General features: G+C 67.6%; 49 protein-coding genes and 2 tRNA genes (1 of these 51 only partly in view). 29 read left to right on the top strand and 22 right to left on the bottom strand.

Going from position 1 to position 57,309, the window contains the following annotated elements:
• Positions 1-880, bottom strand: the 5' portion of a protein-coding gene (locus tag ABE522_RS07475; protein WP_346591143.1) for a helicase HerA-like domain-containing protein. It extends 626 nt beyond the left edge of the window; only the first 880 of its 1,506 coding nucleotides appear in the window; its start codon is at positions 878-880; its stop codon lies off the left edge, out of view.
• A gap of 123 nt (positions 881-1,003) precedes the next feature.
• On the opposite strand from ABE522_RS07475, the gene ABE522_RS07470 reads away from it, so the two are divergent.
• Entirely contained in the window at positions 1,004-2,611 is a 1,608-nt protein-coding gene (locus ABE522_RS07470) for a transglycosylase SLT domain-containing protein (RefSeq protein ID WP_346591142.1), read from the top strand.
• A gap of 133 nt (positions 2,612-2,744) precedes the next feature.
• On the opposite strand, the gene ABE522_RS07465 is transcribed toward ABE522_RS07470, so the two are convergent.
• Genes ABE522_RS07465 through cysS form a run of 3 tightly spaced genes read right to left on the bottom strand, consistent with a single transcriptional unit; the run spans position 2,745 to position 5,875 of the window.
• The gene (locus tag ABE522_RS07465) at positions 2,745-3,992 is read right to left on the bottom strand and encodes an MFS transporter (protein ID WP_346591141.1); all 1,248 of its coding nucleotides are present in this window, start codon (positions 3,990-3,992) and stop codon (positions 2,745-2,747) included.
• Complete coding sequence (locus ABE522_RS07460) at positions 3,989-4,441, bottom strand: SufE family protein (protein ID WP_346591140.1); 453 nt, start codon at positions 4,439-4,441, stop codon at positions 3,989-3,991. Before ABE522_RS07460 ends, ABE522_RS07465 begins: the two co-directional genes overlap by 4 nt.
• A gap of 57 nt (positions 4,442-4,498) precedes the next feature.
• Positions 4,499-5,875, bottom strand: a complete 1,377-nt coding sequence (gene cysS / locus ABE522_RS07455; RefSeq protein WP_346591160.1) for a cysteine--tRNA ligase — start codon at positions 5,873-5,875, stop codon at positions 4,499-4,501.
• A gap of 175 nt (positions 5,876-6,050) precedes the next feature.
• Between cysS and ABE522_RS07450 the strand changes: the two genes are divergently transcribed.
• The 11 genes from ABE522_RS07450 (at position 6,051) to ABE522_RS07400 (ending at position 17,339) form a co-directional block, all read left to right on the top strand.
• Positions 6,051-6,611: a hypothetical protein gene (locus ABE522_RS07450; protein WP_346591139.1), complete on the top strand. Its 561-nt coding sequence runs from the start codon at positions 6,051-6,053 to the stop codon at positions 6,609-6,611.
• A 263-nt stretch (positions 6,612-6,874) separates the two neighbouring features.
• Entirely contained in the window at positions 6,875-7,885 is a 1,011-nt protein-coding gene (locus tag ABE522_RS07445) for an N-acetylornithine carbamoyltransferase (protein WP_191770310.1), read from the top strand.
• Between the two features lie 60 nt (positions 7,886-7,945).
• Positions 7,946-9,139, top strand: a complete 1,194-nt coding sequence (locus tag ABE522_RS07440) for an argininosuccinate synthase (protein WP_057687253.1) — start codon at positions 7,946-7,948, stop codon at positions 9,137-9,139.
• A 117-nt stretch (positions 9,140-9,256) separates the two neighbouring features.
• Positions 9,257-10,345, top strand: coding sequence for an acetylornithine deacetylase (locus ABE522_RS07435; RefSeq protein WP_346591138.1), 1,089 nt, complete (start codon positions 9,257-9,259; stop codon positions 10,343-10,345).
• A 72-nt stretch (positions 10,346-10,417) separates the two neighbouring features.
• Positions 10,418-11,746, top strand: coding sequence for an acetylglutamate kinase (locus ABE522_RS07430; RefSeq protein ID WP_346591137.1), 1,329 nt, complete (start codon positions 10,418-10,420; stop codon positions 11,744-11,746).
• Positions 11,743-12,345 carry a GNAT family N-acetyltransferase gene (locus tag ABE522_RS07425; RefSeq protein WP_346591136.1) on the top strand — a complete coding sequence of 201 codons (603 nt, stop codon included), beginning with the start codon at positions 11,743-11,745 and terminating at the stop codon, positions 12,343-12,345. Before ABE522_RS07430 ends, ABE522_RS07425 begins: the two co-directional genes overlap by 4 nt.
• Entirely contained in the window at positions 12,342-13,295 is a 954-nt protein-coding gene (argC, locus tag ABE522_RS07420) for an N-acetyl-gamma-glutamyl-phosphate reductase (protein WP_346591135.1), read from the top strand. The genes ABE522_RS07425 and argC overlap by 4 nt, the downstream gene beginning before the upstream one ends.
• A gap of 40 nt (positions 13,296-13,335) precedes the next feature.
• Positions 13,336-14,631: an argininosuccinate lyase gene (gene argH / locus ABE522_RS07415; protein ID WP_346591134.1), complete on the top strand. Its 1,296-nt coding sequence runs from the start codon at positions 13,336-13,338 to the stop codon at positions 14,629-14,631.
• On the top strand, positions 14,631-14,894 hold the full coding sequence (locus ABE522_RS07410) for a YciI family protein (RefSeq protein WP_346591133.1): 264 nt from the start codon (positions 14,631-14,633) through the stop codon (positions 14,892-14,894). Before argH ends, ABE522_RS07410 begins: the two co-directional genes overlap by 1 nt.
• A 7-nt stretch (positions 14,895-14,901) precedes the next feature.
• Positions 14,902-16,065, top strand: coding sequence for a glutamate 5-kinase (gene proB / locus ABE522_RS07405; RefSeq protein WP_346591132.1), 1,164 nt, complete (start codon positions 14,902-14,904; stop codon positions 16,063-16,065).
• A 17-nt stretch (positions 16,066-16,082) separates the two neighbouring features.
• On the top strand, positions 16,083-17,339 hold the full coding sequence (locus ABE522_RS07400) for a glutamate-5-semialdehyde dehydrogenase (RefSeq protein WP_346591131.1): 1,257 nt from the start codon (positions 16,083-16,085) through the stop codon (positions 17,337-17,339).
• 53 nt (positions 17,340-17,392) lie between these two features.
• On the opposite strand, the gene pgaD is transcribed toward ABE522_RS07400, so the two are convergent.
• The 10 genes from pgaD to ABE522_RS07350 all read right to left on the bottom strand — a co-directional run bounded on the left by pgaD (position 17,393) and on the right by ABE522_RS07350 (position 27,894).
• Entirely contained in the window at positions 17,393-17,881 is a 489-nt protein-coding gene (pgaD, locus tag ABE522_RS07395) for a poly-beta-1,6-N-acetyl-D-glucosamine biosynthesis protein PgaD (RefSeq protein ID WP_346591130.1), read from the bottom strand.
• Positions 17,878-19,128, bottom strand: coding sequence for a poly-beta-1,6-N-acetyl-D-glucosamine synthase (pgaC, locus tag ABE522_RS07390; protein WP_346591129.1), 1,251 nt, complete (start codon positions 19,126-19,128; stop codon positions 17,878-17,880). Before pgaC ends, pgaD begins: the two co-directional genes overlap by 4 nt.
• Position 19,129: 1 nt before the next feature.
• A complete protein-coding gene (pgaB, locus tag ABE522_RS07385) occupies positions 19,130-21,016 on the bottom strand; it encodes a poly-beta-1,6-N-acetyl-D-glucosamine N-deacetylase PgaB (RefSeq protein WP_346591159.1) in 1,887 nt (628 codons plus the stop codon).
• Between the two features lie 16 nt (positions 21,017-21,032).
• Complete coding sequence (pgaA, locus tag ABE522_RS07380; protein ID WP_346591128.1) at positions 21,033-23,069, bottom strand: poly-beta-1,6 N-acetyl-D-glucosamine export porin PgaA; 2,037 nt, start codon at positions 23,067-23,069, stop codon at positions 21,033-21,035.
• A gap of 221 nt (positions 23,070-23,290) precedes the next feature.
• On the bottom strand, positions 23,291-24,511 hold the full coding sequence (locus tag ABE522_RS07375; protein ID WP_346591127.1) for a CynX/NimT family MFS transporter: 1,221 nt from the start codon (positions 24,509-24,511) through the stop codon (positions 23,291-23,293).
• Positions 24,512-24,684: 173 nt separating this feature from the next.
• A tRNA-Pro gene (locus ABE522_RS07370) sits at positions 24,685-24,761 on the bottom strand.
• 83 nt (positions 24,762-24,844) lie between these two features.
• Positions 24,845-24,921: transfer RNA gene (locus tag ABE522_RS07365), tRNA-Pro, on the bottom strand.
• 54 nt (positions 24,922-24,975) lie between these two features.
• Positions 24,976-25,092, bottom strand: a complete 117-nt coding sequence (gene cydX, locus ABE522_RS07360; RefSeq protein WP_042614095.1) for a cytochrome bd-I oxidase subunit CydX — start codon at positions 25,090-25,092, stop codon at positions 24,976-24,978.
• Between the two features lie 45 nt (positions 25,093-25,137).
• On the bottom strand, positions 25,138-26,292 hold the full coding sequence (gene cydB / locus ABE522_RS07355; protein ID WP_346591126.1) for a cytochrome d ubiquinol oxidase subunit II: 1,155 nt from the start codon (positions 26,290-26,292) through the stop codon (positions 25,138-25,140).
• A gap of 15 nt (positions 26,293-26,307) precedes the next feature.
• Positions 26,308-27,894, bottom strand: coding sequence for a cytochrome ubiquinol oxidase subunit I (locus ABE522_RS07350; RefSeq protein ID WP_346591125.1), 1,587 nt, complete (start codon positions 27,892-27,894; stop codon positions 26,308-26,310).
• A gap of 249 nt (positions 27,895-28,143) precedes the next feature.
• On the opposite strand from ABE522_RS07350, the gene cydD reads away from it, so the two are divergent.
• From cydD to ABE522_RS07330, 4 genes are all read left to right on the top strand, one after another.
• Positions 28,144-29,865, top strand: coding sequence for a thiol reductant ABC exporter subunit CydD (gene cydD / locus ABE522_RS07345; protein ID WP_346591158.1), 1,722 nt, complete (start codon positions 28,144-28,146; stop codon positions 29,863-29,865).
• Positions 29,862-31,547 carry a thiol reductant ABC exporter subunit CydC gene (cydC, locus tag ABE522_RS07340; protein ID WP_346591124.1) on the top strand — a complete coding sequence of 562 codons (1,686 nt, stop codon included), beginning with the start codon at positions 29,862-29,864 and terminating at the stop codon, positions 31,545-31,547. Before cydD ends, cydC begins: the two co-directional genes overlap by 4 nt.
• 144 nt (positions 31,548-31,691) lie before the next feature.
• Positions 31,692-33,188 carry a S8 family serine peptidase gene (locus ABE522_RS07335; RefSeq protein ID WP_346591123.1) on the top strand — a complete coding sequence of 499 codons (1,497 nt, stop codon included), beginning with the start codon at positions 31,692-31,694 and terminating at the stop codon, positions 33,186-33,188.
• Between the two features lie 231 nt (positions 33,189-33,419).
• Entirely contained in the window at positions 33,420-34,631 is a 1,212-nt protein-coding gene (locus ABE522_RS07330) for a trypsin-like serine peptidase (RefSeq protein WP_346591122.1), read from the top strand.
• A 6-nt stretch (positions 34,632-34,637) separates the two neighbouring features.
• On the opposite strand, the gene ABE522_RS07325 is transcribed toward ABE522_RS07330, so the two are convergent.
• From ABE522_RS07325 to ABE522_RS07310, 4 genes are all read right to left on the bottom strand, one after another.
• On the bottom strand, positions 34,638-35,045 hold the full coding sequence (locus ABE522_RS07325) for a DUF1294 domain-containing protein (RefSeq protein WP_406846322.1): 408 nt from the start codon (positions 35,043-35,045) through the stop codon (positions 34,638-34,640).
• Positions 35,042-36,154: a homoserine O-acetyltransferase MetX gene (metX, locus tag ABE522_RS07320; protein WP_346591121.1), complete on the bottom strand. Its 1,113-nt coding sequence runs from the start codon at positions 36,152-36,154 to the stop codon at positions 35,042-35,044. The genes ABE522_RS07325 and metX overlap by 4 nt, the downstream gene beginning before the upstream one ends.
• Positions 36,155-36,360: 206 nt before the next feature.
• Positions 36,361-37,203 (bottom strand): archaetidylserine decarboxylase, encoded by an 843-nt coding sequence (gene asd / locus ABE522_RS07315; RefSeq protein WP_346591120.1) that lies wholly within the window; start codon positions 37,201-37,203, stop codon positions 36,361-36,363.
• Entirely contained in the window at positions 37,200-37,850 is a 651-nt protein-coding gene (locus ABE522_RS07310) for an SCO family protein (protein WP_346591119.1), read from the bottom strand. The genes asd and ABE522_RS07310 overlap by 4 nt, the downstream gene beginning before the upstream one ends.
• A gap of 127 nt (positions 37,851-37,977) precedes the next feature.
• Here ABE522_RS07310 and prmB point away from each other — a divergent pair, with 127 nt between their 5' ends.
• From prmB to ABE522_RS07270, 8 genes are all read left to right on the top strand, one after another.
• Positions 37,978-38,907 carry a 50S ribosomal protein L3 N(5)-glutamine methyltransferase gene (gene prmB / locus ABE522_RS07305; protein WP_101100713.1) on the top strand — a complete coding sequence of 310 codons (930 nt, stop codon included), beginning with the start codon at positions 37,978-37,980 and terminating at the stop codon, positions 38,905-38,907.
• Entirely contained in the window at positions 38,904-40,007 is a 1,104-nt protein-coding gene (aroC, locus tag ABE522_RS07300; RefSeq protein ID WP_346591118.1) for a chorismate synthase, read from the top strand. The genes prmB and aroC overlap by 4 nt, the downstream gene beginning before the upstream one ends.
• Complete coding sequence (locus tag ABE522_RS07295) at positions 40,000-41,037, top strand: 2-hydroxyacid dehydrogenase (protein ID WP_346591117.1); 1,038 nt, start codon at positions 40,000-40,002, stop codon at positions 41,035-41,037. Before aroC ends, ABE522_RS07295 begins: the two co-directional genes overlap by 8 nt.
• 81 nt (positions 41,038-41,118) lie before the next feature.
• Positions 41,119-42,147, top strand: a complete 1,029-nt coding sequence (locus ABE522_RS07290; RefSeq protein ID WP_346591116.1) for an aspartate-semialdehyde dehydrogenase — start codon at positions 41,119-41,121, stop codon at positions 42,145-42,147.
• A 70-nt stretch (positions 42,148-42,217) separates the two neighbouring features.
• Positions 42,218-44,077 (top strand): type IV pilus assembly protein FimV, encoded by a 1,860-nt coding sequence (locus ABE522_RS07285; RefSeq protein ID WP_346591115.1) that lies wholly within the window; start codon positions 42,218-42,220, stop codon positions 44,075-44,077.
• A gap of 26 nt (positions 44,078-44,103) precedes the next feature.
• Positions 44,104-44,469, top strand: coding sequence for a VOC family protein (locus ABE522_RS07280; RefSeq protein WP_346591114.1), 366 nt, complete (start codon positions 44,104-44,106; stop codon positions 44,467-44,469).
• A 53-nt stretch (positions 44,470-44,522) separates the two neighbouring features.
• Complete coding sequence (gene truA, locus ABE522_RS07275) at positions 44,523-45,293, top strand: tRNA pseudouridine(38-40) synthase TruA (protein WP_346591113.1); 771 nt, start codon at positions 44,523-44,525, stop codon at positions 45,291-45,293.
• On the top strand, positions 45,290-45,946 hold the full coding sequence (locus tag ABE522_RS07270) for a phosphoribosylanthranilate isomerase (protein WP_346591112.1): 657 nt from the start codon (positions 45,290-45,292) through the stop codon (positions 45,944-45,946). Before truA ends, ABE522_RS07270 begins: the two co-directional genes overlap by 4 nt.
• Positions 45,947-45,967: 21 nt before the next feature.
• Here the strand turns inward: ABE522_RS07270 and ABE522_RS07265 are convergent, their stop codons facing one another.
• Positions 45,968-46,861 carry a LysR family transcriptional regulator gene (locus tag ABE522_RS07265; RefSeq protein ID WP_346591111.1) on the bottom strand — a complete coding sequence of 298 codons (894 nt, stop codon included), beginning with the start codon at positions 46,859-46,861 and terminating at the stop codon, positions 45,968-45,970.
• 96 nt (positions 46,862-46,957) lie between these two features.
• Between ABE522_RS07265 and trpB the strand changes: the two genes are divergently transcribed.
• The 4 genes from trpB (at position 46,958) to glmM (ending at position 51,568) form a co-directional block, all read left to right on the top strand.
• On the top strand, positions 46,958-48,175 hold the full coding sequence (gene trpB / locus ABE522_RS07260; RefSeq protein ID WP_057687222.1) for a tryptophan synthase subunit beta: 1,218 nt from the start codon (positions 46,958-46,960) through the stop codon (positions 48,173-48,175).
• A 39-nt stretch (positions 48,176-48,214) separates the two neighbouring features.
• The gene (gene trpA, locus ABE522_RS07255; RefSeq protein WP_346591110.1) at positions 48,215-49,024 is read left to right on the top strand and encodes a tryptophan synthase subunit alpha; all 810 of its coding nucleotides are present in this window, start codon (positions 48,215-48,217) and stop codon (positions 49,022-49,024) included.
• A 304-nt stretch (positions 49,025-49,328) separates the two neighbouring features.
• Positions 49,329-50,204 (top strand): acetyl-CoA carboxylase, carboxyltransferase subunit beta, encoded by an 876-nt coding sequence (gene accD, locus ABE522_RS07250; protein ID WP_346591109.1) that lies wholly within the window; start codon positions 49,329-49,331, stop codon positions 50,202-50,204.
• Positions 50,204-51,568 (top strand): phosphoglucosamine mutase, encoded by a 1,365-nt coding sequence (gene glmM / locus ABE522_RS07245; protein WP_346591108.1) that lies wholly within the window; start codon positions 50,204-50,206, stop codon positions 51,566-51,568. Before accD ends, glmM begins: the two co-directional genes overlap by 1 nt.
• A gap of 58 nt (positions 51,569-51,626) precedes the next feature.
• Here glmM and ABE522_RS07240 read toward each other — a convergent pair whose 3' ends face one another.
• The 3 genes from ABE522_RS07240 to ABE522_RS07230 all read right to left on the bottom strand — a co-directional run bounded on the left by ABE522_RS07240 (position 51,627) and on the right by ABE522_RS07230 (position 55,600).
• Positions 51,627-53,507: a DUF3413 domain-containing protein gene (locus ABE522_RS07240; protein WP_346591107.1), complete on the bottom strand. Its 1,881-nt coding sequence runs from the start codon at positions 53,505-53,507 to the stop codon at positions 51,627-51,629.
• A gap of 97 nt (positions 53,508-53,604) precedes the next feature.
• Positions 53,605-54,462, bottom strand: a complete 858-nt coding sequence (locus ABE522_RS07235) for a polysaccharide deacetylase family protein (protein ID WP_346591106.1) — start codon at positions 54,460-54,462, stop codon at positions 53,605-53,607.
• A complete protein-coding gene (locus ABE522_RS07230; protein WP_346591105.1) occupies positions 54,455-55,600 on the bottom strand; it encodes a glycosyltransferase family 4 protein in 1,146 nt (381 codons plus the stop codon). The genes ABE522_RS07235 and ABE522_RS07230 overlap by 8 nt, the downstream gene beginning before the upstream one ends.
• Before the next feature lie 303 nt (positions 55,601-55,903).
• Here ABE522_RS07230 and ABE522_RS07225 point away from each other — a divergent pair, with 303 nt between their 5' ends.
• Positions 55,904-56,839 (top strand): isopenicillin N synthase family dioxygenase, encoded by a 936-nt coding sequence (locus ABE522_RS07225; RefSeq protein WP_346591104.1) that lies wholly within the window; start codon positions 55,904-55,906, stop codon positions 56,837-56,839.
• Positions 56,840-57,309 lie beyond the last annotated feature (470 nt).

The following is a 57,309-nucleotide window of genomic DNA, read 5'->3' as shown; positions in this document are numbered from 1 at the left end:
TGGAACGGATGAGCCGCACCACCTGTTCGATGCGCTGCACCAACGCGGGCGGTGCATCGTTGAACAGCAGGTGGGCCTCGTCGAAGATGAAGACCAGCTTGGGTTTTTCCAGGTCGCCCACTTCCGGCAGGGTTTCAAACAGCTCGGACAGCAGCCACAGCAGGAAGGTCGAATACAGCTTCGGCTTCAGTACCAGCTGGTCGGCGGCGAGGATGCCGATGACCCCGCGGCCATCGTGGTTGACCCGCATGATGTCGGCCAGTTCCAGCGCCGGCTCGCCGAAAAACGCTTCGCCGCCATCCTGCGACAGCCGCAGCAGGGCACGCTGGATCGCCGCCACGGACTGCGCACTGACCAGTCCGTATGCGGTGGAGATGTCCTTGCGCTCTTCGGCCACCAGCCCGAGCAGCGCACGCAGGTCGTCCAGGTCCAGCAGCAGCAGGCCACGGTCGTCGGCCAGTTTGAACACGATGTCCATCACCCCGGCCTGGGTGTCGCTGAGCTCGAGGATGCGGGTCAGCAGGGTAGGGCCCATCTCGCTGACGGTGGTGCGCACCGGGTGGCCCAGCTTGCCGTACAGATCCCAGAAAATGGCTGGGCTGGCGGCCGGCGCGTAGTCGGCCACGCCGATCTGCGCGGCGCGCTGCAGCAGCGCATCGCCGCCGGCGCCGGCCACGGCCAGGCCGGACACATCGCCCTTCACGTCGGCCAGGAACACCGGCACGCCGATCCGCGAAAATCCTTCGGCCAGCGTCATCAGGGTCACTGTCTTGCCGGTACCAGTGGCGCCGGCCACCAGTCCGTGCCGGTTGCCGAGCTTGGGCAACAGGGTGACCGCTACGTCGTCGGTGATGCCTTTGCCGAGCAGAATCGGGTCCATGGTCCATCCCTTGTGATGAATGCGCGCAATGTTAACCGGCTGCACGGTGCGGGCCCTCTCCGGGTTGCCCGGATCGTGGCGGCACCGCTACTCTGCCTGCCTGATTCGCACACAGTGCCAAAAATGCCCGTTCCTGTCCTGCTTGTTCGTGGATTGCCCGTCCTGGCCCTTGCCAGCCTGCTGCTGGCCGTCCCCGACGCCCATGCGCAACGTGTTTCCAACCGTGACCGGGCCAAGGCCGAAGCGCTGCAGCAGCGCATGGGCGTGGCCGAGAAGCGCTACACCGACGCGCTGCTGCGCGTGTCCAATGCCGATCCCAAGGGCGCCGCCGAGGCCGATGCCGCGCTGGAAGACATGGAGGACGTGCTGAGCGAGTGCGTGGGACAGAAGGGCTGCCAGATGAGCACCCTGCTGGCCACCTACAAGCGTCTGCTCAAGCGCGATGCAGACGCCGAGGGCGACGACAGCGTGGCCGATGAAGCCGGCGACAGCCTGCAGGCCGACCCGGACCACATCGGGCCGCTGGCGGCGGATGTGCCCGAAGCCGCCCGCGCGGCGGCGCTGCTGAATGACAAGCGGCATGCCTTCGACAGCATGGTCGAGTACAACCCGGCCATCCAGGCCGGTATCCGGCGCTGGCTGACCGACATGCGTCCGGCGCTGCTGACCAGCTACGAGAACTACCAGAACGTGCGCGCGGTGATGTGGCCGGAATGGGAGAAGCGCGGCCTGCCCGAAGCGCTGTTGTTCGGCATCATGGCCAAGGAATCCAATGGCCGCGTGCATGCCTCGTCGCGCGCGGGTGCGGCCGGCCTGATGCAGTTCATGCCGGCCACCGGCCGGCGTTTCGGGCTGGGTCCGGATGGCACCGGCTTCGATACCCGCTTCGATGCGCGCAGCGCAGCCGAAGCCAGCGCGACCTACCTCAACGAGCGCATGCGCCAGCTCAACGACAACATCGAACTGTCGCTGGCCGGCTACAACGGCGGCGAAGGACGCGCGCTGCGCGTGTTCCGCCAGAGCGCCGGACAGAGCTTCTGGGTGGACAGCGTATACAGCGAATTCCCCGCCGAAACCAAGGACTACGTGCCGATGGTGATCGCCGCGGCATGGATCTTCCTGCATCCGCAGCAGTACGGCGTGGAGTTCCCGAAGGTCAACGCGCAGCCGGCCACCGTGCGCCTGGCCAAGTCCACCACGATCTATGAGCTGACCATCTGCCTGGGCAGCCAGGGCACGCGCGATGGCTACATGCGGGCGCTGCGCAACCTCAACCCGCGTTATGAAGCCGACGGCTGGATCCCGGCCGGCACGCTGATCAACGCCACCACCCGCATCGCCGGCCTGTACACGCGCAACTGCGTGAGCGGCCCGCGTGCCGACCTGGCACGTACCTTGATCACTGCTGATCTGAACGCGGCGATCGTGCGCCCGAGCGCGGCCAGCTTCACCGGCAGCGTGGCGGTGGGCGGGGTGGTGCCGGTGGCCGCAGCCGAAGCCAGCGTGGTGGGCACCGCCCCGACCGCGCCGGTGGTGGCGGCGCCACGTCCCGCTGCGCCGCGCGCGCAGCCGGTGCGCTCGCACAAGGTGGGCCGGGGTGAAACCCTGGGCCGGATCGCCGCGAAGTTCAGCTGCGACGTGCCGACCCTGGCTCGCGCCAATGGCCTGAAGGCCCCGGCCTACAGCCTGCGCCAGGGCCAGACATTGAAGCTGCAGGGCTGCGGCAACTGACCAACCCGCTAGTGACGGCGTGGTGGGTGACGACCGTTGGTCGTCACGCGGTTGGATCCCGCCGAGCATGGCTCGGCGCTACCAAGCGGGTTGCCTTGGTGGGTGACGACCGTTGGTCGTCACGCTTCTGGATCTATTGCAGGTCGCGCAGGTTCAGGCGGCGCAGCGTGGGGTTCTTCCACGCCGTGATGCCCGCCACGCTGAGCACCGCAAAACCGCCCAGCACCACCGCCGGCACCAGCCCCAGCCACTTGGCCATCGTGCCGGCGTAGAACGCACCCAGTTCGTTGGACGAACTGATGAAGATGCCGTTGATCGACGACACCCGGCCACGCATTTCCTCCGGCGTGGCCAGCTGCAGGATGGTCGAACGCACCACCACCGACACGCCGTCGAACGCACCGTAGAACAGCAGGATCAGCGCCGACAGCCAGAAGTGGTGCGACAGTCCGAAACCGATCACGCACAACCCGAAGCCGGCCACCGCGAACAACAGCACGCGGCCGGCATGCTTCTGCAGCGGGTGGCGGGCCAGCCACAGGCCGACCGCGATGGAGCCCAATGCAGGCGCCGCGCGCAGGATGCCCAGCCCTTCCGGGCCGTAATGCAGGATCTCCTGCAGGAAGGCCGGCAGCATCGCCACCACGCCGCCCAGCAGTACCGAGAACATATCCAGCGCCATCGCGCCGACCATGATCCGGTTGCCGATCACGAAGCGCGCGCCTTCGGCGATGCTGCGGAAGATCGGCGCGGCTGGCCCGGCATGCACCGGCTCGCTGACCTTCAACGAGGCCAGGCAGGCCATCGCCATCACCGCAAAACCGGTGGCAACGCCGTACGCCACGCCCTTGCCGCCCCAGCCGACCAGTACGCCGCCCAACGCCGGACCCACCACCATGCCGGCCTGGAAGAATACGCTGCCCAGGCCTGCGCCGCGGGCGAACTGGTGGCGCTCCAGCACCCGTGCGAACAGCGCGTTGTAGATAGGCGACAGGAAGGCGCGGACCATGCCGGTCAGCGCGATGGCGGCATAGATCGGCCACACGCCATGGAACGGCAGCCAGCCCAGTGCCACCGCGCACAGCACCAGTGCAGTGGCGACCAGTCCGGCGCACGCCGCCATGCCCAGCCGGCGTCGTGGCAGATGGTCGACCAGGTAGCCGGCAAACGGCGCCACGCAGAAGAACGGCAGCACTTCGGCCAGGCCGACCAGGCCCAGCGAAAAGGGATTGCGGGTTACTTCATAGATGTGCCAGCCCACCGTGACCGCAACCACCTGGTAGGACAGCATCGCGAAGATACGGTAGGCCAGCAGCTTGCTGAAGCCCGGGCGGGCCAGCAGGGTGCGCGCGGTTTCTTCGGTGGGGGCCGGGAAACTCACGGGCTCGTGGAATGCAGCTGGGCCTGCGCGGTTTCGCGGATGAAGGCCAACATCGCGGCCACGCCGTTGCTGCGGGTGGGCGACAGGTGCCGCGACAGGCCGATATCCTGGATGTAGGTGGGTTCGGTGTCGATGATCTCCTGCGCCGAGCGCCCGGAGTACACGCGCAGGGCCAGGAAGATCAGCCCGGACACGATCGCCGAGTCACTGATCGCACGGAAGTGCAGGGCATCGGCATTGCCTTCCGGTACGATCCACACCATCGACTGGCACCCCAGCAGGCGGTGCTCCTCGGTCCTCCATTCTTCCGGGAAGACCGGCAGCTTGCGGCCCAGGTCGATCAGGTACTGGTAGCGTTCGGACCAGTCGCCGAAGAAGGAGAACTCCTCGGCAATGGTGGTCTGGGCCTCGGCGGCGGTGGGTTCGAGCGGGAAGGGGGAGTCGGTCATTTCCATTCTTCGTGTGTCGGGGATGCGGCCGGCCGGGATGGGCCGGCACGAGGGCGATCAGGCGCGCTTGCGCACCCAGCGCACGCCCTGCGCGGTGTCTTCCAGCACGATGCCTTCGGCGGCCAGCTGGTCGCGGATGGCGTCTGAGCGGGCGAAATCACGGGCCTGCTTGGCGGCGGCACGCTCGTCGATCAGGGCCTGGATGCGGGCATCGTCGTCGCTGCTGTTGCCCGCGGTGCCGAACCAGGCGGCGGGATCCTGCTGCAGCAGGCCCAGCGCCAGGCCAGCGCCCAGCAGATCCTGCTTCAGCTGCGCGCGCTCGGTTGGATCGGTGGCCTTGCGTGCTTCCCCGGCGATGCGGGCCAGTTCGGCCAGCGCCAGCGGCGTGTTGAGATCGTCGTCCAGCGCGGCTTCGACCGCAGCGGGAATCCGTGCGTCGGCCTGCAGGTCGGCGAGCTCGCGCAGGGTGCCGTACAGGCGGTCCAGGGTGCGCCCGGCCTGCTCGATCACCGCATCGGACCAGTCCAGCGGCTGCCGGTAATGCGCTGACAGCAGGGCCAGGCGCAGGGCTTCGGGCGGATGCTGGCGGACCAGGTCGTGCACGCGCTCGATGTTGCCCAGCGACTTGCTCATCTTGGCGCCGCCGAAGTTCAGCATGCCGTTGTGCAGCCAGAACCGCGCGAAGATCTCACCGCCGTGGGCGCATTCGCTCTGCGCGATTTCATTTTCATGGTGCGGAAACTGCAGGTCCACGCCACCGGCATGGATGTCGATGGTCGGGCCCAGGTGGGCGGCGGCCATCGCCGAGCATTCGATGTGCCAGCCAGGGCGGCCACGGCCCCAGGGCGAGTCCCAGCCGGGCAGATCGTCGCTGGAGGGCTTCCACAGCACGAAATCGCCGGCTGCGCGCTTGTACGGGGCCACTTCGACGCGCGCGCCGGCCAGCATTTCCTCCGGGTCGCGCCGGGAGAGCTTGCCGTAGCCGTCGAAGGTGTCCACCGCGAACAGCACGTGGCCTTCGGCGGCGTAGGCGTGTCCGCTGTCGATCAGCCGGGCGATCATCGCGATGATCTGCGGCATGTGTGCGGTGACTTCCGGTTCGATGTCCGGCGGCACCACGCCCAGCGCGGCCATGTCCTCGCGGTAGGCGGCGGCGAAACGGTCGGTGATGGTGCTGATCGGGACCCCCTGCTCGCGCGCGGCGGTGTTGATCTTGTCGTCCACGTCGGTGATGTTGCGGGCGTAGCGCAGGGCGCCGAAGCGACGGCGCAGCAGGTCGGCCAGCACGCCGAACACCACCGGGCCGCGCGCGTTGCCGATATGCACGTAGTTGTAGACCGTGGGGCCGCACACATACAGGGTCGGACAGGCCGGATCGAGCGGAGTGAAGGTTTCCAGCTGGCGTGTCAGGTTGTTGTGCAGGCGCAGGGTCATGGTGGGGGCGCTGGGGGACAAGCCGTCGATTCTAGCGCTGCAGGGGCTCCCGGGGTACCGCGCGGGGTCATCCGGACACGCCATGGGCTGGCCCCCTGCGCGGCGGACGGGTAATGTTCAGCCCCTTGGCGTCCGTGCTGCCTACACTATCAATGTGCCCTCGAACCCGTTGCCGATGAGATACCTCTTCCTCCCCGCCCTGGCTGCCTGCCTGCTGGCTGGCGCTGCCATGGCCCAATCGGAAGAGGCCGAGCCGCGCAACCGGGTGGTGATCGTGGAGAACATCAAGCTGGATTACGCCCAGGTGCTCAACGTCGAGCCGGTGTTCCAGACCCTGCGTGCCACCCGCACCGAAGAGCATTGTGAACCGGTCACCACGCGCAACCTGCCGCCGGTCAATGTCACCGGGGAAGAGCCGGTGGAAGAGAAGGGCCGCTTCGGGCGCCTGTGGGATTCGGTGCGATCGATCTTCAAGCCCGGCGAAGAGGGCAGCGCCGAAGTGGCGGCAGTGCCCGCCGGGGCACAGCCCAGCAACGCGCCCATCCTGACCCGGGACTGCCGCATCGTGCCGGTCGGTCGCGAGTTCCGCCGGCCCATCGCCTATGACGTGGACTACGTCTACAAGGGCACCAAGTACCGCTCGCGGCTGCCGGAAGATCCTGGCAACCGGCTGAAGATCCGGGTCTCCATCACCCCGTGGGTCGGGCCCGAACAGGGTTCGTCGGCAAATCCCTGACGGCGGGTCTTGCACCGCACCATCGGCCATGCCACCATGGGCGGAAATGAACGCCACCGACTTCCAGCACGACTCCAGCGCCGCCCGCCAGGCCAGCAGCATGACCTCGCGTGCCCGCCGACCGGAATCCCACATTTCCGCTGGGTGACCGGAGCTGCGTGCTGTCTGTTCGGTAAGAAACCCAGCCCCCCGGCTGGGTTTTTTCGTTTCCGGGTTCTGAAAAGTTGCATCTGCACCCAACTCCACACCGCAAGGATCGATTGATGTCCCTCAAGCACTTCCTGAACACCCAGGACTGGAGCCGCAGCGAACTCGACGCGCTGTTGACCCAGGCCGCGCTGTTCAAGCGCAACAAGCTCGGCGACCAGCTGAAAGGCAAATCGATCGCGCTGGTGTTCTTCAACCCGTCCATGCGCACCCGCACCAGCTTCGAACTGGGTGCTTTCCAGCTCGGCGCCCACGCGGTGGTGCTGCAGCCGGGCAAGGACGCATGGCCGATCGAATTCAACCTCGGCACCGTGATGGATGGGGATACCGAAGAGCACATCGCCGAAGTGGCCAAGGTGCTCGGCCGCTACTGCGACATGATCGCGGTGCGTGCCTTCCCGAAGTTCGTGGACTGGTCGGTCGACCGCGAAGACACCGTGCTGAAGAGCTTTGCCAGGTATTCGCCGGTGCCGGTCATCAACATGGAAACCATCACCCATCCGTGCCAGGAACTGGCCCACGCGATGGCGCTGCAGGAGCACTTCGGCACCCAGGACCTGCGTGGCAAGAAGTACGTGCTGACCTGGACCTACCACCCCAAGCCGCTGAACACCGCGGTGGCCAACTCCGCGCTGACCATCGCCACCCGCATGGGCATGGACGTGACCCTGCTGTGCCCGACCCCGGATTACATCCTGGACGAGCGCTACATGGGCTGGGCCGAGCAGAACGTGGCCGAGAACGGCGGTTCGCTGCAGGTCAGCCATGACATCGAAAGCGCCTACACCGGTGCCGACGTGGTGTATGCCAAAAGCTGGGGCGCGCTGCCGTTCTTCGGCAACTGGGAACCGGAGAAGCCGATCCGCGACCAGTACAAGCACTTCATCGTGGACGAACAGAAGATGGCGCTGACCAACAACGGGGTCTTCAGCCATTGCCTGCCGCTGCGTCGCAACGTCAAGGCCACCGATGCGGTGATGGATTCGCCGCAGTGCATCGCCATCAACGAGGCCGAGAACCGACTGCACGTGCAGAAGGCGATCATGGCCGCGCTGGCCGGCCGCTGATTTCTTTCCGCTTCGAACATTCCGCCGGGCATCACCTGGCGCTACCAGGACCTTACCCCCATGAGCAACAAAGACGTCGTCCTCGCCTTCTCCGGCGGCCTTGATACCAGCTTCTGCGTGCCCTACCTGCAGGAGCGCGGCTACAACGTGCACACCGTGTTCGCCGACACCGGCGGCGTGGATGATGAGGAGCGCGACTTCATCGAAAAGCGCGCCGCCGAGCTGGGCGTCACCAGCCATGTCACCGTCGATGGTGGCCCGGCGATCTGGGAAGGCTTCGTCAAGCCGTTCGTGTGGGCCGGCGAAGGCTACCAGGGCCAGTACCCGCTGCTGGTGTCCGATCGCTACCTGATCGTCGATGCCGCGCTCAAGCGCGCCGCCGAACTGGGGACCAACATCATCGCCCACGGTTGCACCGGCATGGGCAACGACCAGGTGCGTTTCGACCTGGCGGTCAAGGCGCTGGGCGACTACCAGATCATCGCCCCGATCCGCGAAATCCAGAAAGAACACACCCAGACCCGCGCCTACGAGCAGAAGTACCTGGAAGAGCGCGGCTTCGGCGTGCGCGCCAAGCAGCAGGCCTACACCATCAACGAGAACCTGCTGGGGCTGACCATGTCCGGCGGTGAGATCGACCGTTGGGAAGCGCCGGGCGAAGGCGCCCGCGGCTGGTGCGCACCGCGCAGCGAGTGGCCGGAGCAGGCCCTCACCGTCACCCTGAAGTTCGTCGACGGCGTTGCCGTGGAGCTGGACGGCAAGGCACTGCCGGGCGAGAAGATCCTGGCCACGCTCAACAAGCTGTTCGCTCCGTATGGCGTGGGCCGCGGCGTGTACACCGGCGATACCGTGATCGGCCTGAAGGGCCGCATCGTGTTCGAAGCGCCGGGGCTGGTGTCGCTGCTGGCCGCGCACCGTGCGCTGGAAGACGCGGTGCTGACCAAGCAGCAGAACCGCTTCAAGCCGGACGTGGCGCGCAAGTGGGTGGAGCTGGTGTACGAAGGCTTCTACCACGACCCGCTGAAGACCGACATCGAAGCGTTCCTGAAGTCCTCGCAGGCCAAGGTCAACGGTGAAGTCGTGCTGGAGACCCGTGGCGGCCGCGTCGATGCAGTGGCCGTGCGTTCGCCGCACCTGCTCAACACCAAGGGCGCCACCTATGCGCAGTCGGCCGACTGGGGCGTGGAAGAAGCCGAGGGCTTCATCAAGCTGTTCGGCATGAGCTCCACCCTTTATGCGCAGGTCAATCGCTGAAAGCGATTGACCTGCCCGCGCATTCCACCTTAACCCCGCGCCGTTGGCGCACCCCCTTCAACAAGAAGGGGGTTCTTCCCCATCTGGATTCACGTTGTCCTGAAGGATCTACGCAACATGTTGGAACAGACGCTTCATCACCTGCAGGCGCTGGTGTCTTTTGATACCCGCAACCCGCCGCGTGCGATCACCACGGGGGGAATCTTCGATTACCTGCGCGACAACCTGCCCGGCTTCCAGGTGGAGGTGATCGACCATGGTGACGGGGCGGTCAGCCTGCATGCGGTGCGTGGTACGCCGAAGTACCTGTTCAACGTGCACCTGGATACCGTGCCGGACTCGCCCCACTGGAGCGGGGATCCGCATGTGATGCGTCGCCTGGACGACCGCGTGGTCGGGCTGGGCGTGTGTGACATCAAGGGCGCGGCCGCGGCGCTGGTGGCTGCCGCCAATGCCAGCGAGGGTGATGCGGCGTTCCTGTTTTCCAGCGACGAAGAAGCCAACGATCCGCGCTGCATTGCCGCCTTCCTGGCCCGTGGCCTTCCCTACGAGGCGGTGCTGGTGGCCGAGCCGACCATGAGCGAGGCGGTGCTGGCCCATCGTGGCATCAGCTCGGTGCTGATGCAGTTCGCTGGCCGCGCCGGCCACGCGTCGGGCAAGCAGGACGCAGCCGCCAGTGCATTGCACCAGGCCATGCGCTGGGGCAACCGCGCGCTGGACCATGTGGAATCGTTGTCCTCGGCACGCTTCGGCGGGCTGACCGGTCTGCGTTTCAACATCGGCCGCGTGGAAGGCGGGATCAAGGCCAACATGATCGCGCCGGCGGCCGAGCTGCGTTTCGGTTTCCGCCCGCTGCCGTCGATGGACATCGATGCGCTGCTGGCCACCTTCGCCGGACTGGCCGAGCCGCAAGCGGCGCTGTTCACCGAAACCTTCCGTGGCCCCAGCCTGCCGGCCGGGGACATCGCCGATGCCGAGAACCGGCGCCTGGCCGCGCGTGACGTGGCCGATGCGCTGGACCTGCCGATCGGCAACGCGGTGGATTTCTGGACCGAAGCCTCGCTGTTCTCGGCCGGTGGCTACACCACGCTGGTGTTCGGCCCGGGCGACATCGCCCAGGCCCATACCGCCGATGAGTTCGTGACACTGGAACAACTGCAGCGCTATACCGACGCCGTGCACCGGATCATCAGCGCCGGCGCGTGAACCACCCAACGCCGTCGTGCCCCGGCACGGCGGACCTGCAACGCGGCCCCCGCCGCCTGTGACGAAACCGAAATGTCCCCAGCCCTCCAGCCTCATCGCCAGACCCGCCAGACCATCGTGCGCCTGCTTTCCAGCATGGCCAGCGCGAAGGAAATCAGCCAGTACCTCAAGCGTTTTTCGCAGCTCGACGCCAAGCGCTTCGCGGTGGTGAAAGTGGGCGGGGCGGTGCTGCGCGATGACCTGGAAGCGCTGACGTCCTCGCTGTCGTTCCTGCAGGAAGTCGGGCTGACCCCGATCGTGCTGCACGGTGCCGGCCCACAGCTGGACACCGAACTGGCCGCTGCCGGCATCGAAAAGCAGACGGTCAATGGCCTGCGGGTGACCTCGCCGGAAGCGCTGGCGATCGTGCGCCAGGTCTTCCAGCAGTCCAACCTGCGGCTGGTGGAGGCACTGCAGCAGAACGGCGCGCGTGCCACCTCGATCACCGGCGGCGTGTTCGAAGCCGAGTACATGGACCAGGCCACCTACGGGCTGGTCGGCGAAGTGAAGAAGGTCAACCTGGCACCGATCGAAGCCAGCCTGCGCGCCGGCTCGATCCCGGTCATCACCAGCCTGGGCGAAACCCGTAGTGGGCAGATCCTCAACGTCAACGCCGACTTTGCCGCCAATGAGCTGGTGCAGGAACTGCAGCCGTACAAGATCATCTTCCTGACCGGCACCGGCGGGCTGCTGGACGAGGAGGGCAAGGTGATCGATTCGATCAACCTGTCCACCGAATACGAACACCTGATGACCCAGCCGTGGATCCATGGCGGCATGAAGGTGAAGATCGAGCAGATCAAATCGCTGTTGGACCGCCTGCCGCTGGAGTCGTCGGTGTCGATCACCCGGCCGGCCGACCTGGCCAAGGAACTGTTCACCCATAAAGGCTCCGGTACGCTGGTGCGCAAGGGTGAGCGCGTGCTGCGCGCGACCACGTGGGACGAGCTGGACCTGCCGCGCCTGCGTGGGCTGATCGAATCCAGTTTCGGCCGCGTGCTGGTGCCGGATTACTTCGACAAGACCCGACTGCTGCGCGCGTATGTCAGCGAGAACTACCGCACCGCGGTGATCCTCACCGACGAAGCCGAAGGCGTGTACCTGGATAAATTCGCGGTGCTGGACGATGCGCAGGGCGAGGGCCTGGGCCGGGCGGTGTGGAACGTGATGCTGGATGAGACCCCGCAGCTGTTCTGGCGCTCGCGCAACGGCAACCCGATCAACCACTTCTACTACGCCGAATCCGATGGCTGCTACAAGCAGGGCACCTGGAAGACGTTCTGGTTCGGTGCCGATGGCTTTGACCGCATCAAGGCCTACGTCGACCATTGCGCGCAGCGTTCGCCGAGCCTGCTCGGATGAGCACGCCCACCGAGTGGACCGCTGCGCCGACGCTGTCGGGCCGCCATGTCTCGCTTGAACCGCTGCAGGCCGCGCACGTGCCGGGCCTGCAGCGCGCCGTGGAAGGCACCGGGCTGGACCAGCTGTGGTTCACCCAGGTGCCGTCGCCCTCGGGCGTGGCTGACTATGTCGAGGCGGCGCTGCAGGCGCAGCGCGAAGGCAGGATGCTGCCGATGGTGATCCGTGATGCAAGCGGAGAGATCGCAGGTACCACGCGCTATTACGGACTGGATGCCAGCGTGCCCAAGCTGAGCATCGGCTATACCTGGTATGCACCGCGCGTGCAGCGCAGCGGGGTCAATACCGAGGCCAAGCTGCTGTTGCTGCGGCATGCCTTCGAAACGCTCGGCTGCCTGGCCGTGGTGTTTGAAACCAGCTGGTTCAACCATGCCTCGCGCACCGCCATCGCGCGCCTTGGCGCCAAGCAGGACGGCGTGCTGCGCAACCATACCCGGCATCCCGACGGCACGCCGCGCGATACCGTCGTTTTCTCCATCATCGATACGGAATGGGCGGCGGTGAAACGCCACCTGCAGTTCCGTCTGGACAGCCACGCATGAACCAAACAACCTTCACCCTGGGCATCGTCGGTGCCCGCGGCCACACCGGCGCAGAGCTGATCAAACTGGTGGCCGCGCATCCGCGCCTGCGGCTGGCGTTCGTGTCCTCGCGCGAGCGCGCCGGGCAGCGGCTGGCCGACCACCACCCGGAGATCACCGGCGAGCTGCAGTACGAAAACCTGGACGCCGACGCGGTCGCCGCCAAGGGCGTGGACGCGGTGATCCTGGCGCTGCCCAATGGCCTGGCCGCACCGTTCGTCGCCGCGCTGCAAGCCGCCAGGCCGGACACGGTCATCGTGGACCTCTCTGCTGACTACCGCTTCGAGGGAAGCTGGTACTACGGCCTGCCCGAGCTGACCCGCGGCAACTACAACGGTGAGAAGCACATCAGCAATCCGGGCTGCTATGCCACCGCGATGCAGTTGGCGATCCATCCGCTGCTGGACCTGCTGGCCGGTCCGCCGCAGTGCTTCGGTGTTTCCGGTTATTCCGGCGCCGGCACCACGCCCTCGGACAAGAACAATCCGGAACTGCTGGCCGACAACCTGATGCCGTACGCATTGACCAACCACGTCCACGAACGCGAGGTGTCCGCGCACCTGCGCGTGCCGGTGGAGTTCATGCCGCACGTGGCGCCGCATTTCCGCGGCATCACCATGACGGTCAATATCTGGCTCAACCAGGCGCAGACCCGCGAACAGATCGCCGCGCGCTTCACCGATGCCTACGCCGGTGAGCCGCTGATCGAGGTGGTCGACGAGGCGCCATGGGTGAGCCGCATCGCCGGCCGCCACGGCGTGCAGGTCGGCGGCTTCACCGTTGCGCCCGGCGGCAAGCGGGTAGTGGTGGTGGCCACGCTGGACAACCTGTTGAAGGGCGCGGCCACCCAGGCCATGCAGAACCTCAACCTCGCGCTGGGTATCGACGAACTCACTTCGATCCCGCACTGATTGAATCAACGGGCGGCCCAGGCCGCCGATGGAGCACAGCATGTCAGACCTTCTGTGGCAGAAGCCGGGCGTCGCGGTCGACGCAAAGATCCAGACCTTCCTCGCCGGTGATGACGTGATCCTCGATCGCGAATTCTTCCTGCATGACATCGCCGCCAGTGCCGCGCACGCCGAGGGCCTGCAGCACATCGGCATCCTCAGTGCCGACGAGCTGGCCGGCCTGCGGCGCGAACTGGAGGTGCTGGCCGATGACTTCCGCGCTGGCCGCTTCGTGCTGGACGAACAGTACGAAGACGGCCATTCGGCCATCGAAGCGCGCCTGACCGACCGCCTCGGCGATGCCGGCCGCCGCATCCACACCGGCCGCAGCCGCAACGACCAGGTGCTGGTGGCGACCCGGCTGTGGCTGAAGGAGAAACTGCAGCGCGTAGCCCAGCTAAGCGCGGAGATCGCCAAGGTGGCGCTGGATCGGGCCGAAGCCGAGAAAGACCTGCCGATCCCGGGCTATACGCACATCCAGCGTGCCGTCGTTTCCTCCGCCGGCATGTGGTGGGCGGGCTGGGCCGAGGCGTTCATCGACAACGCCGTCCGCGCCCGCGACACGCACGCGCTGGTGGATGCCAATCCGCTGGGCACCGCCGCCGGCTATGGCGTGAACCTGCCGCTGGACCGCGAGCACACCACCGCCGCGCTCGGCTTCGCGCGCATGCAGGTGTCGCCGATCTATGCGCAGCTGTCGCGCGGCAAGTTCGAGATGGCCGCGTTGGAAGCGCTCGGCGGCGCGACGCTGGACCTGCGCCGGATTGCCTGGGACCTGTCGCTGTTCACCAGCGCGGAGTTCGGTTTCGTGGCACTGCCGGCGCAGTACACCACCGGCAGCTCGATCATGCCGAACAAGCGCAATCCCGATGTCATCGAGCTGATGCGCGCCACCCACGCCAGCGTCGCCGCCGCCCGTACCGAGATCGAGCAGTTGCTCTCGCTGCCATCCGGTTACCACCGCGACCTGCAGGGGTCCAAAGGCGCTATCTTCCACGGCTTCGGCCGCGGCCTGGCCGCGCTGGAACTGCTGCCGGCGCTGCTGGCCAACCTGGAATGGTGCAACGACAAGCTGCTGGCCGGCATCGATTCGGGCATGTACGCCACCGATGTGGCGGTCGAGGCGGCCGTCGCCGGCGTACCGTTCCGCGAGGCCTACAAGGCCGCGGCCGCAGGTGCGGACACAGCAGGCCAGGGCCGTACCCCGGAAGGCAGCCTGGCCGCCCGGGTGTCGCCCGGCGCCGCCGCCGACCTGCGCCTGGACGTCCTGCGCGCGCGCTGGCAGGCACTGGCCTGATGGCCGGCACCGTCTACCTGGTGATGGCGATGCGCCGGCCGGATTTCGATCCGGCGGCGGTGCAGCCGCACATCGCTTTCCTCGACGAACTGCGTGCCGCCGGCCAGCTGCAGCTGACCGGTGGCTTCAGCGATGGCAGCGGCGGGGCCTACGTGCTGTGCAACGTCGGCACCCTGGAACAGGCGCGTGCCATCGTCGCGCGCGATCCGCTGGTGACCCTGCAGTCTTCGGACCTGACCGTCCACGAATGGACCACCCGCTGAGCCCCTGATGAGCGACCCTGCCGCCATGACCGCATCGCCGTTTCCCGAACAAGCGTTGCCGGACTGGCGGCGCGCCGTGCTGAAGGTCGGCAGCAGCCTGCTCGCCGCCGATGGTGGCGGGCTGTCCCCGCGCTACGCATTGGGGCTTGCCCAGTTCGTATCGGCCAACGTGCTGGCCGGCCGCGAGGTGGTGATCGTGTCGTCGGGCGCGGTCGCCGCCGGCCGCGCGATCCTGCCGCGGGTGGAGGCCAATGGCGCGGCGATGGCTGCCCGCCAGGCCTTGGCCGCACTCGGCCAGGCCCAGCTGATCGGGCTGTGGCAACGCTTCTTCGAACGTCCCGTGGCGCAGGTGCTGCTTACCCACGATGACCTGCGCAACCGCCGTCGCTACCTCAACGCCCGTGCCACGCTCAACGAGCTGCTGCGGCTGGGCGCGCTGCCGGTGGTCAATGAAAATGACACGGTATCGGTGGACGAGCTCAAGCTTGGCGACAACGACAACCTGGCCGCTACCGTGGCGGCGCTGGTGGATGCCGATGTGCTGTTCATCGCCACCGACATCGACGGCCTGTACAGCGCCGATCCGCGCCGGGATGCGACGGCACAGCCGATCGCGCAGGTGCATGAACTGACGGCCGAGGTGCTGGCGATGGCCGGGGGCAGCGGCAGCAGCGCCGGCACCGGCGGCATGCGCACCAAACTGGAAGCCGCATCCAAGGCAGCGCGGCTGGGCATCGAGACGATCCTGTTCAATGGCCGCAACGGCGACGTGGTGCGTGCGCTGGCACAGGGGCGCCTGCAGGGAACGCGCCTGCATGCCGCGCAGAGTCGCGAGGCCGCACGCAAGTACTGGCTGCGGCACGCACCCGTGGAACCCGGGGTGATCTGGGTCGACGATGGCGCGGTGCAGGCAATGCGGGCCAAGGGGGCTTCGCTGTTGCCCGGCGGCATCACCGGCGCGCACGGCGAGTTCCGCCGCGGCGACATGGTGGAGATCCGCTGCCGGGCGGGCGCTGCCGGCAGCGAGGTCAGCGTGGCACGCGGCATTACCCAGTATGCGGCCAGCGACATACGCCGCATCGCTGGCCGCCATTCGCGCGACATCGAAGCGGCGCTGGGCTACAACTACGGCGGCAACGTGGTGCACCGTGACGATCTGGTGCTGGTATGAATCCCGAGGTGACCCCCATGAATGACATCGAACAGCAGGCACGCGCCTGCCGCGCGGCCGCCAACGTCGTGGCCGGGCTGGACACCGCGCAGCGCACCGCAGTGCTGCGGGCCATGGCCACCGCGCTGGAATCGCATGCCGGGCAGATCCTGGCCGCCAATGCGCGCGATCTTGCCGCCGCGCGTGACAAGGGCATCGGCAGCGCGATGCTGGACCGGCTGATGCTGGACCCGCCGCGTCTGTTCGCCATGGCCGAGGCAGTGCGCGAGGTGGCCGGACTTCCCGATCCGCTAGGCCAGGTGACCCGTGACGACCTGCGTCCAAACGGCATCCGCGTGCAGAAAGTCCGCGTGCCGCTGGGGGTGATCGCGATGATCTACGAAGCGCGTCCCAACGTCACCGCCGAGGCCGCGGCGCTGTGCCTGAAAGCGGGCAACGGGGTGGTCCTGCGCGGCGGTTCGGAGGCGATCCATTCCAACACGGCCATCGCCGCTGCGCTGGGCAGTGCATTGGCGGCCCACGGGGTGCCGGCGGCGGCGGTGACGGTGCTGACCGACCTGCGCCGCGAGGCAATGCTGGAACTGCTGCAGCTGCACGAGCTGATCGATCTGGCGATCCCGCGCGGGGGAGAAGGCCTGATCCGCTTCGTCGCCGAACATGCGCGCGTGCCCGTTATCAAGCACTACAAGGGCGTCTGCCATCTGTTCGTCGATGCCAGTGCGGATATCGGCCAGGCCATCGACCTGCTGGTGGATGGCAAGTGCAGCCGGCCGTCGGCGTGCAATTCGCTGGAAACCCTGTTGGTACATCGTGATGTCGCCGGGGAATTCCTGCCGCGCGCCGGCGAGGCGCTGGCTTCGCGCGGGGTGGAACTGCGCGCCGATGCGCTGTCACAGCCGTTGCTGCCGGGCAGCACGCCTGCTTCCGATGCGGACTACGCGGCCGAGTTCCTGGATCTGATCATCGCGGTGAAAGTGGTGGATGACGTGGAGGCTGCGATCGCGCATATCCGCCGCTACACCTCCGATCACACGGAAGTGATCGCTACGCGCGACACCGTCAATGCCGAGCGTTTCATCCATGCGCTGCAATCGGCAGTGGTGATGGTCAATGCCTCTTCGCGCTTTTCAGATGGCGGCCAGCTGGGGCTGGGCAGCGAGATCGGCATCTCCACCACGCGCCTGCATGCGTACGGCCCGATGGGCCTGGAAGCGTTGACGGTGGAACGTTTCGTGGTGCGCGGGGAAGGGCAGGTGCGTACGGTAAAGGCGTGACGACCAACGGTCGTCACCCACAATGGGCAGGGGCTGACGGCCAGCGGCCGTCACTACCGGAAAGCGGGTTGCATCAGCGCCTGTTCGGTCAGGCCGACCGGGCGTGCATCATCGTCCATGTGCAGGGTGACCGCCTTGGCGCCGGACAGTTGGCGTGCCAGCGCATCGCTGGCGCCGAGGTCGCGCGCTATCTCCGCCAGTGCGACATCCACCCGCGGGGCACGCCGTTCCTTGCCGGCGAACCGGTAACGGTTGTACTCCGCCCACAGGATCAGCAGCGCCGCGCAGCCGATCAGCAGCACCGGCAGGGCGATGACCAGGAACGGATCCAGCTGCTGTTTGCGTTCGTACAATTGCAGCCATGCCAGGCGTCCGCCGACCAGCCACGAGACCAGCGTCACCACGGGCGCCCACAGGTAGAAATAGAACGCCCAGAACGCGATGGTGACGAATCCCCACGCAGTGCGCTGCAGCCGTGGCTGTTGGCGTGGCTTCTGGATGAGGCGCGAATCGAAACGACGGGATGGCTTGTGGGCGTTCATCGAATTCCCCGGTCCGGGCTGACCCAGGTGGCGCGCATCCTGCCCCGCTTCATCAGCGTTTTCGGCAATGCCACCAGGGTGGTGAAGAGGCTGATCAACCAATAGGCCATCGGGTACCAGATCACCCAGAAGTAGTTGCGGCCGATGTTGATTTCGTAACGACGGTCGATGATCAGGCTGCTGGCGAACTGCAGCAGGCAGACCAGCGCCAGGACCACGCCGTGCCACTGCGGCAGCAGTGTCTGGATGTACAGCGACGGCGGTAGTTCGACGAACCTGCCCAGCACCCACAACACGATGATCAGCAGCATCACGTAGGCCCACAGCACGCTGAAGATGTACTCCACCAGCACGCCCCACATGCGGCGCTTGCGCCAGTTGAACAGGCTCACGCCATGCCGCAGCAGCACCTCCACGCCGCCCTGGGCCCAGCGCAGGCGCTGCTTCCACAGTCCGCGCAGGGTTTCCGGCATCAGGATGAAGCACAACGCATTGGGTTCGTAACGGATGTCCCAGTGGTCCAGCTGCAGGCGCCAGCTGATGTCGATGTCTTCGGTGACCATGTCATCGGCCCAGTAGCCGATGCGGTGCAGCGCGCTGCGGCGGAAGCCGGCGATCACCCCGGAGATGGTGAAAATGCGGCCGTACACGCGCTGGGCCCGCTTGATCATGCCGATGATGGACGAGAACTCGGCGACCTGCAGGCGGCCCAGCAGGGTGGAACGGTTGCGGATGCGCGGGTTGCCGGTGACCGCGCCCACCCGCGGCCCGCTGGTCAGGTGCCAGACCATCCAGTGCATGGCGTGCTCTTCCAGCATCGCATCGCCGTCGATGCACACCAGGTATTCCGATCGCGCGGCCAGTGCGCCCATGCGCAGTGCGTTGGCCTTGCCCAGGTTGCGATCCAGATGGACCACGCGCAGGCGCGGATGGATCGCGGCCAGCGCATCCAGGCGCGCGCCGGTGTCGTCGCCGCTGCCATCGTTGATGGCGATCACTTCGAAGTCCGGGTAGCGCTGCGCCAGCGCCGCGCCGATGGTATCGTCCAGGTTGTCCGATTCGTTGTGGCAGGGAATCAGCAGCGAAGCGAACGGGTACTCGTCCATCGGCGGCGGATCATTGCGGTCGCGCGACTTCCGCTCGCGGCGGAAGAAGTAGTACAAGCCTCCCGACATCCAGAAGAACGCCATCACCATCGGGTAGAAGAAGGCGAACTGGAACAGGTAGTAGACAGGCGTGTGGTCCATGTCACCGCTCCGGATAAGGGAAGTTGCGTGCCGACATCGCGGCGCGCGCATCGGCGGTGGATGGCTTGTCGGCGATGAAGTCATCCGGGTACCACGCCAGGTGGCGCACGCCCTGCGCCTGCAGGCGGCGGACCTGCGCGCGCAGTCGCTCGCCGGGGATCGCGGTCCGGGTACGCCAGTCGACGGTCTGCAGCTCGAACAGGGTGTGCTTCAGCTCCGGATCGTGTTCGCGCACGGCTGCCACCAGACGGTCCAGCCAACGCTCCGGGCGGCTGCTGCCTTCCATCCAGGGCATCGCCATCAGGGCGGTGTGGTCGTAGGCAGCGTTGAACAGGTCCAGGCGCTGGGCAAACCATGCCGCGCTCTGCGGTTCCAGCACCGGCTGCGCATACAGGTTGCGCACGGTGCCCAGCTTCGGACGCCAGCGCTGCGCACGGTCACGCAGGGCCAGGGTGAAGTCGATCAGCGCCTGGGTGCGGTTGCCGTCCACGCCTTCCTGCGCCAGGCCGGTGAGCTCGGTATCGCGTACGTAGGCGTCGTCGTGGAACAGCAGGCCTTCGAAATAGGAGTTGATCGCCAGATCTTCATAGATGTCCAGGATGATCTGGCGCGCGGCCGGCTTGGTGAAGTCCATCCGGTACATGCCGTCCTGCTCCGGGCTGGCGATGCCCAGCGCCTGTTTCTGCACCGGATCGGGCAGCTCATAGCCCAGTACCGGCAACCACGCGTACACCTTCACGCCTGCACGGGTCTTGAGCTGCCACGCCACGCGGTTGAACAGGTCCGCGCGCATCGGCAGGTGGCGATTGGGGAAGTACAGCGCATCGGCGGTGTTGTTGCCATCCGGATCGGCGAAGGCCTGCAGGTAGACATGGGTCGGGCCGATCTTCTTGACCCGGTCGATCAGCGTGTCCAGGTTGCGCGCCAACTGCGCGGGATCGGCGTCATACACCGCGTCCATGTCGATCTGCAGGGCGCGGGTGCCGTCCAGGGTGATGTTGCGGCGCAGTTCGAAGGCCAGCCCGGTGACGTTCGGATTGCCGGTCACCAGCAGCCGCGCCAGCCCGTGCAGGTCACGGGTCACCGGCGTGCTGCGGCCCTCCAGGTCGAAGGACACCGGCATGCCGAGCTGCTCGGCGATGGCGTTGCTGAGCTCGTTGTAGGCTGCGTACGGCCAGACGATCGCCTGCGGACGCACGCCAAGGTTCTTTTCGATCAGGCTGGCACTGCGCGAAAGGTCATCGCGCAGGCGCCTTTCATACGCCGCCGCGGTCTCGTAGCGGCCGGTGGCCGGGTCGTAGGCGCGGGTGATCACTGCGGGAGTGGAGTTGCCCTGCGGGTTGGACTGCACGCCGTGGTGCTGGTTGTCGGTATGGCTGGCCAGCTCGATCAGGCCGCTGTCCTTCATCTCGCGCAGCTGGTCCCAGGTCAGGAAATCATCGCGGCCGAAGGGCCGGTAGCCGTAATCGATGGTGCGATCCGGGGCCATGTCGACGTAGTCGGTGATCACCGCCACCAGGGCAGGATAGTTGTACGCACGCAGCAGCGGGGAGACCTTGCTGTAGACGCTGCGCAGGCCGTCATCGAAGGTCAGCAGCACCGGCCTGGATGGCAGCACGGCTTCGCCGCGCGATGCCTTGACCAGCTGGCTCAGCGAGATCGGGTGATAGCCGTGCGCGGACAGCCAGTCCAGGTGGGCGGCGAAGTTCTGCGTGCTCACCGCATAGGCATCCGGATCGCCCTTGGCCGCCACGTCATCGCGGACGTCGTGGTAGCTCAGCACCAGCAGGCCGTTGCCGGCCGCATCCAGTTCCGGGCGGGTCTGCGCCTGGAGCGGCGCGCACAGCGCCAGCAGCACCAGCAGGATCATCATCATCGGCAGTCGCATGTTGCTCACCCGCATCTCATTCTCCCCAGCGCAGGCCGGCTTCCAGGCCGACGTGCCGCTCGCGTTGACCGTCATACACCGGACGCGACCAGCGCACCCCGTACTCGAAAATCCGCCCCGCGCCGATCTGCCACTCGTGGCGATACTCCACCGAGGGCACCAGTGCGCTGCCGAAGCTTTCCTGCCAGTAGTCGCCTACCGACACGGTCAGGCGGTGGCGGAAATGCTTCTCGTAGTGCCGCCACAACTGCTGGTCGATGCGCAGGCCGATTTCCACCGAGCGGTCGCGCGAGGGATTGAAGTAGGGCACGTCATCGCGGCTGCCACGGCTGGCATACAGGCTGCCCAGCCCATCCACCTGCAGGGTCGGGCGGCTCAGCAGGCGCTGTTCCACCGAGGTGCTGACAGTGTCGCGGCGGTTGCCGTCGTCATAACGGAACTGGCTGGCGCCGATCCGCCACTGCGTGCGCTCGTTGCGGGTATAGGTCGTGGCCAGCGCCACGCTGTCGGCGGTGATGCCGGACACGCGGGCCTGCATCGAGGCATCGGCATCGTTCCGTGCGGCGCTTGCGCCGACGTGCCACTGGTCGTTGAACTGCCAGCCGAGCCCCGCGCGCAGGCCGGTATCGCCGACGTCGTCATTCGGATGCAGGGCCACCAGCTCGCCGTCCAGCTGGTCGAAGCGGTAGTTCACCCCGGCACCGAACCACCACGGGTTGATGCGCTGGTTCTGGAAGTCCACCGAACGGCGGTCGGCGAAGGCCAGCACCCGCCAGCGATCGGCCAGGATCGGCGAGGACGCCTGCACGCGGTAGCTGCCATCGTCGTTGCCCAGTGGCGAAGCACCGCCGCCGCCACTGCTGCGGCCGACTTCCGCGTTGGCTTCCAGCTGCCAGCCGCGGTGCGCGCGCCAGGCGCGGTCCATGCGCTGCACCGAAGGCTGGTTCGGGTAGCGGGCCAGCAGGTCGTCATGTATCGGGCGGGCACGGTCGTCGCGCTGCAGCGCGATGTGGGACTCGAACATGCCGATGCGCGGGGAGACGTCGCGCGGATCCAGCGTATAGGCCATCTGGTGGCGCTCCAGCGCACGCCGTGGCCAGCCGCGCATCTGGTAGACGCCGCCCAGCGCGGTCTGCAGGCCCCCGTTGCCCGGCCCGGACTCCACCATCCTTTCCAGCTCGCCCTGCGCGGTCGGCAGGTCGTTGCTGTAGGCGCGGATCATCGCCAGGTTGAGGTCGGCTTCATAGCGGGCCCAGTTGGCGTAGGGCGCTCGTGCATCCGGGCCCCAGCGCCAGATCGGCTCGTCTTTCTGCCAGTCCACCAGATAGTCGATGGCGGTGCCGGCCTGCTCGGTTTCCAGGTAGGCATAGGCCAGTTCGGAGCGGGCCTGGAAGCGCGAGGGGTCGTTCTTCACGGCCTGCGACAGCAACGGGATCGCTTCGTCCGGATGCTGGTTGGCCATCAGCGAGTCGCCCACCGCCGGCAACACGTAGTCGGGCAGTTCCACGCCATCGGCGCGCAGGGCGAGATATTCTTCGCGCAGCTGGGCGTGGCGGGACAGGCGGTTGAGCAGGATCAGGCGGTCCAGGCGGATGCGCCGGGGGGCCTGCGCCAGCGGGGTACCGTCGCGCTGCAGGTACTTTTCCATCAGCGCCAGGGTGTCTTCGGCTTCATCCAGGCGGGTGTCTTCGCTTTCGCCGTAGGCCATGCTCCAGCCCACCAGGCGGGCAAGGTAGTCCGCTTCAAAGCGCTCTTTCTGTGCTGCATCGAACAGCTCCGGGCGCGCCTGGTACAGCTGCCAGGCCCGGCTGGCGTTGCCGATGTCGCCCAGGGTCAGCACCTGCAGCTTGTACAGCAGGTCATCACCGGGACTGGACTGCTGCGCGCGCTCGATCGCCGCCAGCGCGTCCAGCCACTGGGCCTGGTCGCGATGGCGGCTGATTTCAGCCATCTGCCCGGCGCGGTCGGACGGGGCAGGGGCGGCGTGCGCGCCTGTCGCCAGGACGAGGCAGGCCAAGCCGACGCAACGCGCCAGCGGACGATGGACAGACATGAAACCCCCAGAAGCTGGTTCGTGCGATGAAGAATTGGAAAATGTGACGCACATCACGTGCCAACTGCCTGCAGCGCGGGGCCCCATGGCGCATCCTCCTGCGGCCGACACCGCAGCAAGACGCCCTGCGACAGACGCAGGGTCAGCAACTGACGCGCTGCGTCAGTTGCGACCGATCATGACGGGGTCACCTCGATGGCCTGCTCACGCAGCGAGGTGTTTCACCACAGGTCTTCGAGCTTGCGTGGCTTGCAGGCGAACCAGGACGCGCACAGCATCACCAGCGCGCAGCAGAACAGGAAGCCGAACGGCAGGGTCCAACTGCCGCTCACGTCGTGCAGCCAACCCACCAGGAACGGACCCAGGCAGCTGAAGCTGTAGCCCACGCCCTGCATGAAGCCGGACAGTGCGGCCGACCCGGTGGGGGTGCGCGTGCGCAGGTTGATCAGGGTGAGCGCGAGTGGGAACGTCGAAGGACCCAGTCCCAGCAGGCAGGCCCACAGCAGCGGGGCCTTCATCGGCGCCAGCAGCAGCCCGGCGAAGGCCACCACGAAGGAACCAAAGCCGATCAACACCAGCGGGAACGGGTTGGCCATGCGCACCGCCAGCGACGGAATCACCAGCGAGGGCAGCAGGCCCAGCGCGGAGAACATCGCCACCATCACCCCGCCGAAGGCCGGCGACGCACCGGCTTCGACCACGATGCGCGGCAGCCAGGTGAACATCGAATAGGTCATCAACGAGGTCATGCCGAACATCAGCGTCATGCCCCAGCCCAGCGAGGTCGCCGAGACGCGGCCGTGCGGCTGCGCAGCCGGATCCGGGCCATCGGTGATCACATCGTGGCGCGGGGTACGGCGCACCAGCATCAGCCACGGCAGGGTCGCGGCCAGTGCCAGCAGCGCCCACATGCCCAGCGACACGCGCCAGCCGGCCGCGTTGGCGACCGGCACCGCCAGCAACGCCGGCAGCATGGTGCCCAGCTGCAGCGCGCTGATGTACAGCGTGCTCATCGTGCCCACCTTGTTGGCGAAGTAGCGCTTCACCAGCGGCGGCACCACCACGTTGCCGATGCCCATGCCGGCCAGGGCGATGATCGAGCCGCCCAGCAGGCTGCCCATGCCGACCGCGCTGGAGCGCAACAGCAGGCCGACCAGCGCCAGCGACATCGCCAGCAGCGTGGTGCGCTCCAGCCCAAGGCGGCGCGCCAGCATCGGCGTGCACACGCCGAACAGGGCGAACGAGGCAGTCGGCAGCATGCCCAGCACACCGGTCATGGTGGTGCCGAAGCCGAAGGTCTGGCCCAGCACGTCAAGCAACGGCGTCACCGAGGTGACCGCGGTACGCAGGTTGACCGCGGCCAGCACGATGGCAGCGAAGACCAGGGCGCGCCCGTGCAGCAGCGAAGGCGCAGGCGAGGAAGGGGAGGCGGTGGGGCTCATGGTGGATCCTTGCCGGTGGCGCGCGCGGCGGCCTCCGGATGCAACGGCGGCACCGGGCGGACGCCGGTGCGGCAGGGTGGGGGAGGGGCCCATTGTACGTCGCCAGGCAAAACGACAGGCACAAAAAAACCCGGGAGACCGTCGTCTTCCAGGTTTCTTCGTGACCAACAAAGTGGTCGGGGAGACAGGATTCGAACCTGCGACCTCTACGTCCCGAACGTAGCGCTCTACCAGACTGAGCTACACCCCGAAGGGTAGCCGCCTATCATATCGATTCCCGCACTGGGCGGCAAGGGGAATCGCAACTTCCTTCGGTCGTTCCGACCACCGGAGTGGTCGGGGAGACAGGATTCGAACCTGCGACCTCTACGTCCCGAACGTAGCGCTCTACCAGACTGAGCTACACCCCGAAGGAGCCGCCTAAGATACCGTGTGAAGGCCAAGGCGGCAACACTTTTGTTACATCATTTACCGTCGCGGCCGTCGATCGAGCCCGACTCGCGGGCTTCGAACCACATGCCGTTGAGAATTGCCACGACCGAGGCCAGGCCGGTGCCGAGGATCCAGGCGAAATACCACATGGTGTGCTCCTTCAGAAGGTGCCGGCTGTTGGCCGGCACGGGGGGTCAGTACGCGTTGGGGTTGTCGGACATGTCTTCGGCGGTGGTCTTGCCCTTCATCACCCGGTAGACCCAGCTGGTGTAGGTGAGGATGATCGGCAGGAAGATCACCGTGGCCACCAGCATGATGAACAGCGTGAGGTGGCTGGAGGACGCATCCCATACGGTCAGGCTGGAACCGGGCTGGCTGGAGGAGGGCAGCAGGAACGGGAAGATCGCGAAGCCGACGGTCAGGATGATGCCGGTGATCGACGCTCCCGAGGCCAGGAACGCCAGGCCACCGCGCCGGGCACGCAGCAGTACCGCGCTGGCCAGCGCACCGAGCAGGCCGATGACCGGTGCCAGCAGGGTCGCCGGCATGCTGCTGTAGTTGCGCAGCCAGCCGCCGGCCGCGGCGCCCTCGGCGGCGGTCTTAAGCAAGGGATTGGTCGGTCCGTCGGTGACCACCTGCGAGGTGATTTCATAACCGGGCAGCCCGAAGGCCACCCAGGCACCGGCCAGCGCGAACAGCACGAAGCTGAGCAGTGCGGCGACGCTGCCATAGCGGGCAGAACGTTCGGCCACCGGGCCGTCGGTCTTCAGCACCAGCATGGCCGCCCCGTGCGACACCAGCATCGCCACGCTGACCAGTCCGGCGATCAGGGCGAACGGAGTGAGCAGGCCGAAGAACGAGCCGGTGTAGAAGATCCGCATGCTGTCATCGAAGTGGAACGGCACGCCGAGCAGCACGTTGCCCACCGCCACCCCGGCGATCAGGCCGGGCAGCAGGCCGCCGACGAACAGCACCCGGTCCCAGTTGTCGCGCCAGCGCTTGCCGGGCATCTTGCTGCGGTACTTGAAGCCCACCGGGCGCAGGATCAGGCCGAACAGCATCGCGAAGATCGCCAGGTAGAAGCCGGAGAAGCTGACCGCGTACAGCGGTGGCCAGGCGGCGAAGATCGCGCCGCCGCCGAGCACCAGCCAGACCTGGTTTCCTTCCCATACCGGGCCGATGGTGTTGATCACCAGCCGGCGCTCGTCGTCGGTCTTCGCCACGAACGGCAACAGCGTGCCGACGCCGAGATCGAAGCCGTCCATGACGGCCCAGCCGATCAACAGGATGCCCAGCAGCAACCACCAGATGATGCGCAGGGTGGTGTAATCGAGTCCAAGGAATTCCATGTGGGTTCTCCTGCCTTATGCCTGGCCGGGGGCCGGGATGGCATTGTGGGAAACGGACGCGCGCGGCGCCTGCAGGGACGGCAGGATCTCGTCGGGACCGGTGCGGATCGCCTTCAGCATCAGCTTGACCTCGATCACCAACAGCACCGTGTACAGCAGCGTGAACACCGCCAGCGTGGTGAGGATTTCATGCAGGGCCAGGCCGGATGCAGCGTAGAAAGTGGGCAGCACGCCATCCACGGCCCATGGCTGGCGACCGTATTCGGCGACGAACCAGCCGCATTCGATGGCAATCCACGGCGCCGGCAGCGACCACAGGGCCAGCGTCAGGAACCAGCGCTTGTCCTGGAAGTTGTTGCGGCAGGAGTAGTAGAACGCCAGCGCGAAGAAGGCGATCAGGTAGAAGCCCAGCCCGGCCATGATGCGGAAGGTCCAGAACAGCGGGGCGACCCGCGGCACGGTATCCATCGCCGCCTTGCTGATCTCTTCCGGCGTGGCGTTGCCGATGTCGTCGCGGTAGCGCTTGAGCAGCAGGCCATGGCCGAGGTCCTGCCAGTGGCGGTCGAACATCTCGCGTGCCTGCACATCGTTCTTGTCCGCACGCACACGCTGCAGGGCGCCGTAAGCGATCTGCCCGCCGCGGATGCGGTGCTCGGCCCGTTCCACCAGTTCCAGGATGCCGGGGATCGGCTGGTCCACCGAACGGGTGGCGATCAGGCCCATCAGGTAGGGGATCTTGATCGCGAAGTCGTTCTGCTGGGTGGTCTGGTTGGGAATGCCGAAGGCAGTGAAGTCCGCCGGTGCACGCTCGGTCTCCCACATCGCTTCGATCGCGGCCAGCTTCATCTTCTGGTGTTCGCTGGCGGCATACCCGCTCTCGTCACCCAGCACCACCACCGACAGCGAGGACAGCAGGCCGAAGGCTGCGGCCACGGCGAAGGAACGGCGTGCCATGTCACGGTGCTTGTCGCGCAGCAGGTACAGCGCGCTGATGGACATCACGAAGATCGCACCGGTCACGTAGCCGGCGCTGACGGTGTGCACGAACTTGGCCTGCGCCACCGGGTTCAGCAGCACCGCGGCAAAATCCACCACCTCCATGCGCATCGTTTCCGGGTTGAAGATCGCCCCGGTGGGGTTCTGCATCCAGCCGTTGGCGATCAGGATCCACACCGCCGACAGGTTGGTGCCCAGCGCCATGAACCAGGTCACGGCCAGGTGCTTGACCGGGGTCAGCCGCTTCCAGCCGAAGAAGAACAGGCCGATCAGGGTGGCTTCGAGGAAGAACGCCATCAGGCCTTCGATCGCCAGCGGCGCGCCGAAGATGTCGCCGACGTAGTGGCTGTAGTACGACCAGTTCATGCCGAATTGGAACTCCATCACCAGCCCGGTGGCCACGCCGATGGCGAAGTTGATGCCGAACAGCGTGCCCCAGAACAGGGTCATCTGGCGCCAGACCGGCTTGCGGGTCATGACGTACACGCTCTCCATGATGGCCACCAGGAAGGACAGGCCAAGGGTGAGGGGGACGAAGAGGAAGTGGTACATCGCGGTCAGGGCGAACTGCAGCCGCGACAGTTCTACGACTGTCGAATCAATCATGGCCTGGCTACCTCGTGGGATAGTGCCGTGGGGGTGCGGGAAGGGTGGTCTACGTGGAGCGATGATGTGACCGACTACTTCGAACAGCCTTGATTCAGATCAATGTAGAAAAGGATCCCCGCAGTGATCGTATGCCAACCGCGGCGTCCGTGCGACCGTACGCCGCAGGGGCGCCGGGACCTGCGCCTACAATGCCCCCAGACCGTTTCCCGCCGAGCCACCGTGAGCCAGGACACCGAAACCCAGCTGATGCAAGCCCAGCGCCATGAGGCGCAGCAGCGCAGACTCCGCCAGCACTGGCTGGATACGCTGGGAGCGGCGGCAGGCGGCCGCCGCCGGCTGGCCGCTACCGCCATCAGCGTGTCCGGGGTACTGCTGGTGGCCCAGGCCGGAGCGATTGCCTGGCTGGTCCAGCACGTGCTGTTCGAGGGCGCGCCGCTGGCCGACGGCGTGTGGGTGCTGGCGGGGCTGGGCGGGGTCCTGCTGTTGCGCACTCTGCTGGGCAGCGTGGTCCAGGCGTGTGCCGGCGATGTGGCCGATGCGGCGCGGCTGGCGCTGCGCGAACGTGCCTATGCCAGCGTGCTGGGCAAGGGGCCGCTGTGGCTGCGGCAACAGCGCAGCGGCGAGTTGGGCGAAGTGATGCTGGCCCATGCCGATGCCATCGAGAACTATTACAGCGGCTTCCAGCCGGTGCGCATCGAGGTGGTGGTGGTGCCGCTGATCATCGCTTTGGCGGTGGCCTGGGTGGACTGGGTGGTGGCGGTCATCTTCATCGCCACCGCGCCGCTGGTGCCGTTCTTCATGATGCTGGTGGGCTGGGGCGCCGAGGCGGCCGGGCGCGCACAACTGGGCGAGCTGGCGCGGATGAGCGGGCACTTCGCCGACCGCATCAAGGGACTGGGCCTGCTGCGCCTGTACGGCCGCGGCCAGGCCGAACTGGAGGGCGTGGCCGAGGCGGCCGATGGCGTGCGCGAGCGCACGATGAAAGTGCTGCGGATCGCGTTCCTGTCCTCCACCGTGCTGGAATTCTTCGCCTCGGTCAGCGTGGCGATGGTGGCGCTGTACCTGGGCCTGAGTTACCTGGGCATGATGTCCCTGCACGCGCAGGTGCCCACGCTGGGGGCGGGCCTGTTCTGCCTGCTGCTGGCACCGGAGTTCTATGCGCCGCTGCGTCGCCTGGCCGCGCACTACCATGATCGCGCCAACGCGCTGGCTGCCGCCGCCGAAATCGAACGCTTGCTCGGCGAGCTGCCCGGCCCTGCTGCAGCGTCTGCCGCGCGGCGGATTCCGCTCAGCGTGCCGGCAGAGCCGATGCAGTTGCACGCGCCCCTGCTGCAGGCGCGGGGGCTGGTGCTGCGCCCGCTGGGTGCAGGCCACGATGTGCTGCAGGACGTCGATTTCGAGCTTGAACCGAACCAGCGACTGGCGGTGGTCGGCCCCAGCGGCAGCGGCAAAAGCACCCTGCTCGAAGCCTTGGCCGGTTGGCTGCCGCCGCGCGAGGGCAGCGTCATCGTGCGTCCGGGACTGGAAGTCGGTTACGCCGGCCAGCGCCCCTACCTGTTCCACGGCAGCATCGCCGACAACCTGCGGCTTGCCGATCCCACCGCCAGCCTGGCCACCCTGCGCCAGGCGGCCGGGGCCGCGCAGGTGCTTGCCTTCGCAGACCGCCTGCCGGACGGGCTGGATACGGTGATCGGCGAGCGCGGATTCGGATTGTCCGGCGGTGAAGCGCGGCGCATCGGCCTGGCCCGGCTGCTGCTGCGCAATCCCGCCATCATGCTGCTGGACGAACCCACCGCATTCCTGGATCCGCGTACCGAAGCGGCCCTGCTGCAGGCGCTGGCGATCCATGCGCGCGGTCGCAGCGTGATCATCGCCACCCACAGCCCCGCGGCCATTGCCTGGGCCGACAGCACGTTGCGTCTGCCCGATGGCCACCTGCACCACGACCCGCGCCAGGTGCGCGCATGAGCGCCGCGCAACGCGATCCGCTGCGCACGGTGTTCGCCCGCCACACGCCGCGCCTGCTGCTGACAGTGCTGTTGTTGTGGACCACGATGCTGGCCGGGACGGCGCTGCTCGGGCTGTCCGGCGGGTTCCTGACCGCGGCCGCACTGGCCGGCGCCGCCGGACTTGGCAGCGGGTTCAACTTCTTCTCGCCCTCGGCAGGCATCCGCGGCCTGACCATGGCGCGGATCGTGTCGCGCTACTTCGAAAAGCTGGTCGGCCACGATGTGACCCTGCGCATCGCGCGTGATGCACGCGTGTGGTTTTTCCGCCGCGCCCTGCCGCTGGCACCGGCACGGCTGGGCACCACGCGTACCGGTGAACTGCTGGCACGGCTGTTGGGCGACATCGCCGAGGTGGATGGACTGTTCGTGCGCGCGCTGGGGCCGCTGTGCGCGCTGGCCGCCCTGAGCCTGGTGGGCATCGGCTCGGCGTGGCTGATCCTGCCGCAGGCAGCGGCGCTGCTGGCGGTCATGGCATTGCTGGTCGGCGTGGGCGTGCCGTGGCTGGGCGTGCGCGGACGTGCAGGGGAAGAAGTCGACCGCGCAGCGCACCGCACGCAGCTGCGCACGCTGTCCCTGGAGGGCATCGAGGGTGCCGCCGACCTGGCGGCGCTGGATGCGCTGGCGCACTGGCAGGGCCGGGTGGAAGTGGCCGCCCGGCAGCTTCGTGCCCGCGATCGTCGGCGTCGCTGGCGCCTGCTGGCCGGCACCACGTTGCATGGCGTGGTGACCGGGGCCGGGCTGTTGGCCATGCTGGCGCTGGCGTTGTCGGCCCATGAAAACGGGCGGCTGGATGCGCCGATGGCCGCCGGGCTGGTGTTCCTCAGCGTGGCCATGATCGAGCTGTGGGCCGGCCTGGGCCTGGCCTGGCAGGCACTGCAGTCCGGCCACGTGTCGGTGTCCCGGCTGCAGTGCATCGTCGACCAGCCGCCGATGGTCAGCGAGCCCGCTTCGCCCTGTGACCTGCCGACGGTCCCGGCCGCAGTATGCTGGGAAGGCGTTTCGTTCGCCTGGGAAGACGGCGGTCGCGCCGTGCTGGACGGCGTGGACCTGCGGCTGGAGCCGGGCCGGCGCATCGCCATCCGGGGCGACAGCGGCAGCGGCAAGACGACGCTGTCCAGCCTGCTGTTGCGCCTGTACGACCCGACCCGCGGGCGCATCACGCAGGGCGGGACCGACATCCGCCACTACGCGCAGGATGACTGGCACCGGCAACTGGCATGGCTGCCGCAGCACGCGCCGGTGTTCGCCGGCAGCGTGTCCGACAACCTGCGCCTTGGCGACCCCGGGGCCAGCGATGCCGTGTTGTGGGCGATGCTGGAGCGGGTCCGTCTGGGCGACTGGGCACGCGCCGTCGGCGGCCTGCAGGGCTGGGTCGGCGAGAACGGCGCCACCCTGTCGGCGGGGCAGGCGCGTCGCCTGGCGCTGGCGCGCGCGTTGCTCCGCGGTGCCCCGATCCTGGTGCTGGACGAGCCCACCGAAGGCTTGGACGTGGATGCCGCGCATGCACTGCTGGCCGACCTGCCCGCGCTGCTCGAAGGACGCAGCCTGCTTATCATCACCCATGATCCGCTGCCTGCCGGCGTGGTGGACCAGGTGTACCACCTGCAGGGCGGACGGCTGCACGTGGTGGAGCCCCGCTGAGCCGACGCCGTCAGGTGATTCCCGGAGCTGGCGCTGCAGCCTTGTCCGATGGAAGCGGTCCGCGCGCTCAGCACACTGGAGATGCGCCACCCCGTGGCGTGTGCGGTCTTCCGGTCCGCGCCCATGTCCCCAGGAGGAATCTCCATGCGCCTGACCTTGTCCCAGGCCCTCTTCGCCAGCGCTGCCTGCTCCCTGCTGCTGTCGCCCGCCACTGCAGGTGCGCAGGCCAGCACCGATGACCCGGCGTGGTCCATCGAAAAACCACGGCAGACCCGGATCGGCCCCGGCTACTCGCAGGATTCCATCGAAGTGAAGTTCCGCAACGCCGACCGCACGGCGCCTGGCAAGGCCGGCTGGACCTCCCGGCGCAGCGGCGCGTTGCCCCGGCTTGACGCGTTGACGGCAACGGATGGACCGGTACTGCGCGTCACCCCGCTGTTCTCCGCCGATGTCGTGCACGACACAGCCGATCGCGTGGACCTGCCTGCACTGGGCCAGTGGTACCGCATGCAGCTGAAAGCGGGCCAGGACGCGGCAGCCATCATCGACCTGTTGAACGGCATGGACGCGGTGGAAATCGCCTACGCCGTACCGCTGCCGGCGCCACCGCCATCGGCCGCTCCGGCGCCCGCCACGGCGCAGTGGGCGTCTCCGCTGTTCGTCGAACGGCAGGGGTACGCGCTGGCTGCCGCCTCCGGTATCGATGCCGCCCACGCACGCACGGTGCCGGGGGGCGACGGAACGGGCATACGCGTGGTCGACATCGAATACAGCTGGAACTGGCAGCACGAGGACCTGACCAAACTGCGCGTACCGGGGACCTGGATCAAGCAGGGGACCAGCATCACCGATCCGTTCAATGACAACAGCCACGGCACATCGGTGCTTGGCGAGATGATCGCCGATGATAACGGCTTCGGGGTGAGCGGGCTGGTCAGTGGCGCCACGCCGCACTACGTCAATGTCGCCAGTCCACAGACCGGCTACAACCCAGCCAATGCCGTGGCGCTGGCGGCGGCGAAGCTGGCGCCGGGCGATGTGATCCTGATCGAACAACAGTTCCCCGGCCCGGCGCCCTGCACCGGCTACGTAGCACCGGAATGGATCCCGTCGATCTACGACGCGGTGGTTTCCGCGGTCAGGCGTGGCATCCACGTGGTGGAGACCGCAGGCAACGGCAACGTCAACCTGGACGCCAGCTGCTTCGGCCCCGGTTTCCCGCGTGGGCGGCCTGACTCCGGCGCCATCCTGGCGGGTGCGGGCGGCGCGGCGGCCACGCAGTGGTGCAGGGACAGCGTGGTACCCCGCTCAAGGCTGGGTTTTTCCACCCATGGGCGCCGGGTCAACCTGCAGGGCTGGGGCGGCTGCGTGGCCACCACCGGAGGCCGTGACCTGTACTACGGTGGGCCCCATGCGGGCTACACGCAGCGCTTCAACGGTACCTCCAGCGCGGGACCGATCGTGGCGTCGGCGGTCGCTGCGGTGTCGGGTGCGGCCAAGGCCGGCGGCAAGACGCTCACGCCGCTGCAGCTGCGCAGCCTGCTGGTGGAAACCGGCACGCCACAGGTCGGCAACAATGGCCACATCGGCCCCCTGCCCAACCTGCGTGCTGCGCTTGAACGGCTTGCCGACATGCCATGAGCTGACATCTGAAGGCGACACGCGCGTGGGCGGTCGCTGCTGGATCGCATTGCGCCAGTCCGGGGCTGCAGCTGCCGGAGCTGGCGCACGTTGATCACCCGGCAGGGTGTTGACCGGTGAACTCCGATGTCTGCCAGCGGCATCTGCCCCGCGCGCATCCGGTGTTTGCCCGACGTCGCTTCATCGCACCGCGCTGCACAGTCGAGCGGTGTCCAACCGTTGGAGTGCGCAATGAAGCATGCAGTATCAATCGCCTTTCGGCTGGGCTGTGTCCTGGTGCTGGGTTCAACGCTTTCCCCGCCTGCCAGCGCAGCTGAGCCGCTTGTCGCAGGAATCACCCGCGCCACGAACCTGCGGCTGTTTTCCGACGCGACGCGCGATGCGGGCAAAGCCCAGCCCATCATCGTGTCTGCACGGGATGCCACCTACATCAAGGTCCATCTGGGCCAGTTCGATCTGCCGCGGGGGGTAACCCTGGAGATATCCAGCCCGGACGGATCAGAAGTCCACCGCTACAGCAGCCAGGCCCGCGATGCCCACACGGTGGATGCTGCCCTTGATGAGGACGGTCGCTCCCGGTTCGGTGCGATGTCCATCCACGGCGACACCGCCATCCTGCGCCTGACCGGCACGCCCGAAGAGCCGTGGGCCGGCCATCGCGGCGTCCAGGTCACGCATTATGACGAAGGGTTGCCGCTCGACCAGGTCGCCCGGCCCGCGGCGGCCGGTTCCCTGGAAGGCGCGGCCACAGGGGCGCGCGCGATCTGCGGCGCCAAGGACCTCCAGCCCGTCGCCTGCCTGGCAGGACGTGACAGCCAGGCGTACAGCGCGGCCAGGCCGGTGGCACGGTTGCTGATCGGTGGTCGTGCCCTCTGCACCGCGTGGCGGGTGGGCAGCGACAACCGTCTGTTCACCAACAATCACTGCTTCAACAGTGCCGCAGGGGTCGCTTCCACGGAGGTCTGGTTCAACCATGAGGCAGCGCAGTGTGGCAGCGGGGCCGCAGCGGCGGTGACGAAAGTGAGCGGCGCCACGCTGCTGAAAACCGACGTCGCACTCGACTACAGCCTGTTCACGGTCAACCAGTTCGCGACCATCGCGCAGTTTGGTCACCTTGGTCTGGATGTCGGCACGCCGCGGCCTGGCCAGGAGATCTTCATCCCGCAGCATCCCGGCGGTCGCCTGAAAGAGCTGGCGGTCACCAGCGACGCGCAGGGTGGGGGGCGTTGCACCCTCATCAGCACCACAGCGAACAGCGGGCGCGATGCCAGCTACAGCTGCGACACCGAGGGGGGAAGCTCCGGGTCGCCCGTCATCGGCCGCGCCAGCAACCGCGTGGTCGCGCTACATCATCTCGGCTGGAGCGACTGCACCAATTCCGGCGCGAGGATCGACCTGATCTGGCCGCAGGTAAAACAGTACTTCAACAACGTCGTGCCGTAAGCCGTATCAGGCACGCCAGGCGAACACGCGCAGCAGTGCCAGGGTGCACGCTGCGTTTGCCACCACGCAGATCCAGAACACCTGCTGGAAGGAAACTTTGCGGTTCTTGTGGCGCAACAGCGACTGGGCAAACAGCGCGCCCGGCCAGCCGCCAGACAGCGCCAGCATCTGCAGCGTGCGCTCCGGTGTACGCTGCTGGGCGCGGGTCGCCGCGCGCTTGTCGCGCCAATAGAGGCCGAAGGTCCACACGCTGGCCAGCAGCATCCAACCGGCCAGCCAGGCCGGCAGCCAGCCGGCCACCGTGCAGCCCAGCAGCATCCCCGCCACCAGCAGCGCCAAGGCGGTCCGCAGGCCCAGCGCGGGTGCATCGGCCGTAGGCTTCGCGCGCTTTCGTGGCGCGGCGCGGCGACTCACAGTTCGCCGAGAAAGCCGCGCACCGCAGGACCGAAACGCTCGAAATCGACCAGGAATGCGTCGTGTCCCTGCGGGGAATCCAGTCCGATGAAGTGCGCTTCGGCACCGCCCGCGCGCAGGCCGTCGGCGATCTGCTGCTGCTGTTGTACCGGGAACAGGATGTCGGTGTTCGCACCGATGGCCAGTGCCTTCTCCACCTTGATCCGGGCAAGACCGGCCAGTACGTCGCCATTCCCCTGGTCGGCCAGGTCGAACCAGTCCATCGAGCGGCTCAGGTACAGATAGCAGTTGGGATCGAAGAAGCGGACGAAGCGACGTGCGTGCCCTTCCAGATAGCTTTCGACCTGGAATTCGAGCCCGAACGGATCGTCATCGGCCTGGTCCGAATCCAGCCGCACGCGACCAAAACGGCCATCCCATTCCAGCGCCGAGCGATAGGTGATCACCCCCAGCTTGCGCGCCATGCGCATGCCCGATTCGGGATAGTGATCGTCATCGTACTGCCCCCCGTTCCACTGCGGATCCAGCCGGATGGCTTCGCGCTGCAGCGAGCGGATGGCGATGGAAAACGGCAGGGCCTGTGCGCTGCCTGAGATATTGATGTGGCTGCGCGCGATGCCCGGATGCAGCAGCAGTACTGCAAGGGCAGTCATGCCGCCCATCGAGTTGCCGACCAGGCAGGCCAGCTGCGTGATGCCGAGTGCACGTACCACCTCCACCGACGCGCGAGCGCCGTCTTCCACCGACAGTTCGGGGAAGGTCAGGCGATAGGGCTCGCCGGTCGCCGCGTTGATGCTTGCCGGACCGGTGGAGCCCTTGCAGCTGCCCAGCGAGTTGACGCAGATGACGAACCAGCGGTCGGTATCGATCGGCTTGCCTGGGCCGACCATGCCTTCCCACCAGCCAGCGGCGGGGTTCGCTGCATTGCTGGCGGCGTGTGCGTCGGGCGAGAGGCCGGTGACGATCAGGATCGCATTGCTGGCTTGGCGATCCAGCGTTCCCCACGTTTCATACGCCACGCGTCCATCGATCAGCGCGCCGCCGCGCTTGAACGGGAACGGAGAGAAAAGGGCGTGGAACAGCGTGCCGGGCGGAATGAATTCAGTCATGGCCGCATTCTATCCCCAGCGCTGTCGCCGCTGCGCTCGCCGAGCATGGCTCGGCGCTACCTGCCTGGTCCCCGGTAGTGACGGCCGTTGGCCGTCAGCTCCTGCATTGGGTGGGTGACGACCGTTGGTCGTCACGCTGCTGCTTGCCGCTGCGCTCGCCGGGCATGGCCCGGCGCTACCGAAGCGGCAGCGGCAGACGACCCGGATCAGCGCAGCGTGGCCAGCGCCTGCCCCAGCTGCACCGCGTGTTCGGCATCCAGGTGCGGGGCGAAATCGGCCACGCCGGGCGGCAGCAGCACGATCACCGTGGAGCCATAGTTGAAACGCGCCATCTCCGCGAAGCGTTCCAGCGTGATGCCCTGGCCGCGGTAATCCTTGCGCGTGATCCGATCACCGTAGTGCGGGATCTCCTCGCCGCTCCAGACGGTCTCCACGCCGGACACCAGCAGCGCGCCGACCATCACGCTGACCATTGGACCGAAACTGGTGTCGAAATGGCAGACCAGCCGCTCGTTGCGGGCGAACAACCCGGGCACCTTGTTCACCGCCGCCGGGCCCACGCTGAACAATCGGCCCGGCACGTGCACGGTTTCGCGCAGGGTGCCGGTCCACGGCATGTGCACGCGGTGGTAGTCCTTCGGCGACAGGTACACCGTGGCGAACAGGCCGTCATTGAACGGCTTCGCATCCTCGGCGCTGCCGAGCAGTTCGGCGGCGGTGAACGACTGGCCCTTGGCCTGGAAAATGCTGCCGTTCTCGATGCGGCCAAGCTGGCTGATGCGGCCGTCCGCGGGCATCACCAGGGTGCGTGGATCGGCGTCGGCCACGCGTGCGCCGGGTTTCAACGCCCGGGTGAAGAACTGGTTGAACGTCCTGTAGCTGCGCGGGTCCGGGTCGGCGGCCTCGCCCAGGTCCACCCCGAACTTCGTGGTGACGGTGTCGATCAGCCACTGCGCTACGCGCGGGTTGTCCGAGTACGCCAGCGCACGCGCCATCGAGGACAACAGACGGTGGGGCAGGGCGTAGCTCAGGGTGGTCATCAGGCTCATAGGGCGGATTTCTCGGTCAGCTTCTGCAGGTCGCGGGCGATGGCCGGCGCATTGAACGGGGGACGGACGATGCCGGCCAGCCGGCCTTCGGCATCCAGCACGGCGAGAGTGGCCGAGTGTTCCATGGTGTAGTCCTCGGGGTTCTCGTCGAAGGTCCTGCCGGGCACCTTCTGGAACACCAGGCCCAGCGAGGTCGCGAATTTTTCCAGCGACGGCACGTCGCCGGTGGCGGCCAGGGTGTCCTTGTGGAAGGCGTGGATGTATTCGCCGAGCCGGGTGGCGCTGTCGCGCTCCGGGTCGACCGACACGAACAGCACGCGCGGGCGCAGGGTCTCAGGCACCGTCTCCCATTGTTTCTGCGCCTCCGCCAGTTCCAGCAGGGTGGTGGGGCAGACATCCGGGCAGAAGGTGAAGCCCAGGAACACCAGGGTCCAGTGTCCCTTCAGCTCGCCGGGGATGAGGCGGGTGCCGTCGGACTGGGCCAGGTTGAAGTCCGGCAGCGGTCGCGTCTGGGGATAGAAGGTGATCGCTTCGGTGGCGGGCTGGCCGGTGGGCGCCTTCGGCGCGAATACCTTCTGCGCGGCCAGCAGGCCCAGGCCCGCGGCCAGGGCGATCAGCAGGATGATGCCGACGTTGCGATTGAACATGAGGGCCTGCGCTGCCGAGGGATCGACCCCCATCATACCGGCAGCGGGGTGGCGGTTTCCCCTGCAACGGATGCCGAGGCAGGCGCCAGACCCTATAATCGGGGGCCAATCTACCCGTCGTACCGCCATGACCGCCGAACCGGCCGCCGAACTCCATACGATCATCGACCTGATCCGCTACGGCACCAGCCGTTTCAACGCCGCGGGCCTGACCTTCGGGCACAGCTACGACAACGCGCTGGATGAAGCGACCCAGCTGGTGCTGCATGGCCTGCACCTGCCGCACGACCTCGGTCCGGCGTACGGGCAGGCGCGCCTGCTGCAGTCGGAAAAGCAGGAAGTGCTGGCGCTGTTCGAGCGTCGTATCGACGAGCGCGTGCCGGCCGCCTACCTGACCGGCGAGGCGTGGTTTGCCGGGCTGAGCTTCAAGAGCGACAGCCGTGCGCTGGTCCCGCGTTCGCCGATCGCCGAGCTGATCGAAACCGGTTTCGAGCCGTGGCTGGCTGGCCGCCACGTGGACCGCGCGCTGGACCTGTGCACCGGTTCGGGCTGCATCGCCATCGCCATGGGCCATTACTACCCGAACTGGGAAGTGGACGGCGTGGACCTGAGCGATGATGCCCTGTCGCTGGCGCATGAGAACAAGGACCGCCTGCAGGCGCACAACGTGACCCTGCTGAAGTCGGACCTGTTCACCGGCCTGGCCGGACGTCATTACGACCTGATCGTCACCAATCCGCCGTATGTGACCAACGACGAAACCGACGCACTCCCGCAGGAGTACTCCTACGAGCCTGAAATGGGCCTGCGCGCGGGCGACGACGGCCTGGACCTGGTGTTGAAGATCCTGCGCGATGCGCCGCTGCACCTGAGCGAAGACGGCCTGCTGATCTGCGAAGTGGGCGAATCCGAACAGCACCTGGTCAAACTGCTGCCGGAGGTGGACTTCGCCTGGGTCGAGTTCAAGGTCGGCCAGATGGGCATCTTCGCGGTGGAATGCCGTGAACTGATCGCCCACAGTGCACGCATCACCGAACTGGCGGCACAGCGGCCGTGAGTTCCAATTCGTTCGGCAAGCTGTTCACCGTCACCACCTTCGGCGAGTCGCACGGTCCGGCCATCGGCTGCGTGATCGACGGCTGCCCGCCGGGGTTGGCGCTGGATGCGGCCGAATTCGCCCACGACCTGCAGCGACGCGCCACCGGCAAGAGCCGGCATACCTCCGCGCGCCGCGAGGCCGATGAGGTGGAGATCCTGTCAGGCGTGTACGAGGGGTTGACCACCGGCACCCCGATCGCGGTGCTGATCCGCAATACCGACCAGCGCAGCAAGGATTACGCCAACATCGGCCAGCAGTTCCGCCCCGGCCATGCCGACTACAGCTACTGGCACAAGTACGGCATCCGCGATCCACGCGGTGGCGGCCGCTCGTCGGCACGCGAAACCACCATGCGCGTGGCGGCCGGCGTGGTCGCCAAGAAGTGGCTGGCCGAGCGCTTCGGGGTGACCGTGCGCGGCTACCTGTCCCAGCTGGGCGGGATCACCCCGCGTGCTTTCGACTGGTCGGCGGTGGAAGACAATCCGTTCTTCTGGCCCGACGCCGCGCAGGTGCCGGAGCTGGAGGCCTACATGGATGCGCTGCGCAAGTCCGGCGATTCGGTCGGTGCGCGCGTGGACGTGGTGGCCGACAACGTACCCCCGGGCTGGGGCGAACCGATCTACGGCAAGCTGGATGGCGAGCTGGCGTCGGCGCTGATGAGCATCAACGCGGTAAAGGGCGTGGAGATCGGCGACGGCTTTGCCAGCGCCGCGCAGAAGGGCACCGAGCACCGTGACCTGCTGACCCCGCAGGGATTTGCCAGCAACCATGCCGGCGGCATCCTCGGCGGCATTTCCACCGGGCAGCCGGTCACCGCCTCGATCGTGCTCAAGCCCACCTCCAGCCTGCGTCTTCCCGGCGCCTCGCTGGACAGCGAAGGCAAGGTGATCGAAGTAGTCACCACCGGCCGGCACGACCCGTGCGTGGGCATCCGCGCGGCACCGATCGCCGAGGCGATGATGGCGCTGGTGCTGATGGACCAGGCGCTGCGCCACCGTGCGCAGTGCGGCGATGTCGGCAGCATCACCCCGCGCATCCCGGGCCACATCGATGGCTGATGCGCGCCCCGTCGTCTGGGTCAGCCAGCCGCTCATCGATGCGGTGATCGAGCCGCTGCGTGCGCAGGTCGAACTGATCACCACCGACGCGGTGACCGCGTGGACGCCGGACCAGCTGGCAGAGCGGCTGGCGGGCGTCGACGGTGCCATCATCACCCTCAACGAGCGTATCGGCGCGGCCCAGCTGGCCGCGGCCGATCGCCTGCAGGTGATCGCCAATGTCGGCGTGGGCTACAACAACCTGGATGTCGATGCGCTGAGCGCGGCCGGCATCCTGGCCAGCAACACCCCGGACGTACTGACCGAGACCACCGCGGACATGGGCTTTGCCCTGTTGATGGCCGCCGCGCGCCGGATCACCGAATCCGAACGCTGGCTGCGCGACGGCCAGTGGGGCCAGTGGTCGTTCCAGACCATGCTGGGCGCGGACATCCATGGCAGCACGCTGGGTATCCTGGGCATGGGCCGCATCGGCCAGGGCATCGCCCGCCGCGGTGCGCACGGCTTCGGCATGCGCGTGCTTTACCACAACCGCTCGCGGCTTCCGGCTGCGACCGAAGCGGACGTGGGCGCGCAGTACGCCGAGCTGGATGACCTGCTGGCGCAGAGTGACCACCTGGTGCTGGTGCTGCCGTACACGACCGCCTCGCACCATCTGATCGACGCGACCGCGCTGGCGAAGATGAAGCCCACCGCCACGCTGGTGAACATCGCCCGCGGCGGAATCGTCGACGAGCTGGCGCTGGCCGATGCACTGGCCCACGGCCGGCTGGCAGCGGCCGGGCTGGACGTCTACGAAGGCGAGCCGCAGGTGCGCCCGGAGCTGCTGGCGCTGCGCAACGTGGTGCTGACCCCGCATATCGGCAGCGCCTCGCTGGGCACGCGCAAGGCGATGGTGCAGCTGGCGGCGGACAACCTGCTGGCCGCGCTGGGCGTGGCCGGTGAAGCGACGCGCATGCCAAGCGCGATCAATGCCGACGCGGCGCTGGCCGCGCGCGCTGCTTCGGGCGATAAAAGCAAAAAACGATAGGGAGCCTCCGCGCCTGCACGAGGAGGTTCCCCGAACCCGGCCGCATTGCGTGAATCCCCTACTTTTTTTGAGAATTTCCACATGAGTACCGAACAACGTTCCTTCCATGTCGCCGTCGTCGGCGCCACCGGTGCGGTCGGCGAAACCATGCTGTCGATCCTGGCCGAGCGCGACTTCCCGGTCGGCACGCTGACCCTGCTCGCCTCCTCGCGCTCGGCCGGTGGTGAAGTCGAGTTCAACGGCCAGAAGCACATCATCAAGGACCTCGCCGACTTCGATCCGACCGGCGTGGACATCGCGTTGTTCTCCGCCGGTGGCAGCGTGTCCAAGGAGTACGCGCCGAAGTTCGCCGCCGCCGGTGCGGTGGTGATCGACAATTCGTCGGCGTTCCGCTACGACGACGACGTGCCGCTGGTGGTGTCGGAAGTCAATCCGGACCAGGTCGCCAACCGTCCGCGCGGCATCATCGCCAACCCCAACTGCTCCACCATGCAGATGCTGGTGGCACTGGCGCCGCTGCATCGCCGTTACGGCATCGAGCGGATCAACGTGGCCACTTACCAGTCGGTGTCCGGCGGCGGGCGTTCGGCGCTGGAAGAGCTGGGCAAGCAGACCGGCCAGCTGCTCAGCTTCCAGGAAATCGACCCGCAGCGTTTCCCGGTGCAGATCGCCTTCAACCTGATCCCGCACATCGACGACTTCCTGGACAACGGCTTCACCAAGGAAGAAATGAAGCTGGTCTGGGAAACCCAGAAGATCCTCGGCGACAGCAGCATCCTGGTGAATCCCACGGCGGTGCGCGTGCCGGTGTTCTACGGCCACTCCGAAGCGGTGGCGATCGAAACCCGCGACAAGGTCACCGCCGCCGAGGCGCGTGAACTGCTTTCGCAGTCGCCGGGCGTGGACGTGGTGGATCGCCACGAAGCGGGCGGCTACCCGACCCCGGTCACCCATGCATCCGGTACCGATGCGGTGTACGTCGGCCGCATCCGCGAAGACCTTTCGCACCCGCGCGGCCTGAACCTGTGGATCGTCTCGGACAACATCCGCAAGGGCGCTGCACTCAATGCGGTGCAGTTGGCCGAGCTGGTCGCCGCCGAACCGCGTTGAGAAGGGCGGGGGGGGGGGCGTGCCGGCCACGACCCCCACTTTGTGGCGGCCAGCCGTTATATTGGCCGCCATGAACAACGGGGCCCGCGGCGTCATGCGACCGCTCAAGTATCTTTCCACCCTCCTGCTGGCGCTCGCCAGCAGCTCGGCGATGGCGCTGGGGCTGGGTGACATCCGTGTGCTGTCCCGTCCCGGGCAGCCGCTGGTGGCTGAAATTCCGATCATTTCCGCCGATCCGGCCGAACTGCAGAACCTGCGGGTCGGGCTGGCTTCGCCGGTGACGTTCGAACGGGTGGGCCTGCAGCGCCCGACGGGCCTGGTCAGTGAACTGCAGTTCGAACTCACCCGTACCGCACAGGGACGGGCGGTGGTGCGCGTCACCTCGGCCTCGCCGGTGGAAACCCCCGCGCTGGCGTTCCTGATCGAAGCCGACTGGGGCCAGGGCAGGCTGGTGCGCGAGTATTCGGCGCTGATGGATGCACCCACCAGCGCGGTTGCACTGAGCGAGCCGGAGATCGAGGCGCCGGCCGGCGCGATGTCCAATGCGATCATCCGTGAGCCGCAGGCCGTGCCGGTGCCGCCCGAAACGTCGACTGCAGCCGCTGCCCCTGCGCCTGCACCTGCGGCGCGCACCGCCAGCACGGCTGCACCACGCGCGCCGGCGACCGGTGCCACCGGTGATATCGCGGTGCGGCAGGGGCAGACCCTTTCGCAGATCGCCCAGACGCTGGCCGTCGGCCAGCAGGTCAGCCGCGAACGGGCGATGATCGCCCTGCTGCGGGCCAATCCGGAAGCCTTCATCCGCGGCAACATCAACCTGCTCAAGCAGGGTGCGGTACTGCGCGTGCCCGATGCGGCCTCGCTGGCTGCCGTTGATGGCAGCGAGGCGGCAGCGATGGTGCGGGAGCATGCTGCGCAATGGCGGCAGTCGCGCACCCTTCCGCAGCCTGCAGCGGCCGATTCCAGCGTTGCGGCCGCCACGCCGGCTCCCGCCGCAGCGGCGCCCCGCAGCACCGGCGCGCGTCTTGAAATCGCTCCGGCGGTGGCGGCTGCCGCTGCCACGGCTGGCTCAACCACCGGCACCGGTGATGGCAACGAGGGTGACATGCTCGGCAACGAACAACTGCGTCAGGCAAGGGAAGACGTCGCCACGCGCGATGCCGAAATCGATGAACTCAAGCAACGCGTCGCGGATCTGGAAAAGCTGAAAGCGCAGCAGCAGGCGCTGGTCAGCCTGAAGGACACCGAGATCGCGGCCGCGCAGGCGCGCTTGGCAGAGGCCCCGCAGCAGGCGTCCAGCGGCCCTTGGTTCTGGCTGGCGCTGCCGTTGCTGCTGCTGGTGGCCGTGGGCTGGTGGCTGTCGCGTCGCCGCAAACCCTCGCCCCTGCCGCCGCTGCGCCGTGACGACCACGACGACAGCGCGCTGTCGGCCGCCGTTCCGGCCGGTGCCGGGCTGGACGTGCTGGCCGAGCGCGCGGGATGGGAGCAGGATCCTCGGGAGCAGGCCGGCGCCGACACCGACTTTGCCGGCGAAGCGCCGGTGCATTTCGATCCGGAACCACCGGCCAGCGTTTCGACCGCGGCGCAGGCTTCCGCGGAACCCTTCCTGGAACCCGGACCGGTGGTTGACCCGGTGCCCGCCTACGCCCGCCATGCCGAGCAGCAGGACGCCTTCCGCGGCGTCTTCGAGCTTCCCGCCGGCGATGCGCCGGCCGCGCCGGAGATGCCGGACGATGCAGCGGCGCATGCCCCGGACGCGGTCGCTGGTACGCCAGCGCATGCCGGTGGCCATGATCGCCTTGAACTGGCCATCGCCTATCTGGACCTGGGGGATGCGCAGACTGCGCGCTCACTGCTGGAAGAGGTGGCCCGCAGCGATGATCCACATCTGCAGGCGCAGGCGCGCGAACTGTTGGCGCGCCTCGGCTGACCCTTGGGCTGTACGGAGTATCGACCATGCAACGCGACCGTCGCATCGACTACATCGAATTCGCTTCGCAGGATCCGGCGGCGAGTCGCGCGTTCTTCCAGGCCGTGTTCGGCTGGCAGTTCCAGGAATACGGCCCGGACTACACCGCCTTCGACGACGGGAGGCTGCAGGGCGGCTTCTATCGTGCCGCACCGGTGTCCACCGACACCGCAGGCGCGCCCCTGGTGGTGCTGTATGCCGACCAGCTGCAGCCGGTGATCGAGGCGATCCTCGCCGCCGGCGGTGAGCTGCTCAAGCCGGTCTTTTCGTTTCCGGGAGGCAGCCGGTTCCACTTCCGCGAGCCTGGCGGCAACGCGCTGGCGGTATGGTCCGAGCGCGATCCAGACGGCTGACGCCGGCAGCGGCGGCCGGCTTGGCGTCTTTTCACAGATTCAGAGGTAGCAGCATGCGTTACGCCTTGGGCGTGGAGTACGACGGCAGCGATTACAAGGGCTGGCAGAACCTCGGCGAAGCCGGCCCGAGCGTGCAGGCGAGCCTGGAAAAGGCGCTGTCGTCGGTCGCCGATTCGCCGGTGCGCGTGGTCTGCGCCGGCCGCACCGATGCAGGCGTTCATGGCCAGTGCCAGGTCGTGCATTTCGACACCGATGCCGTGCGCGATCCACGCGGCTGGACCCTGGGCACCACCGCACGGCTGCCCAGGTCGATTGCGGTGCGCTGGTGCACACCGGTGGCGGATGACTTCCATGCACGCTTTTCCGCGCGCGCGCGGCGCTACCGCTATCGCTTGTTGAACCGTTCGATACGCCCGGCGCTGCAGCGGCAGACGCTCAGCTGGGAACGGCGCCCGCTGGATGCCGGCCTGATGCACCAGGCCGGGCAGGCACTGCTGGGCGAGAATGATTTCAGTGCCTTTCGCAGCATCCAGTGCGAAGCGTTGCACGCGCGCCGCGAGATGCAGTCGGTCAGCGTGCTGCGCAACGAAGAGGTGATCGAAGTGTCGGTGCAGGCCAATGCATTCCTTCATCACATGGTTCGCAATATCGTGGGTTCGCTGATCCTGGTGGGCAGCGGGGAGCGTCCGGTCGAATGGATCGGTGAGCTGCTGGCCGGCCGGGACCGTACCGTTGCCGGGCCCACTGCCCCCCCTCAGGGCCTGGTGTTCCTGGGCCCGTTGTACCCCGACAACTGGCAACTGCCTGCCGAGGTCACCCTATGAGCCGCTCCTATTACCGTACCCGCATCAAGTTCTGTGGCATGACCCGCGCCGGCGATGTGCGCCTGGCCGGCGAGCTCGGCGTGGATGCGGTGGGCTTCATCTTCGCCCGCGAGAGCAAGCGCCGCGTGGCACCTGCCGAAGCGCGTGCGATGCGCCAGGCGATCGCGCCGATGGTCGATGTGGTGGCCCTGTTCCGTGACAACACGCGCGAGGAAGTGCGCGAAGTGCTGCGCACCGTGCGTCCAACGCTGCTGCAGTTCCATGGCGATGAAGACGAGGGTTTCTGCCGCGGCTTCAACATGCCCTACCTGAAGGCCGTTGCGATGGGCGGCCGCGAAGAGGTCAACGCACGCACCCTGCAACTGCGCTACCCCAGTGCGGCAGGCTTCCTGTTCGACAGCCATGCGCCCGGCGGCGGCGGCGGGACCGGCGTTGCCTTCGACTGGACGCGCATCCCCAGCGGCCTGCACCGGCCCTTCCTGCTCGCCGGCGGGCTGACCCCGGAAAACATCTTCGACGCGGCCGTGGCGACCCTGCCGTGGGGCGTGGACGTGTCCAGCGGGATCGAATCCGAGCCGGGCATCAAGGACGGTTACCTGATGCGCAAGTTCGTTGAAGAAGTCCGTCGCGCGGACTGCGCCAGTCTCGACTGAACGCATGCCGCCGCTGCCGGGTCACCGATCGGCAAGTTCGGCCTTCAGCCAGGCCACCAACGCATCGACACGCGGATCCGTGCGCGCGGCATGCCGCGCCAGCACCCAGGCGCCGGTGGTGGCGGTGAATCCCCACGGTGCGATCAGTCGCCCGCGTGCCACGTCGTCGGCAACCAGGGGCTCCGGCGCGATCGCCACGCCCAATCCCGCCACCGCCGCTTCCAGCAGGTAGTACAGGTGTTCGAAGCCCTGTCCCGGCCTTAGCGCACGCGCGTCCAGTGCATGCGCAGCGGCCCAGGCCGGCCATGCCTGCGGCCGCGAGGTGGTATGCAGCAGTTCCTCGGGCAGCAACGCGGACGCCGGCCGACCCTGCAGGCGGGCCGCGGCCGGGTGCTGTGGGGAGAGCACCGCGCCGACCCGTTCCGGTGCCAGTTCGATCACCTCCCAGCCGTTCGGCCAGGGCGGTTCAGCCAGCAGCAGCACCGCATCCAGCCGTGCCTGGGCGTCGCTGAAGCTGCCATCCAGCGCCGACCAGTGCACGTTGAGCGCGGGCAGGGCGGCCTGCAGCCGCGGCAGTCGCGGGATCATCCAGCGCGCCAGTACGCTGCTGCTGCAGCCCAGCACCAGGGCATCGTGCAGGGCCGGGCGATGCAGCTGGTCCACCGCGGCGTGCAGCCGTTCAAACGCATCCTTGCAGGCGGCCTGCAGGGTCTGTCCGCTGGCGGTCAGGCGCAGGCCGCGCCCGTCGCGCTCGAACAGCGCCAGGCCAAGATCGGCTTCGAGCAGCTTGATCTGCCGGCTGATCGCGCCGTGGGTGACATGCAGGGCCTGCGCTGCGCGTCCCACGCCACCCAGCCGGGCCGTCGCTTCAAAGGCGCGCAAGGCATTGAGGGGCGGGAGCGGGCGCGTCTTCATGTGAGAAATACTGACATGACGTGGCGGAAATATCGATATTCCCGTCATAACCCGTGCGCTAGAGTGGCGGTCCACCTGTTCGACCCGGTTGCCCTCATGTCGCTCCCCCCGATTCCTGACTTCCATGCCTATCCCGATGCCAACGGGCACTTCGGGCGTTACGGCGGCAGTTTCGTCGCCGAAACCCTGGTCGGACCGCTGCAGGAGCTTGCCGCGGCCTACGACCAGGCGCGCAAGGACCCGGCTTTCATCGCCGAATACGACCACGACCTGGCCCATTACGTGGGCCGTCCCAGCCCGATCTACCATGCGCGGCGGCTCAGCGACCACGTCGGCGGCGCGCAGATCCTGCTCAAGCGCGAGGACCTCAACCACACCGGCGCGCACAAGATCAACAACACCATCGGCCAGGCGCTGCTGGCCTCGCGGATGGGCAAGAAGCGCATCATCGCCGAGACCGGCGCCGGCCAGCACGGCGTGGCCAGCGCGACGGTGGCCGCACGCCTGGGCCTGGAATGCGTGGTGTACATGGGCGCCACCGACATCGAACGGCAGAAGATCAACGTCTATCGGATGAAGCTGCTGGGCGCGACCGTGGTGCCGGTGACGTCGGGTTCGGCGACGTTGAAGGATGCCCTCAACGAAGCGATGCGCGACTGGGTCACCAACGTGCAGGACACCTTCTACATCATCGGCACCGTGGCCGGCCCCGATCCGTATCCGCGCATGGTGCGTGATTTCAATGCCATCGTCGGCCGTGAAGCGCGCGAACAGATGCTGCTGGAATACGGCCGCCTGCCCGATGCGATCACCGCCTGCGTGGGCGGAGGCAGCAATGCCATCGGCCTGTTCCACGCGTTCCTGAATGATCGTGAGGTGCAGATATTCGGCGCCGAAGCGGCCGGTGACGGCATCGAGACCGGGCGCCATGCCGCCTCCATCGCGGCGGGGCGCCCCGGCGTGCTGCACGGCAACCGCACCTATGTGCTGTGCGATGACGATGGCCAGATCATCGAAACGCATTCGGTGTCCGCCGGCCTGGATTACCCGGGTGTCGGGCCGGAGCACGCGTTCCTGGCCGACAGTGGCCGCGCCACGTACCTGGGCATCACCGATGAGGAGGCCCTGCAGGCCTTCCACCTGCTGTCGCGTACCGAGGGCATCCTGGCGGCACTGGAGTCCAGCCATGCGCTGGCGCAGGCGATCAAGCTGGCCCGTGAGCGCCCGCGCGACCAGCTGGTGCTGTGCAACCTGTCCGGCCGCGGCGACAAGGACGTGCACACGATCGCCGCGCGCGAAGGCCTGATCCTGTGATGTCTGCCACCCCTGTATTGATTGAAGGACGTGCCTGAAATGCCTGTATCCCGACTTGATGCCCGTTTCCAGCGGCTGCGTGATGCGCAGCGCAAGGCGCTGATTCCCTTCATCACCGCCGGCGACCCGTCGCTGGAGGCGACCGTGCCGGTGATGCATGCGCTGGTCGAGTCCGGCGCGGATGTGCTGGAACTGGGCGTGCCGTTTTCCGATCCGATGGCCGATGGTCCGACCATCCAGCGCAGTTCGGAGCGCGCGCTGGCGCGGGGGGCCGGGCTGCGTTACGTGCTGCAGGCGGTCGCCGGATTCCGCAGCCGCGACACGGAAACGCCGGTGGTGCTGATGGGCTACCTGAACCCGGTGGAGATCCACGGTTATGTCCGCTTCGCCACCGAGGCGGTTGCCGCTGGCGTGGACGGGATCCTGCTGGTGGACCTGCCGCCGGAAGAAGCGGCGGAGGCCAACGAAGCGTTCGACGCGGCGGGCCTGGCGCTGGTGCTGCTGGCCTCGCCGACCACCAGCGATGCACGTGCCGATACGCTGCTGGGCCTGGCGCGCGGTTATCTGTATTACGTGAGTTTCGCCGGTGTGACCGGCGCATCGGACCTGCTCGACCATGATGCGGCGGGTGCCCGCCTGCAGGCACTGCGCGACCGCGCCAGCGTGCCGGTGGTGGCCGGGTTCGGGATCAAGGATGCGGCCAGTGCGGCATCGATGGCGCGCCAGGCCGATGGCGTGGTGGTGGGCAGTGCGTTGGTGTCGGTGTTGGCGCAGGCGACCACGGTGGATGAAGCGGTGCAGGCGGCGGGGGCGTTCCTGGCGCCGCTGCGGCAGGCGCTTGATGCTTGACGCTTCTGCAGGGCTGGCGGGGGGGGGGGGGGGGGGGGGGGGGGGGGGGGGGGGGGGCCCGCCACCCCCCGCCCCGGGGGCCCTGTTGGCCCCCCCCCATGGCCGCCCACCCCCCCCCCCACCCCACCCCGCCCCACCTTCGACAGGTTGCTGGTGGCCTTGGTAGCGCCGACCCATGGTCGGCGGTTTTGCTGCAAACGTACGCCGGGGCACGGTTTCAGGGGGTGCACGGGTGGGGAAGGGCTGAGCTAGACTGTCGGCCTTTGCGGCCTTCGGGCCGCCCTGAACGGAAGTAGCAACCCGCATGAGTTGGCTCAGCAAGTTGATGCCGTCGGGCATCCGCACCGACAACGTCCCCAACAAGAAGCGCAGTGTCCCCGAAGGCCTGTGGGAGAAGTGCAGCAGCTGCGGCAGCGCGCTCTACGGCCCGGAGCTGGAAAAGAACCTGGAAGTCTGCCCCAACTGCGGCCACCACATGGCGATCCGCGCGCGTGCGCGGCTGGCTTCGCTGTTCGACGCCGACAGCATGACCGAGATCGCCGCGCGGCTGGGTCCGAACGATCTGCTGAAGTTCAAGGACCAGAAGAAGTACGCCGAGCGCATCAAGATCGCGCAGAAGAATACCGGCGAGTACGATGCGCTGATCGCCATGCGCGGCCTGCTCAAGGGCCGTCCGCTGGTCGCGTCTTCGTTCGATTTCGCCTTCATGGGCGGCTCGATGGGCTCGGTGGTCGGCGAGCGTTTCGCGCTGGCGGCGGAAACCGCGCTTGAGATCGGTGCACCCTACATCTGCTTCTCCGCCAGCGGCGGCGCGCGCATGCAGGAAGGCCTGTTCTCGTTGATGCAGATGGCCAAGACCTCTGCGGCGCTGGGCAAGCTGCGCGCTGCCGGCCTGCCGTATATTTCGGTGCTGACCCATCCCACCACCGGTGGGGTGTCGGCATCGTTCGCGATGCTCGGTGACATCAACATCGCCGAGCCGCAGGCGCTGATCGGCTTCGCCGGCCCGCGCGTGATCGAACAGACCGTGCGCGAGAAGCTGCCGGAAGGTTTCCAGCGTTCGGAGTTCCTGCTCGAACACGGCGCCATCGACCAGATCTGCGACCGTCGCGAGCTGCGTGACCGCCTGTCCGAGCTGTTGGCGATGCTGCGCCGCGAACCCGTGCCGGCGGAGGGCTGATGGGGACGCGGAAGTACTTCGGCACCGACGGTATCCGCGGCCGGGTCGGCCAGGGCGTGATCTCGGCCGACTTCGTGCTGCGGCTTGGCAATGCGTTCGGCCGCGTGCTGGTGGCCCAGCAGGCGGCGGGCAACCGTCGCCCGATCGTGGTGATCGGCAAGGACACGCGCATTTCCGGCTACATGTTCGAAGCCGCGCTGGAAGCGGGGTTGGTTGCTGCGGGCGTAGACGTGCAGCTGCTGGGCCCGATGCCTACGCCGGCCGTGGCCTTCCTGACCCGCACGTTGGGGGCGGACGCCGGCATCGTGATCAGCGCCTCGCACAACCCGCACCATGACAACGGCATCAAGTTCTTTTCCGCCCAGGGCGAGAAACTGGACGATGCCACCGAACTGGCGCTGGAGGCGGGCATCGACGAGCCGTTCACCACCGCCGAATCGGAAAAGCTGGGCAAGGCGATGCGCGCGCGCGAAGCGATCGGCCGCTACATCGAATTCTGCAAGGCCAGCGTGCCGCGCAACTTCGACCTGCGCGGGGTACGGCTGGTGCTGGATTGCGCGCATGGCGCGACGTACCACATCGCACCGCTGCTGTTCCGCGAGCTGGGGGCGGAGGTGATCGCCATCGGCGCAGCGCCGGATGGCGTCAACATCAACGCCGGCGTCGGTTCGACCCACATCGACAACCTCGCCGCCAAGGTGCGCGAAACCGGTGCCGACCTGGGCATCGCCTTCGATGGGGATGGCGACCGGGTACTGATGGCCGACGACCAGGGCAACCCGGTCGATGGCGATGACCTGCTGTTCATCCTGGCCCGCGCCTGGCAGGCCAGTGGCCGCCTGCGCGGTCCCGTGGTGGGCACGCTGATGACCAACTTCGGGTTGGAACAGGCGCTGGAAAAGCTGCAGATTCCGTTCCTGCGCAGCAACGTCGGCGACCGCTACGTGCACCAGGCGCTGGTGGAAGGCGGCGGCGTGCTCGGCGGTGAAGCGTCGGGCCATCTTCTGTGCCTGGATCGCGCCACCACCGGCGATGCCATTGTCAGTGCGCTGCAGGTGCTGGTTGAACTGCGCCGCAGCGGGCAGAGCCTGCGTGAGGCCCTGCAGCCGCTGTCCCGGGTGCCGCAGAAGACGGTCAATGTGCGGCTCGGCAACGTGTCGGCCAAGGCCACCGTGCAGGCTGCAAGCGTGCAGCAGGCGCTCGTCCAGGCGCAGCAGGCAGTGGCCGGCCGCGGCCGCGCGTTCCTGCGCCCGTCCGGCACCGAACCGGTGGTGCGGGTGACCGTGGAGGCCGACGAGGCCACGCTGATGCAGGAAACACTGGATCGTTTGTCCGATGCAGTGAAGGCCGCCGCCGCGGCCTGATCCGGTTCCGCGGCGCCGCCGGTCGACGGTGGCGCCCGCGGCGTGTGCAGGACCTGCCTCAGCGCCGGCGGAACCGGGTCAGTTCGTCCCAGGCTTCGCGCAGGCCGGCGCTGTCCGGCTGCTGCACGGGCAGCGGCAGGTAGTCAGGCCCCAGCGCCGTGCTGTTGCCGAACTTGTCGAACACATAGGTATCCGGCCCCCGGCGGATGCCGCGCTGCGACCAGCTTTCCACCAGCAGCGAACGCGGTGCCAACGCTGCCGGTGCAAGCAGGTCCTGGCCGGTGCTGAACTCTTCCAGCGGGTTTTCGCAACCCAGTGCATGCCGCATCAGCGTGGGCACCCAGTCCTCATGCGAACTGGTGCGCGCCTGCCGCGATGCCGCCCTTCCCGGCCAGTGCAGCACGAACGGCACCTGCAGTTGGAAGTCGGAGAAATTGCCGTTGTGGCCCCAGTAGTTCAGGCCAAGGTCGTTGAATTCCTCGGCATGGTCGCCGGTGACCAGCACGATGGTGTTGTCCTCCACGCCGGCCTCGCGCAGTGACTGCAGCAACTGGCTGACCAGGCTGTCGGCATAGTGGACGGCGGTGCGGTAGCGATTGCGTTCCGGGGTGGCATCGTGGTCCTGGTCCAGCGCCAGGAAGTTGATGTCCTTGGCCATCGGCGTGTCCAGCGCCGGGTAACCCTTGGGCAGGTGGTACGGCGCGTGGGTGGCGTCGAGGAAGGCGAAGCCGAACCACGGCGTGCCGGACGGGGTCGCGGTGATTTCAGCGCGCAGCGTGTCGACCACGTGGCGGTCACGTTCGGCGACGCTGAGGGCCGCCGGTGCGGTCTGCAGCAGCTCCCGCACCTCGGCGAAGGCGGTGCGGTCGAACTCCGGGCTGTACAGCGGCGCGCTGCCATGCAGGTACATCGCATAGCCCTGCTGCTTGAGCACGTCGAACAGCACCGAGCCGCGCTGCTCGGCCAGCATCGGCTGCCAGTAGCCGCCAGGCAGGCCGTACAGCAGGCCGAACAGGCCGAAACGGGTGGCGTTGCCGGTGCTGTAATGGCGCTCGAACACCTGCGATCGCCGGGCCAGCGCCGAGGTGCCGGGCATGGTGCGCTGATCCAGTGCGTCGGCACGCAGCGACTCCAGCACGACCACCAGCACGTTCGGCCGCTGGTGGCTCTGGCAACGCAGCGGGGCGGTCGGGTAGGCCGGTTCACTGAGTCTCGGATCGGGCAGCGTGGCGGTGCGTTCGGCCACCGCCACGCCCATCGCACGCATCTGCCGCTTGGCGGTGATCGGCTGTGCCCATGGCAGGTAGGCCCACTGGCTGACCACCGCGCGCTCGCCGCGTGCGTCGTAGTAGGCGGTGGCGATCTGGCCCGCGGCCATCAACAGCGCCGCTGCCGTCCACCCGCCCAGCACCCAGGCGCGACGTGGACGCGGGGCCAGCAGGCGCCAGCAGGCCCAGGCCAGCAGCGCCTCGGCAGCGAACACGGCGGCGACCACCCCGGCGATCTGCAACCAGTTGCTCCACGACAGGCTGACCTGATCCTGCATGGCACCGCCGAACACCATGTTCAGCACCATCGCATTGAGGTGGAAGCGATACAGGGCAAAGACCTTGGCATCCACCAGCAGCAGGCACAGCCACAGGCCCTGCATGACCACCGTCGTGATCGTGAGCGGCCGCGCGCTGCGTGTCCACAGGCCGACCAGCAGCGCCGGCAGCATCACCAGCGCGCCGAAGGCAAGGAAATGACCGGGTACGGCCAAGGCCAGGTACAGCCGGCCGAGCATTCCGCCGGGATTGTCTGTCCACGGGATGTTGGTCGCGCTGATGCCGATCGCCAGCACAGTGCCCATGGCGGTCATCACGCTTGCCCATGCAAGGCGCTGCCACCGCGGGGATGGGGTGGGGAAAGGGGGGCGTGCAGGCATCGAGGGGTTCATCGTGCAGGGGAGGGCGGCACGCAGGCGTCTGTCGTGGAGGGGGCGCATTGTATCGGCTTGTATCGCTCCGCCGATGGCCGCTGCCGGTATACGGCGCTCAGGGGCCGGCGGGCAGGCCCTTGCGACGGGCCTTGAAGCCGTTGAACAGGGGGGCCAGTGCCGGCAGGTAGCTGCAGGCAATGCGCCTGCGCAGCCACGAGGCCGGGCGGTCGCGCACGGCGAAGCGATAGATGTGGCCGGCGTCGCCCCCGATGCGGTTGCGGCCGAACGGGTGCGTTGTATGCAGGTAATGGAATCCGTGCGCGCGCGCGATCTCCACGTGGTCCGCGTCGAAGTCGCCGTAGGGCCAGCACAGTGTGTCCGAGACGCTGCCCAGTTCCTGCTGCAGCACCTGGCGTGCTGTTGCCAGATCGGCATCCAGCCCGCTTCTGCGCTGGCTGCGGTCCAGGTCAGCGCGCTGCAGCCAGCGCGTGTGCGAGTGCGTGTGGCAATGCAGTTCGAAGGTGCCGGCGGCGATGGCCGCGCGTGCCTCGTCCCAGCGCATCATCACCTGGTCGGCCTGCCCGTGGCGGAATATCGCCTCTTCGCATCCACGATGGTCCGGCGTGGCGGGCAGCAATGCGCCGCAGTGGCCCGCGTGCGGACGCACCGGTCCCTGGCCCATCCAGCCGGTGACGACGAAGACCACGGCATGCATGCCATGTGCCTGCAGGATCGGGTGGGCGTATACCCAGTTGTCCAGATAGCCGTCGTCGAAGGTGATGACGATGGACTTGCGCGGGACCGGCTTGCCGGCCAGGAAGCCGGCGTACTGATCCAGTGTCAACGATGTCCAGCCGGTGTCGGCGAGCCATGCGATCTGGCTTTCGAAGTTCGCCGGGGACACGGTGATCATCCCCGGCGAAGGGCTGACATGATGGTGCATCAACACCGACACGCTGCGGGCCTTACGCATGTCCAAGTTCCTCCAACCATTGGTAGTAGCAGGCTTCCGTCGCGCGGCAGTGCCCGACGGGGCTGAATCGGTCGTCGCTGCGCATCCAGTCCCAGCCGGCACGGCCCATCTGCCTGCGCAGCCCGGGCTGCTCGACCAGGCGTTGCAGCGCGGTGGTCAATGCGGCTGGATCACCCGGCTCGACCAGCAGCGCGTTGTCCCCCTCGCGCACCATCTCCGGCACGCCGCCAACGCGCGTGGCGACGATGGGCACGCCGACGAAAGCGGCCTCCAGGAATACGGTGCCGGCCGCCTCTTTGTGCGTGGCAAGCGCGAACACGTCCAGTCCTGCCATCAGACGCTGCGCATCGGAACGGTGGCCGAGCAGATGCACCTGGCGCTGCAGCCCCAGCCGCTGGGTGGCAGTGCGCAGTTCGGTCATGACCGGCTCGCCCTCTCCGATCACCGCCAGATGAAGCGAGGGGCGGGCGTGGCAGAGCGGCGCGATGGCGTGCAGCAGGTCCATGTGGCCCTTCGGGCGACGAAGCACCGCGACGCAGCCGACCACCACATCACCGGCGTCGAATCCAAGCTCGGCCCGCACCCGGGCGCGGGTATCCTGCATGCACTGCCAAGGATCCGGTCCGCGCACGCCATGCCACTGCGGTGGAATCGCGATGGGCGGTACCACGCCGATGTGCCCCGCCTGGATGCCCCGCGCGACCAGCTGCTGCTTCACGAAACGGCTGACGGTCAGCACGCGATGGGGCAGGCCGGTGTAGGTCAACAGCGAGTTCACCGGGCTCATCAGGTGGCGTGAGCGCACCACCAGCGGCGCGCGCGCCAGGCGCGCACCGGCCGCGGCGATAAGGGCGTCGCGGCGGCTGGTCGTGTTCACTACGTCGAAGCGATGCGACCGTACCAGCGCGGCTACCTGGTCGATTCCCCGCAGCAGCCGGACCAATCCGCCCATCCGCAGCCGGTGCACGATGAATCCATTGGCTTGCGCCAATGCTCCCAGGCGGGCGCCTGGCTGGCATAACAGCGAGACATCATGGCCGCGCGCCCGCATCGCGGTCATGTGGCGGAAGATGTAGATCTCCTGGCCACCCAGGCCCATCGCCGCTTCGGTATGCAGAATGCGCAGGGGACGTTGCATGGAAGGGGCCGGTGCACGTGAGCGGGGTGGGGAGGCCAGCGTGACGCGGAAGATGCGCGCGACTGAGCGGCGCAACGCCGGCCTGGGATCAACAGGGTTTATGGCGACATGCATGGACGACATCGGCCGGGTCGGTGGGGTGTTCCGCGTGGCCCGTCGTGCCTGATGCGACACGGTGGTGGCGCGCCGGGGGCCGCCTGGGAGGCACCGGGCCTTGGCCTGATCTGTCACAATGTGGGCACGGAACGCGGCCCGTAGGCGCCGTCTGCCGCTGTCCAGACCCATGACCAACCAGGTACCGTTGTGAGCCAGATCCCCACCCTCGACATCACCCGCTTCGACAGCGACCGCGAGGCCTTCGTGGCCGAGCTGGGCGCCGCTTACCGCCAGTGGGGCTTCGCCGGCATCCGCAACCATGGCATCCCGCAGGCCGACATCGACGCGGCCTACGACGTCTTCAAGGCGTTCTTCGCCCTTCCGGAAGAGGTCAAGCGCCGTTATCACGTGGCCGGCAGTGGCGGCGCACGCGGCTATACCCAGTTCGGCGTGGAAACGGCGAAGGGCTCCAGCCATTTCGACCTGAAGGAGTTCTGGCATATCGGGCGCGAGATTCCCGATGATTCCAAATACCGCGATGTGATGGCGCCGAACCTGTGGCCGAGTGAAGTGCCGGAGTTCCGTGAGCGCGGCTATGCGCTGTACCAGGCGTTGGACCACCTGGGCTCGCGCGTGCTGTCGGCCTTGGCGCTGCACATCGGCCTGCCGGAGGATTTCTTCGCCGACAAGACCAACAACGGCAACTCGATCCTGCGTCCGATCCACTACCCGCCGATCACCACCGACGACATTCCGAACGTGCGTGCGGGCGCCCATGGCGACATCAATTTCATCACACTGCTGGTCGGCGCCAGTGCCGCTGGTCTGGAGGTGCAGTCGCATGATGGCAAGTGGGTGCCGTTCACTTCGGATGCCGACACCATCGTGGTCAACATCGGCGACATGCTGCAGCGCCTGACCAACCACGTGTATCCCTCGACGATCCATCGCGTGGTCAATCCGCCGGGCGAGCTGGCACGCCAGCCGCGTTATTCGGTGCCGTTCTTCCTGCATCCGAACCCGGATTACCTGATCGACGTGCTGCCCTCGTGCATCACCCCGGAAAATCCGAGTCGGTATCCGGAGCCGATCACCGCCCACGGTTTCCTCGAAGAGCGCCTGCGCGAAATCAAACTGAAGTAGTGGGGTGTGTCTGGCCTGCGGCCGGGCTTCGAAGCCGGAGCGACGTCAATGTCAACGTCAGAAGCTGCAGGGCTGCTTGTTGGCGGGGCGGGGTGGTTGTGCAGGACACGCCGCAAGTACGTCCTTGTAGGCTCGCTTTTCGCATCCATGCGAAAAGACGGTCCTTCACAACCACCCCGCCCCGCCCTCGACAGGTTGGCGGTGGCCCTGGAACCTTCGGTAACGCCGACCCATGGTCGGCGGATGGTGGGGGAATGGGATCTGATGGTTTCCGCCGACCATGGGGCGGCGCTACCGCTTTTCTTCTTTTTTTTTACGCGGGTGGCGGTCACCGGAACCTGTCATGGGTCGAGCGGGGAGGCTATGCGGGGCCTTGAGCGGCAGGAGCCGCGAAGAGCTACATGGACGTACTTGCGCGTGCCCCGCATGGCCTCCCCCCCCCGCCCCCCCCCCGCAGCGGCGCGAAAATA

The organism is Stenotrophomonas lacuserhaii, from assembly GCF_039674585.1.
Taxonomy (GTDB): Bacteria; Pseudomonadota; Gammaproteobacteria; order Xanthomonadales; family Xanthomonadaceae; genus Stenotrophomonas; species Stenotrophomonas pennii_A.
Note: the sequence above shows the minus strand (reverse complement) of the source record. Positions and strands in the feature narration are given on the sequence as shown.

Bases quoted from the DNA above. Each gene is read 5' to 3' on its own strand.
- ABE522_RS07470 (WP_346591142.1), top strand. From the start codon at position 1,004: ATGCCCGTTCCTGTCCTGCTTGTTCGTGGATTGCCCGTCCTGGCCCTT.
- ABE522_RS07460 (WP_346591140.1), bottom strand. From the start codon at position 4,441: ATGACCGACTCCCCCTTCCCGCTCGAACCCACCGCCGCCGAGGCCCAG.
- cysS (WP_346591160.1), bottom strand. From the start codon at position 5,875: ATGACCCTGCGCCTGCACAACAACCTGACACGCCAGCTGGAAACCTTC.
- ABE522_RS07450 (WP_346591139.1), top strand. From the start codon at position 6,051: ATGAGATACCTCTTCCTCCCCGCCCTGGCTGCCTGCCTGCTGGCTGGC.
- ABE522_RS07445 (WP_191770310.1), top strand. From the start codon at position 6,875: ATGTCCCTCAAGCACTTCCTGAACACCCAGGACTGGAGCCGCAGCGAA.
- ABE522_RS07440 (WP_057687253.1), top strand. From the start codon at position 7,946: ATGAGCAACAAAGACGTCGTCCTCGCCTTCTCCGGCGGCCTTGATACC.
- ABE522_RS07435 (WP_346591138.1), top strand. From the start codon at position 9,257: ATGTTGGAACAGACGCTTCATCACCTGCAGGCGCTGGTGTCTTTTGAT.
- ABE522_RS07430 (WP_346591137.1), top strand. From the start codon at position 10,418: ATGTCCCCAGCCCTCCAGCCTCATCGCCAGACCCGCCAGACCATCGTG.
- ABE522_RS07425 (WP_346591136.1), top strand. From the start codon at position 11,743: ATGAGCACGCCCACCGAGTGGACCGCTGCGCCGACGCTGTCGGGCCGC.
- argC (WP_346591135.1), top strand. From the start codon at position 12,342: ATGAACCAAACAACCTTCACCCTGGGCATCGTCGGTGCCCGCGGCCAC.
- argH (WP_346591134.1), top strand. From the start codon at position 13,336: ATGTCAGACCTTCTGTGGCAGAAGCCGGGCGTCGCGGTCGACGCAAAG.
- ABE522_RS07410 (WP_346591133.1), top strand. From the start codon at position 14,631: ATGGCCGGCACCGTCTACCTGGTGATGGCGATGCGCCGGCCGGATTTC.
- proB (WP_346591132.1), top strand. From the start codon at position 14,902: ATGAGCGACCCTGCCGCCATGACCGCATCGCCGTTTCCCGAACAAGCG.
- ABE522_RS07400 (WP_346591131.1), top strand. From the start codon at position 16,083: ATGAATGACATCGAACAGCAGGCACGCGCCTGCCGCGCGGCCGCCAAC.
- pgaD (WP_346591130.1), bottom strand. From the start codon at position 17,881: ATGAACGCCCACAAGCCATCCCGTCGTTTCGATTCGCGCCTCATCCAG.
- pgaC (WP_346591129.1), bottom strand. From the start codon at position 19,128: ATGGACCACACGCCTGTCTACTACCTGTTCCAGTTCGCCTTCTTCTAC.
- pgaB (WP_346591159.1), bottom strand. From the start codon at position 21,016: ATGCGACTGCCGATGATGATGATCCTGCTGGTGCTGCTGGCGCTGTGC.
- pgaA (WP_346591128.1), bottom strand. From the start codon at position 23,069: ATGTCTGTCCATCGTCCGCTGGCGCGTTGCGTCGGCTTGGCCTGCCTC.
- ABE522_RS07375 (WP_346591127.1), bottom strand. From the start codon at position 24,511: ATGAGCCCCACCGCCTCCCCTTCCTCGCCTGCGCCTTCGCTGCTGCAC.
- cydX (WP_042614095.1), bottom strand. From the start codon at position 25,092: ATGTGGTATTTCGCCTGGATCCTCGGCACCGGCCTGGCCTCGGTCGTG.
- cydB (WP_346591126.1), bottom strand. From the start codon at position 26,292: ATGGAATTCCTTGGACTCGATTACACCACCCTGCGCATCATCTGGTGG.
- ABE522_RS07350 (WP_346591125.1), bottom strand. From the start codon at position 27,894: ATGATTGATTCGACAGTCGTAGAACTGTCGCGGCTGCAGTTCGCCCTG.
- cydD (WP_346591158.1), top strand. From the start codon at position 28,144: ATGCAAGCCCAGCGCCATGAGGCGCAGCAGCGCAGACTCCGCCAGCAC.
- cydC (WP_346591124.1), top strand. From the start codon at position 29,862: ATGAGCGCCGCGCAACGCGATCCGCTGCGCACGGTGTTCGCCCGCCAC.
- ABE522_RS07335 (WP_346591123.1), top strand. From the start codon at position 31,692: ATGCGCCTGACCTTGTCCCAGGCCCTCTTCGCCAGCGCTGCCTGCTCC.
- ABE522_RS07330 (WP_346591122.1), top strand. From the start codon at position 33,420: ATGAAGCATGCAGTATCAATCGCCTTTCGGCTGGGCTGTGTCCTGGTG.
- metX (WP_346591121.1), bottom strand. From the start codon at position 36,154: ATGACTGAATTCATTCCGCCCGGCACGCTGTTCCACGCCCTTTTCTCT.
- asd (WP_346591120.1), bottom strand. From the start codon at position 37,203: ATGAGCCTGATGACCACCCTGAGCTACGCCCTGCCCCACCGTCTGTTG.
- ABE522_RS07310 (WP_346591119.1), bottom strand. From the start codon at position 37,850: ATGTTCAATCGCAACGTCGGCATCATCCTGCTGATCGCCCTGGCCGCG.
- prmB (WP_101100713.1), top strand. From the start codon at position 37,978: ATGACCGCCGAACCGGCCGCCGAACTCCATACGATCATCGACCTGATC.
- ABE522_RS07295 (WP_346591117.1), top strand. From the start codon at position 40,000: ATGGCTGATGCGCGCCCCGTCGTCTGGGTCAGCCAGCCGCTCATCGAT.
- ABE522_RS07290 (WP_346591116.1), top strand. From the start codon at position 41,119: ATGAGTACCGAACAACGTTCCTTCCATGTCGCCGTCGTCGGCGCCACC.
- ABE522_RS07285 (WP_346591115.1), top strand. From the start codon at position 42,218: ATGAACAACGGGGCCCGCGGCGTCATGCGACCGCTCAAGTATCTTTCC.
- ABE522_RS07280 (WP_346591114.1), top strand. From the start codon at position 44,104: ATGCAACGCGACCGTCGCATCGACTACATCGAATTCGCTTCGCAGGAT.
- truA (WP_346591113.1), top strand. From the start codon at position 44,523: ATGCGTTACGCCTTGGGCGTGGAGTACGACGGCAGCGATTACAAGGGC.
- ABE522_RS07270 (WP_346591112.1), top strand. From the start codon at position 45,290: ATGAGCCGCTCCTATTACCGTACCCGCATCAAGTTCTGTGGCATGACC.
- ABE522_RS07265 (WP_346591111.1), bottom strand. From the start codon at position 46,861: ATGAAGACGCGCCCGCTCCCGCCCCTCAATGCCTTGCGCGCCTTTGAA.
- trpB (WP_057687222.1), top strand. From the start codon at position 46,958: ATGTCGCTCCCCCCGATTCCTGACTTCCATGCCTATCCCGATGCCAAC.
- trpA (WP_346591110.1), top strand. From the start codon at position 48,215: ATGCCTGTATCCCGACTTGATGCCCGTTTCCAGCGGCTGCGTGATGCG.
- accD (WP_346591109.1), top strand. From the start codon at position 49,329: ATGAGTTGGCTCAGCAAGTTGATGCCGTCGGGCATCCGCACCGACAAC.
- glmM (WP_346591108.1), top strand. From the start codon at position 50,204: ATGGGGACGCGGAAGTACTTCGGCACCGACGGTATCCGCGGCCGGGTC.
- ABE522_RS07240 (WP_346591107.1), bottom strand. From the start codon at position 53,507: ATGAACCCCTCGATGCCTGCACGCCCCCCTTTCCCCACCCCATCCCCG.
- ABE522_RS07235 (WP_346591106.1), bottom strand. From the start codon at position 54,462: ATGCGTAAGGCCCGCAGCGTGTCGGTGTTGATGCACCATCATGTCAGC.
- ABE522_RS07230 (WP_346591105.1), bottom strand. From the start codon at position 55,600: ATGCAACGTCCCCTGCGCATTCTGCATACCGAAGCGGCGATGGGCCTG.